Source organism: Autumnicola patrickiae, from assembly GCF_031846525.1.
Taxonomy (GTDB): domain Bacteria; phylum Bacteroidota; class Bacteroidia; order Flavobacteriales; family Flavobacteriaceae; genus Autumnicola; species Autumnicola patrickiae.
Window position 1 is genome coordinate 1 of record NZ_JAVRHM010000009.1, and the last position, 57671, is coordinate 57671.

At 38.4% G+C, this 57671-nt stretch carries 58 protein-coding genes, 1 tRNA gene and 1 pseudogene (1 of these 60 running past the window's edge); 32 read left to right on the forward strand and 28 right to left on the reverse strand.

Annotated features, from left to right (window positions below; genetic code table 11):
- The first annotated feature begins 200 nt into the window (after positions 1 to 200).
- The 6 genes from RM549_RS09030 (at position 201) to RM549_RS09055 (ending at position 6072) form a co-directional block, all read left to right on the forward strand.
- Positions 201 to 461 carry a thiamine-binding protein gene (locus RM549_RS09030; protein WP_311683935.1) on the forward strand — a complete coding sequence of 87 codons (261 nt, stop codon included), beginning with the start codon at positions 201 to 203 and terminating at the stop codon, positions 459 to 461.
- Positions 445 to 1077: a nicotinamide riboside transporter PnuC gene (pnuC, locus tag RM549_RS09035; RefSeq protein WP_311683937.1), complete on the forward strand. Its 633-nt coding sequence runs from the start codon at positions 445 to 447 to the stop codon at positions 1075 to 1077. The genes RM549_RS09030 and pnuC overlap by 17 nt, the downstream gene beginning before the upstream one ends.
- Entirely contained in the window at positions 1038 to 3161 is a 2124-nt protein-coding gene (locus tag RM549_RS09040) for a DUF4301 family protein (RefSeq protein WP_311683939.1), read from the forward strand. The genes pnuC and RM549_RS09040 overlap by 40 nt, the downstream gene beginning before the upstream one ends.
- A 2-nt stretch (positions 3162 to 3163) precedes the next feature.
- Positions 3164 to 3565 (forward strand): alternative ribosome rescue aminoacyl-tRNA hydrolase ArfB, encoded by a 402-nt coding sequence (gene arfB / locus RM549_RS09045; protein ID WP_311683941.1) that lies wholly within the window; start codon positions 3164 to 3166, stop codon positions 3563 to 3565.
- A 449-nt stretch (positions 3566 to 4014) separates the two neighbouring features.
- On the forward strand, positions 4015 to 4347 hold the full coding sequence (locus RM549_RS09050) for a hypothetical protein (protein ID WP_311683943.1): 333 nt from the start codon (positions 4015 to 4017) through the stop codon (positions 4345 to 4347).
- 366 nt (positions 4348 to 4713) lie between these two features.
- Positions 4714 to 6072, forward strand: a complete 1359-nt coding sequence (locus RM549_RS09055) for a sigma-54-dependent transcriptional regulator (RefSeq protein ID WP_311683945.1) — start codon at positions 4714 to 4716, stop codon at positions 6070 to 6072.
- Here RM549_RS09055 and RM549_RS09060 read toward each other — a convergent pair.
- Positions 6062 to 8479, reverse strand: a complete 2418-nt coding sequence (locus RM549_RS09060) for a hybrid sensor histidine kinase/response regulator (RefSeq protein WP_311683947.1) — start codon at positions 8477 to 8479, stop codon at positions 6062 to 6064. The two genes, RM549_RS09055 and RM549_RS09060, sit on opposite strands and share 11 nt — an antisense overlap.
- A 292-nt stretch (positions 8480 to 8771) precedes the next feature.
- Between RM549_RS09060 and RM549_RS09065 the strand changes: the two genes are divergently transcribed.
- Complete coding sequence (locus RM549_RS09065; RefSeq protein WP_311683949.1) at positions 8772 to 11153, forward strand: TonB-dependent receptor; 2382 nt, start codon at positions 8772 to 8774, stop codon at positions 11151 to 11153.
- Positions 11154 to 11265: 112 nt separating this feature from the next.
- Here RM549_RS09065 and RM549_RS09070 read toward each other — a convergent pair whose 3' ends face one another.
- Positions 11266 to 11700: a Rieske (2Fe-2S) protein gene (locus RM549_RS09070; RefSeq protein WP_311683951.1), complete on the reverse strand. Its 435-nt coding sequence runs from the start codon at positions 11698 to 11700 to the stop codon at positions 11266 to 11268.
- Between the two features lie 308 nt (positions 11701 to 12008).
- On the opposite strand from RM549_RS09070, the gene greA reads away from it, so the two are divergent.
- The 3 genes from greA (at position 12009) to RM549_RS09085 (ending at position 13394) form a co-directional block, all read left to right on the forward strand.
- A complete protein-coding gene (gene greA / locus RM549_RS09075) occupies positions 12009 to 12485 on the forward strand; it encodes a transcription elongation factor GreA (RefSeq protein ID WP_311501259.1) in 477 nt (158 codons plus the stop codon).
- A gap of 103 nt (positions 12486 to 12588) precedes the next feature.
- A complete protein-coding gene (locus RM549_RS09080; protein ID WP_311683953.1) occupies positions 12589 to 12984 on the forward strand; it encodes an HIT family protein in 396 nt (131 codons plus the stop codon).
- A complete protein-coding gene (locus tag RM549_RS09085) occupies positions 12984 to 13394 on the forward strand; it encodes an acyl-CoA thioesterase (RefSeq protein ID WP_311683955.1) in 411 nt (136 codons plus the stop codon). The genes RM549_RS09080 and RM549_RS09085 overlap by 1 nt, the downstream gene beginning before the upstream one ends.
- Here the strand turns inward: RM549_RS09085 and RM549_RS09090 are convergent.
- On the reverse strand, positions 13391 to 14539 hold the full coding sequence (locus tag RM549_RS09090) for a sensor histidine kinase (RefSeq protein ID WP_311683957.1): 1149 nt from the start codon (positions 14537 to 14539) through the stop codon (positions 13391 to 13393). The two genes, RM549_RS09085 and RM549_RS09090, sit on opposite strands and share 4 nt — an antisense overlap.
- 114 nt (positions 14540 to 14653) lie before the next feature.
- Between RM549_RS09090 and RM549_RS09095 the strand changes: the two genes are divergently transcribed.
- From RM549_RS09095 to aat, 3 genes are all read left to right on the forward strand, one after another.
- On the forward strand, positions 14654 to 15526 hold the full coding sequence (locus RM549_RS09095) for a flavin reductase family protein (RefSeq protein WP_311683959.1): 873 nt from the start codon (positions 14654 to 14656) through the stop codon (positions 15524 to 15526).
- A gap of 5 nt (positions 15527 to 15531) precedes the next feature.
- Entirely contained in the window at positions 15532 to 15906 is a 375-nt protein-coding gene (locus RM549_RS09100) for a DUF3127 domain-containing protein (protein WP_311683961.1), read from the forward strand.
- A gap of 142 nt (positions 15907 to 16048) precedes the next feature.
- The gene (aat, locus tag RM549_RS09105; protein ID WP_311683963.1) at positions 16049 to 16687 is read left to right on the forward strand and encodes a leucyl/phenylalanyl-tRNA--protein transferase; all 639 of its coding nucleotides are present in this window, start codon (positions 16049 to 16051) and stop codon (positions 16685 to 16687) included.
- Between the two features lie 63 nt (positions 16688 to 16750).
- Here the strand turns inward: aat and RM549_RS09110 are convergent, their stop codons facing one another.
- The 6 genes from RM549_RS09110 to RM549_RS09135 form a co-directional block, all read right to left on the reverse strand.
- Positions 16751 to 17326: a DNA-3-methyladenine glycosylase I gene (locus RM549_RS09110; RefSeq protein ID WP_311683965.1), complete on the reverse strand. Its 576-nt coding sequence runs from the start codon at positions 17324 to 17326 to the stop codon at positions 16751 to 16753.
- Positions 17327 to 17330: 4 nt separating this feature from the next.
- Positions 17331 to 18050, reverse strand: a complete 720-nt coding sequence (locus RM549_RS09115) for an energy transducer TonB family protein (protein WP_311683967.1) — start codon at positions 18048 to 18050, stop codon at positions 17331 to 17333.
- 18 nt (positions 18051 to 18068) lie between these two features.
- Entirely contained in the window at positions 18069 to 18791 is a 723-nt protein-coding gene (gene truB, locus RM549_RS09120) for a tRNA pseudouridine(55) synthase TruB (RefSeq protein WP_311683969.1), read from the reverse strand.
- Entirely contained in the window at positions 18781 to 19575 is a 795-nt protein-coding gene (locus tag RM549_RS09125; RefSeq protein ID WP_311683971.1) for an undecaprenyl-diphosphate phosphatase, read from the reverse strand. Before RM549_RS09125 ends, truB begins: the two co-directional genes overlap by 11 nt.
- 2 nt (positions 19576 to 19577) lie before the next feature.
- Positions 19578 to 19844, reverse strand: coding sequence for a DUF3098 domain-containing protein (locus RM549_RS09130; RefSeq protein ID WP_311683973.1), 267 nt, complete (start codon positions 19842 to 19844; stop codon positions 19578 to 19580).
- A 219-nt stretch (positions 19845 to 20063) separates the two neighbouring features.
- Positions 20064 to 20942, reverse strand: coding sequence for a cell division protein FtsX (locus RM549_RS09135; RefSeq protein ID WP_311683974.1), 879 nt, complete (start codon positions 20940 to 20942; stop codon positions 20064 to 20066).
- 112 nt (positions 20943 to 21054) lie between these two features.
- On the opposite strand from RM549_RS09135, the gene RM549_RS09140 reads away from it, so the two are divergent.
- The 3 genes from RM549_RS09140 to ald all read left to right on the forward strand — a co-directional run bounded on the left by RM549_RS09140 (position 21055) and on the right by ald (position 26368).
- Positions 21055 to 21981, forward strand: a complete 927-nt coding sequence (locus tag RM549_RS09140) for a ketopantoate reductase family protein (RefSeq protein ID WP_311683976.1) — start codon at positions 21055 to 21057, stop codon at positions 21979 to 21981.
- Between the two features lie 148 nt (positions 21982 to 22129).
- Positions 22130 to 25168 (forward strand): leucine--tRNA ligase, encoded by a 3039-nt coding sequence (locus tag RM549_RS09145; RefSeq protein ID WP_311683978.1) that lies wholly within the window; start codon positions 22130 to 22132, stop codon positions 25166 to 25168.
- A gap of 102 nt (positions 25169 to 25270) precedes the next feature.
- The gene (gene ald, locus RM549_RS09150) at positions 25271 to 26368 is read left to right on the forward strand and encodes an alanine dehydrogenase (RefSeq protein WP_311683980.1); all 1098 of its coding nucleotides are present in this window, start codon (positions 25271 to 25273) and stop codon (positions 26366 to 26368) included.
- A 118-nt stretch (positions 26369 to 26486) separates the two neighbouring features.
- Here ald and rimM read toward each other — a convergent pair whose 3' ends face one another.
- On the reverse strand, positions 26487 to 27014 hold the full coding sequence (rimM, locus tag RM549_RS09155) for a ribosome maturation factor RimM (protein WP_311683982.1): 528 nt from the start codon (positions 27012 to 27014) through the stop codon (positions 26487 to 26489).
- A gap of 14 nt (positions 27015 to 27028) precedes the next feature.
- The gene (locus tag RM549_RS09160) at positions 27029 to 27619 is read right to left on the reverse strand and encodes a 30S ribosomal protein S16 (protein ID WP_311683984.1); all 591 of its coding nucleotides are present in this window, start codon (positions 27617 to 27619) and stop codon (positions 27029 to 27031) included.
- Between the two features lie 278 nt (positions 27620 to 27897).
- Here RM549_RS09160 and RM549_RS09165 point away from each other — a divergent pair, with 278 nt between their 5' ends.
- From RM549_RS09165 to RM549_RS09190, 6 genes are all read left to right on the forward strand, one after another.
- Positions 27898 to 28347: a ferritin-like domain-containing protein gene (locus RM549_RS09165; RefSeq protein WP_311683986.1), complete on the forward strand. Its 450-nt coding sequence runs from the start codon at positions 27898 to 27900 to the stop codon at positions 28345 to 28347.
- Between the two features lie 243 nt (positions 28348 to 28590).
- Positions 28591 to 32979, forward strand: a complete 4389-nt coding sequence (gene dnaE / locus RM549_RS09170) for a DNA polymerase III subunit alpha (protein WP_311683988.1) — start codon at positions 28591 to 28593, stop codon at positions 32977 to 32979.
- Positions 32980 to 33466: 487 nt separating this feature from the next.
- Positions 33467 to 33784, forward strand: coding sequence for a thioredoxin (trxA, locus tag RM549_RS09175; protein WP_311683990.1), 318 nt, complete (start codon positions 33467 to 33469; stop codon positions 33782 to 33784).
- Positions 33785 to 33871: 87 nt separating this feature from the next.
- Positions 33872 to 34801: a DUF58 domain-containing protein gene (locus tag RM549_RS09180; RefSeq protein ID WP_311683992.1), complete on the forward strand. Its 930-nt coding sequence runs from the start codon at positions 33872 to 33874 to the stop codon at positions 34799 to 34801.
- 86 nt (positions 34802 to 34887) lie between these two features.
- Positions 34888 to 34961, forward strand: a tRNA-Asp gene (locus tag RM549_RS09185).
- 254 nt (positions 34962 to 35215) lie between these two features.
- Entirely contained in the window at positions 35216 to 36433 is a 1218-nt protein-coding gene (locus RM549_RS09190) for a site-specific integrase (protein ID WP_311683994.1), read from the forward strand.
- Positions 36434 to 36660: 227 nt separating this feature from the next.
- Here RM549_RS09190 and RM549_RS09195 read toward each other — a convergent pair whose 3' ends face one another.
- The 6 genes and pseudogenes from RM549_RS09195 to RM549_RS09220 all read right to left on the reverse strand — a co-directional run.
- Positions 36661 to 37167: a hypothetical protein gene (locus tag RM549_RS09195; RefSeq protein ID WP_311683996.1), complete on the reverse strand. Its 507-nt coding sequence runs from the start codon at positions 37165 to 37167 to the stop codon at positions 36661 to 36663.
- Between the two features lie 322 nt (positions 37168 to 37489).
- Positions 37490 to 38431 carry a HipA domain-containing protein gene (locus RM549_RS09200; protein WP_311683998.1) on the reverse strand — a complete coding sequence of 314 codons (942 nt, stop codon included), beginning with the start codon at positions 38429 to 38431 and terminating at the stop codon, positions 37490 to 37492.
- Positions 38428 to 38742, reverse strand: coding sequence for a HipA N-terminal domain-containing protein (locus RM549_RS09205; RefSeq protein WP_311684000.1), 315 nt, complete (start codon positions 38740 to 38742; stop codon positions 38428 to 38430). The genes RM549_RS09200 and RM549_RS09205 overlap by 4 nt, the downstream gene beginning before the upstream one ends.
- A complete protein-coding gene (locus tag RM549_RS09210) occupies positions 38742 to 38957 on the reverse strand; it encodes a helix-turn-helix transcriptional regulator (protein WP_311684002.1) in 216 nt (71 codons plus the stop codon). The genes RM549_RS09205 and RM549_RS09210 overlap by 1 nt, the downstream gene beginning before the upstream one ends.
- A 389-nt stretch (positions 38958 to 39346) precedes the next feature.
- Positions 39347 to 39496: a hypothetical protein gene (locus RM549_RS09215; protein ID WP_311684004.1), complete on the reverse strand. Its 150-nt coding sequence runs from the start codon at positions 39494 to 39496 to the stop codon at positions 39347 to 39349.
- A 247-nt stretch (positions 39497 to 39743) separates the two neighbouring features.
- Positions 39744 to 39917 (reverse strand): annotated as a pseudogene (locus RM549_RS09220) (BfmA/BtgA family mobilization protein); the annotation flags it as partial.
- A gap of 697 nt (positions 39918 to 40614) precedes the next feature.
- Here RM549_RS09220 and RM549_RS09225 point away from each other — a divergent pair.
- The 5 genes from RM549_RS09225 to RM549_RS09245 all read left to right on the forward strand — a co-directional run bounded on the left by RM549_RS09225 (position 40615) and on the right by RM549_RS09245 (position 44488).
- Entirely contained in the window at positions 40615 to 41682 is a 1068-nt protein-coding gene (locus RM549_RS09225) for a leishmanolysin-related zinc metalloendopeptidase (protein ID WP_311684005.1), read from the forward strand.
- Between the two features lie 415 nt (positions 41683 to 42097).
- Complete coding sequence (locus tag RM549_RS09230; RefSeq protein ID WP_311684007.1) at positions 42098 to 42424, forward strand: cyclic-phosphate processing receiver domain-containing protein; 327 nt, start codon at positions 42098 to 42100, stop codon at positions 42422 to 42424.
- A gap of 122 nt (positions 42425 to 42546) precedes the next feature.
- On the forward strand, positions 42547 to 43002 hold the full coding sequence (locus tag RM549_RS09235) for an exonuclease/endonuclease/phosphatase family protein (RefSeq protein ID WP_311684009.1): 456 nt from the start codon (positions 42547 to 42549) through the stop codon (positions 43000 to 43002).
- A gap of 98 nt (positions 43003 to 43100) precedes the next feature.
- Positions 43101 to 43385, forward strand: coding sequence for an exonuclease/endonuclease/phosphatase family protein (locus RM549_RS09240; protein WP_311684011.1), 285 nt, complete (start codon positions 43101 to 43103; stop codon positions 43383 to 43385).
- A gap of 251 nt (positions 43386 to 43636) precedes the next feature.
- Positions 43637 to 44488 (forward strand): universal stress protein, encoded by an 852-nt coding sequence (locus tag RM549_RS09245; protein ID WP_311684012.1) that lies wholly within the window; start codon positions 43637 to 43639, stop codon positions 44486 to 44488.
- Positions 44489 to 44879: 391 nt separating this feature from the next.
- Here the strand turns inward: RM549_RS09245 and RM549_RS09250 are convergent, their stop codons facing one another.
- Complete coding sequence (locus RM549_RS09250; RefSeq protein ID WP_311684015.1) at positions 44880 to 45545, reverse strand: class I SAM-dependent methyltransferase; 666 nt, start codon at positions 45543 to 45545, stop codon at positions 44880 to 44882.
- Positions 45546 to 45817: 272 nt separating this feature from the next.
- Between RM549_RS09250 and RM549_RS09255 the strand changes: the two genes are divergently transcribed.
- Entirely contained in the window at positions 45818 to 46933 is a 1116-nt protein-coding gene (locus RM549_RS09255) for a DUF2914 domain-containing protein (protein WP_311684017.1), read from the forward strand.
- A 133-nt stretch (positions 46934 to 47066) separates the two neighbouring features.
- On the opposite strand, the gene RM549_RS09260 is transcribed toward RM549_RS09255, so the two are convergent.
- The gene (locus RM549_RS09260; RefSeq protein ID WP_311684019.1) at positions 47067 to 47192 is read right to left on the reverse strand and encodes a hypothetical protein; all 126 of its coding nucleotides are present in this window, start codon (positions 47190 to 47192) and stop codon (positions 47067 to 47069) included.
- Positions 47193 to 47386: 194 nt separating this feature from the next.
- Between RM549_RS09260 and RM549_RS09265 the strand changes: the two genes are divergently transcribed.
- Complete coding sequence (locus tag RM549_RS09265; protein ID WP_311684021.1) at positions 47387 to 47878, forward strand: SRPBCC family protein; 492 nt, start codon at positions 47387 to 47389, stop codon at positions 47876 to 47878.
- On the opposite strand, the gene RM549_RS09270 is transcribed toward RM549_RS09265, so the two are convergent.
- A complete protein-coding gene (locus RM549_RS09270; protein ID WP_311684023.1) occupies positions 47875 to 48636 on the reverse strand; it encodes a DUF481 domain-containing protein in 762 nt (253 codons plus the stop codon). The genes RM549_RS09265 and RM549_RS09270 overlap by 4 nt on opposite strands.
- A 156-nt stretch (positions 48637 to 48792) precedes the next feature.
- Here RM549_RS09270 and RM549_RS09275 point away from each other — a divergent pair, with 156 nt between their 5' ends.
- The gene (locus tag RM549_RS09275; RefSeq protein WP_311684025.1) at positions 48793 to 49035 is read left to right on the forward strand and encodes a hypothetical protein; all 243 of its coding nucleotides are present in this window, start codon (positions 48793 to 48795) and stop codon (positions 49033 to 49035) included.
- A 109-nt stretch (positions 49036 to 49144) separates the two neighbouring features.
- Here RM549_RS09275 and RM549_RS09280 read toward each other — a convergent pair whose 3' ends face one another.
- The 6 genes from RM549_RS09280 to RM549_RS09305 all read right to left on the reverse strand — a co-directional run bounded on the left by RM549_RS09280 (position 49145) and on the right by RM549_RS09305 (position 53281).
- Positions 49145 to 49378, reverse strand: coding sequence for a hypothetical protein (locus tag RM549_RS09280; protein WP_311684027.1), 234 nt, complete (start codon positions 49376 to 49378; stop codon positions 49145 to 49147).
- A 256-nt stretch (positions 49379 to 49634) separates the two neighbouring features.
- Positions 49635 to 50888, reverse strand: coding sequence for a dicarboxylate/amino acid:cation symporter (locus RM549_RS09285; protein WP_311684029.1), 1254 nt, complete (start codon positions 50886 to 50888; stop codon positions 49635 to 49637).
- A gap of 35 nt (positions 50889 to 50923) precedes the next feature.
- Positions 50924 to 51382 carry a COG2426 family protein gene (locus tag RM549_RS09290; protein WP_311684031.1) on the reverse strand — a complete coding sequence of 153 codons (459 nt, stop codon included), beginning with the start codon at positions 51380 to 51382 and terminating at the stop codon, positions 50924 to 50926.
- Positions 51383 to 51386: 4 nt separating this feature from the next.
- Complete coding sequence (locus tag RM549_RS09295; RefSeq protein ID WP_311684033.1) at positions 51387 to 52340, reverse strand: calcium/sodium antiporter; 954 nt, start codon at positions 52338 to 52340, stop codon at positions 51387 to 51389.
- Complete coding sequence (locus RM549_RS09300; RefSeq protein WP_311684035.1) at positions 52340 to 52846, reverse strand: hypothetical protein; 507 nt, start codon at positions 52844 to 52846, stop codon at positions 52340 to 52342. The genes RM549_RS09295 and RM549_RS09300 overlap by 1 nt, the downstream gene beginning before the upstream one ends.
- A gap of 105 nt (positions 52847 to 52951) precedes the next feature.
- Complete coding sequence (locus tag RM549_RS09305; protein WP_311684037.1) at positions 52952 to 53281, reverse strand: hypothetical protein; 330 nt, start codon at positions 53279 to 53281, stop codon at positions 52952 to 52954.
- Between the two features lie 445 nt (positions 53282 to 53726).
- Here RM549_RS09305 and RM549_RS09310 point away from each other — a divergent pair, with 445 nt between their 5' ends.
- On the forward strand, positions 53727 to 55385 hold the full coding sequence (locus RM549_RS09310) for an SLC5/6 family protein (protein WP_311684039.1): 1659 nt from the start codon (positions 53727 to 53729) through the stop codon (positions 55383 to 55385).
- A gap of 224 nt (positions 55386 to 55609) precedes the next feature.
- On the opposite strand, the gene RM549_RS09315 is transcribed toward RM549_RS09310, so the two are convergent.
- Together RM549_RS09315 and RM549_RS09320 are read right to left on the reverse strand one after the other, a co-directional pair.
- Positions 55610 to 55786: a histone H1 gene (locus RM549_RS09315; protein ID WP_311684040.1), complete on the reverse strand. Its 177-nt coding sequence runs from the start codon at positions 55784 to 55786 to the stop codon at positions 55610 to 55612.
- Between the two features lie 266 nt (positions 55787 to 56052).
- Complete coding sequence (locus RM549_RS09320) at positions 56053 to 56979, reverse strand: adenylate/guanylate cyclase domain-containing protein (protein WP_311684042.1); 927 nt, start codon at positions 56977 to 56979, stop codon at positions 56053 to 56055.
- Between the two features lie 532 nt (positions 56980 to 57511).
- Here RM549_RS09320 and RM549_RS09325 point away from each other — a divergent pair.
- Positions 57512 to 57671, forward strand: partial view of a Crp/Fnr family transcriptional regulator gene (locus tag RM549_RS09325; protein WP_311684044.1) — the start only. Its footprint extends 422 nt past the window's final position; the window shows 160 of its 582 coding nt (coding positions 1-160); it begins with the start codon at positions 57512 to 57514; the stop codon falls past the right edge of the window.

Here is a 57671-nt window from a genome sequence, read left to right on the forward strand (position 1 = left end):
TTTAAAAAACTGAAAACCTTCTAAATTTATTTAGGAGGTTTTTTCTTTTGATGACAATTTTAAATTCTTCAACTTCTGCAAAAGCTGGTATCTTTAAGAAATAAGGGAAGAAAAAAGATTTTCAGAAAATTGAGCTACGAAAAGTGAAATTTTCCATGAGATTTTAATGTATACTTTTACCTTTGAGGAAACAAACAGGCATGCAAATTTCAGTAGAACTAACCCTTACTCCAATTCAGGACAACTATGAGCCGGCAATTATCGATTTCATCAAAAAATTGAGAGCTTCAGGATTGACTATTAAAGAAAATCCGTTAAGTACACAGGTGTACGGAGATTACGATGAGGTCATGCAACTTCTAACTTCCGAAATAAAAGCTGCGTTTGAAGCCATAGAACGCGGACTAATACACGTGAAAATTGTAAAATCTGATCTTAGCGACTATGCAGCCGATTTTTGATTTTTTCTTTGATCAGTATTACGGGATACCCACGCATCTGCTCGTTCTGGAGCTTATTGCGGTGTTTTTTGGGTTTCTGAGCGTTATCTACTCCAAAAATAATAATATCCTGGTCTATCCTACAGGAATTGTAAGTACAGCGATTTTTGTTTACATCCTTGCTGTCTACGAGCTTTTGGGAGATATGATGATAAATGCTTATTATTTTTCTATGAGCATTTATGGATGGTATATCTGGACAAGGAAAGTAGATGCGACCCATTTTACCCCAATTACAAATACCACTAAAAAGGAGAACTGGCAGGCGGTGTTTATTTTCTTGGGTACTTTGCTTTTTGTTTTTCTTGTTTACGAATATTTCGAGAAATGGAGTGACTGGACCGCTTACGTTGATACATTTACCACTGCCATCTTTTTTGTGGGGATGTGGCAGATGGCCAAAAAGAAGATCGAAAATTGGATTTTTTGGATTATTGGTGATATAATTTCGGTGCCACTATACTTCTATAAAGGCCTTACTTTTACTGCAATTCAATATTTTGTATTTACGATAATTGCCATTTACGGCTATAGAGCATGGAAGAAAGACTTGCGCAACGACCTTCGTCCTGCATAAAAATAGTATTATTTGGTCCTGAATCTACAGGAAAGACCACTCTTGCTTCCCAATTGGCAGAGCATTACAACACCCCTTGGGTAAAGGAATATATGCGGGAATACCTTCAGGAAAAATGGGATGAAGAGAGAAATATTTGTCAACCAGAAGATTTGCTTCCCATTGCAGAAGGGCAAATGAAACGAGAAAATGAACTGGCAGCAATTGCCGGTGATTTGCTGATTTGTGATACCGATTTACTGGAATTAAAAGTTTATGCTGAGGCGTATTACAACGGCTACTGCCCGCAGTTACTTCTTAAACCTGCGTTAAACCACCACTACGATCTCTATTTTTTAACGTATATTGATGTTAAATGGACGCCCGATGATCTTCGTGACAAACCCGATGATCGTATTGGGATGTTTGAACGGTTTAAAGCTGCACTTGAGCAGAATAATAAGCCGTTTGTGGTTTTAAAAGGCAATGAAGAGGAGCGTTTTAAAACTGCAGTTTCAATTATTGATAAACAACTAAATAATAAGAAAGTGAAACTTAGCGAAAAAGATACTGCTCAGATTAATAAAAAAGGAATCAGTGTACAGGAAGTAGAAGACCAGGTTGAAATATTTAAAAGAGGGAATATTAAGGTAGATATTAGCGAAGCTGCAACTGCCGGGAAAGGGATTTTTGCTTTTTCAGATAAGGAGAAAGAAGAATTTATAAAACTGTATGATTCCAAAAAGAAAGAACTGGATGTGATAAAATTTGTTCCTGCCTCGGGAGCTGCAACCAGGATGTTCAAGGCTTTACATAATTTTGTTGACGAGTTTGATCCGGGAAAAGAAGGCTTACGTTCTTACCTGGACAGGAAAGAAAATGAAAACCTTCAAAGGTTTTTTGAGAAAATTGACGATCTTCCATTTTACAGCCTTGCCATAGATTATGCAAGGAAAAACAATGAAAACTTCGATAAACTTTCACATGATGAAAGGCATCTGGTTATCGTGAAGAATATATTATTTGAAGAAGGCCTGGACCTGGGTAACTATCCAAAAGGTTTAGTTCCCTTTCATAAATACCGGTCTGGATTACGTACGGCTTTTGAAGAGCATTTAATTGAAGCAGCTGATTTTATTGCAGTGGATGGGGTTGCAAATGTGCATTTTACCATTTCTGAAGATCATCAGGATAGATTTAAAAAAGAATTCGAGAATATAAAAGAGAGAGCTGAAGAAAAAACAGGCGTAAAGTTTAAAGTTTCTTTTTCTTTCCAGGATCCTAAAACGGATACTATAGCTGTTGATGATAATAATGAGCCTTTTCGTACTACAGAAGGAGAATTATTCTTCCGTCCCGGAGGTCATGGCGCTCTTATTGAAAACCTGAATAATCAAAAAGCAGATCTTGCTTTTCTGAAGAATATCGACAATGTAGTAACTGAAGAAAATATTGCTGAAGTAGTTCACTACAAGAAAATGCTCGGAGGGAAGCTGCTGAAACTTCAGGAAAAATGCTTTGAAATCCTGGAGAAATTGGATTCAGGAAATATTTCTGAAGATGAAATTAAAGAAATTTCAGAATTCCTGCAAAATGAACTTTTCCGTAGTCTGGAAGCAAAATTCGACGGCCTTTCTTCCGAAGAAAAGATTAAATACTTAAAAGATAAAATCAATCGTCCCCTAAGAGTGGGCGGGATGGTTAAAAACGAAGGTGAGCCTGGAGGAGGTCCTTTTCTGGTAAGGGACGAAAATGGTGAAATTTCATTGCAGATTATAGAAGGTGCACAAATAGATCAGGATAATCCCGAGCAAGTGAAGACAGCCAGGGAAGCCACGCATTTTAATCCGGTTGATCTCGTATGCGGATTGAAAAACTACAAAGGAGAGTCATTCGACCTAAATGATTATGTAGATCCAAAGACGAGCTTTATTGCAGATAAAACCAAAGATGGAAAACCTTTAAAAGCCCTGGAGCGTCCAGGTTTGTGGAATGGTGCTATGGCAAAGTGGAACACCGTTTTTGTTGAGGTTCCTGTTTCTACCTTTAATCCTGTGAAGAGTGTTGCAGACCTTCTTAAGGAGTCGCACCAGGTAAGGAAATAGTAGTGGACCGGGAGCAGTTACTTAGAGAGGTTAATTACAAAGCAGTGAAAAGTTCTGGTCCGGGAGGGCAGCACGTGAACAAAACGGCTTCTAAGGTAGAACTTCAATTTGATGTTGAAGAATCGGCGGGGATTTCAGAAGAAGAAAAATCGAGAATTATTGAAAAGCTTGAATCCCGTCTCACGAAAGGAAATATCTTAATTCTTCAGAGTGATGAGTCCAGAAGTCAGCACAAAAATAAAGAATATGTTTCGCAACGTTTCCTGAACATTGTAGAGGAGGCTTTAAAAAAGCCGAAAATTAGAAAAAAGACAAGGCCCTCTAAAGCATCAAAGATGAAACGTTTAAAGAAAAAGAAGATGAATGCTGAGAAAAAAGCTGGAAGGAAGGATCCCCTAAAGTAGAAAAAGTGTGGATGTTTTCTACAGGTTTGTAGAAGCTGAACCATATTTCCACATATTTTTTTCTATGACGTAGTTTAAAGAAAATTGTAAATCCTTTACTACTAAAGGGGTCATGAGAAAAATGGATGAATGGGCGCAGATGGTACGGTCTTTTCATTTCAATATTAGGTTAGATAGATAAATTGATTTAATTAATTTGAACAACAAGATTGTTGAATTATTTAGATTTTCGGATTAGAAAGAGGCTTCAAAAGAGCCTCTTTCTTTTGTTGAAGTGTTTTTATTGTGGAGTTTTTTCTACATAATTTTTTCTTAATCCTCAAGCAGATCTACATTTTATCTTGGATTCTTTTAGTTAAGACTCTGATTTGCAGACTATTAATTAGTGTCTGAATTGTGGTATAGTTTTTACACTACTAAGAGCAGAATAACAATTTAAATATTGAATTATGAAAAAGCTAGGATTAAGTTTAATTGCAGCCGCAGCATTTTTAATCTCAACTAATGATGTACAGGCGCAGGCCACTGAAACGGAAGAAATTGTTGCAGTAGAGCAGGAGCAGCAAAATGATGATTATCAAAAAATTGAGATAATGGCTTTGCCACAAGCTGTAAAAGTGGCGGTTATCAAAGATTTTGAAGGTGCGACTACAGAAGAAGCGTGGGTTAAAACTGATGCTGAAGGTAAAAAAACATACAAAATAGCTATTAATGTAGATGGCGAATCCCAAAATGTTGTCGCTGATGCTGATGGTAACTGGATCGAGGAGAAACAGGGATAGAAGTAAAAATTCATATTAAATGCTGGAATTTAAGAGAAGCCGACTCTTTCAGCAACGAATGAACAGAGAATAGCAACAACAAAAGTTGCTACCCCAACAGAGGAGAAAAAAAGAAGTGTTCTCTCCGGATTTACTCCGGGAATCAATACTAACAACTAACCCCAGGAACACTTCTTTTTTAGGTGAACTGCGAGAGGATTATTCTCATCCCTTTATTCGTCAAATGGATACTAACAATTCTAAGTTATACTATAATTTACAATTGTAGGAAAGAGGTCTTTCATAAAGACCTCTTTTTTTATGTCTGATTTTAAAATCTATTGATCCAAAGATTGTTAACTTTGTGCGTATACTCCCGACATAACTATGGCAAAAATTCTCCTGGTAGAAGACGATGTGGCATTTGGAACGATGCTAAAAACTTTTTTGGTAAAAAGAAACTATAATGTAGAACTTGTTTTTTCTGCTACAGAGGCTTACAAGAAGATTTCTTCGGCTAAATTTGATATGATCCTTACAGATGTACGTCTTCCGGATGACAGCGGACTGGATATTTTAAAAGAAGCAAAATCTGCCAGTCAAGAGACAGAAGTTATAGTGATGACGAGCTATGCCGAAATTAGCATGGCTGTACAGGCAATGAAATTTGGTGCGTTTGATTATGTTTCAAAACCTTTCAGACCGGAGTCTATTCTACAAACTATCAAAAATGCACTCGAACATAATTCTGTACAGTCCGTCCAGCAGGAAGAGCCTGTGCGCACTGCTGAAAAGAAATCTACAGAAAAAGCTTTTAAAGGCAATAGTTTTATAAAAGGAGTGAGCGATGCTTCAAAGAAGCTTAATGATTATATAGAGCTTGTAGCACCTACAAATATGTCGGTGCTTATCATGGGAGAGAGCGGAACCGGTAAAGAGCAGGTAGCAAAAAGTATTCATAGCCAGAGTAAAAGAAAGGGAGCGCCATTTATTGCCGTAGATTGTGGAGCTATTCCAAAAGAAATAGCTTCAAGCGAATTCTTCGGCCACTTAAAGGGTTCCTTCACAGGGGCTATAAACGATAAGACCGGGCACTTTCAGGCTGCCAATGGTGGAACTTTATTTTTGGATGAAATAGGCAACCTGAGTTATGAATTGCAGGTACAGCTCTTACGGGCGCTTCAGGAAAGAAGAATAAAACCTGTAGGCAGTAACAACGAAATTGAAGTAGATATAAGGGTGGTAACCGCGACTAATGAAGATCTTTCACAGGCTGTAAAAGATGGCGAATTCAGAGAAGATCTTTATCACCGTCTAAATGAGTTTTCCATACAGGTACCTTCTTTAAAAGAACGTACAGATGATTTGATGATCTTTGCAGAGCATTTTCTCGATGAAGCAAATGCCGAACTGGAAAAAAATGTATTAGGTTTTAGTGACAAAGCGGTAGAAGCTTTTAAAAATTATAGCTGGCCAGGCAATCTAAGGGAACTTAAGAATATGGTGAAAAGGGCGGTTTTACTGACGCAGGAGGATTTGATTCCTCTAAAAGTTTTGCCTCATGAAATCTCTACTGCAGAGAAATCTGAAGACGATTACAGTTTGTTTAGGAATAAAAACGAAGAGCAGCTTATTCTTGATGCCCTTGAGAAATCGGGTGGCAACAAAAGTAAAGCAGCGAGAATGTTATCCATAGACCGCAAGACGCTTTACAACAAATTAAAACAATACGGAATTAAGCTATAACTTCCGTTTCCAGATTTTTCATTAACTGCTTTAATTTCTGGATGGTCTCATTTACTTCTTTATCTGAAGCGTTCTGATTCCTTTCAAGTTTTTCCAATGCAGGGATTACATGAACTGCCTTCATTTGCTTTAACATCGGGAGCATTTTATGAGCAATTTTGCCCATGGTCTCTTTATCTTGATTCTCTAAAGCTTTTTCCAAAGCAACTACGTTTTCCTTGGAACTATCAAGAAATGCTTTGATAATAATTGCCATTGCGGCGTCATCACCACCCGAAAAGAGATAAATTTCTTCTAAATTATATGCTGTAGTAATATTCTTTTGCTGATGTTTTTTGTTCTTTTTCGCCTGGATTTCGACTTTAAAAATTTCAGCAATAGTGCTAAGCAGATCTGTGGATTGGTACGGCTTTAAAAGGTTTTTATTAAATCCTGCCTCACGATAGGTTTCGGAAGAAATTTCCCTGCGCCCGGAGAGTGCAATCACCGGGATGTCATTGATTTGAGGCGTGTTCCTAATTTCCTTTATAAGTTCAAAACCATCCATCACCGGCATCTGAATATCGGTTAATACAAGGTCAAATTTTTCTGTCTTTAATTTTTGCAATGCCTGTTTCCCATTTACACTGGTATCACAGCTAAAGCCAATAGATTTAACCAGTTCACTGGTTAAAGCCAGCTGGGAATTCTCATCATCTGCCACCAAAGCTTTTTTGCCGCTCAGGTTTACCTTTTCCGCTCTTATCTCTGGTTTTAAATCTTCTTTTTTTTCTTTTAAAACAACTTTAGAAACGGGAATGGAAACTATAAATTCACTTCCCTCACCAGGTTTACTCTTTAATACTATTTCTCCTTTTAGTAGTCGTGCAAGGCTTTTGGTGATTGTAAGCCCAAGACCTGTTCCTCCATATTGTTTTTCAATTTTACTGTTCTCCTGGGAAAATTCTTCAAAAATCTCTTCCTGCTTTTCTTCAGAAATTCCTATTCCTGTGTCTTTTACGGAAATCACCAGCCAGTCCTCTCCTTTATTAATAATTTTTGAAGTTACCCGAATTTCACCCTCTTCAGTAAATTTATAGGCGTTGGTCACCAGGTTTGCAATAATTTGTTTGATGCGGAAAGGGTCACTAAGTACATCGATGTTAATTTCTTCTGAAGCTTCCACAATCACCTCAACCTCGTCTTTTGTTTCTGCAGGAATGTTGTTGTATACGGTATCTTCGATAAGGTTCTTCGGATTAAAAGGCAAGCTTTCTACCAGCATTTTACCGGCTTCCAGTTTTGAAAGATCCAGAAGGTCATTTACCAGGTGCAGTATAAAATCTGAAGACTTCCTGATCTGTTCCAGGTAACGGCTCTGTTTACTATCCAGCTTCGTTTTCTTCATCAAATCTGAATATCCTATTACAGTGGTTAGTGGTGAACGCAAATCGTGAGTTATGGCAGCCATAAATTGCTCTCTCCTTTTTAGCAGGGTTTCCGCAAAAGTCTTGGCTTCTTCCAGTTGCATCCGGTACTTTTGGCTTTTTGAGATGTCCTTTAAAATCAGGATTAAAAAAAACAGAATGATAATAACGCTTATAATTCCTGCAAAGAAAATGATCTGAGAAGTGTTTTCCAGCATTGCCTGGGAGTTTTCTGTGCGTGCTATTGCAGCTTCCCGCTCTTCCTGCTCAATTTTTGACAGCAAGCTCCGCAGTTGCTGGTTAAGGATCAAATCATTATCCAGTAACTGGTCTTCTTTCTCCAGTACGGTTTTCCGAAATTCCCTGTTGGCATATTCCAGTTCGCTTAGTACCCGTTTTACAGAATTTACCAGTGAATCTGCTGTCTTGTTCGTAAGGGTTTCGGCATTATCTTCTTTCGCATATTCCAGCCAGCTCACAAGTACTTTCCGCTGGTGAGGCTCCAGATGCCTGAATCGCCGGTCATAATCATCTTCTGCAAAAGACTCATCGACCCTTCTTAGCTCACTCAGGACCTGTGTGTAATAATTAGTATTGCGATCCTGTTTTCTAAGTTCCAGCAGCTCCTGAAGGTTTTCTGTCTTTTGCGTGAGCAGTTTACCAATGCTGTCCAGCTCTGTCTGCATTAGGGAATCTGAGTAACCTCTTTTAAGTAATTGTATATTTTCTTTTATGCTGTCAATGTGGGCACTGTAAATTTCCACATCTTCTTCGTTTCCTGTCTGTATTAGCCGGCGGCTTATATTTTCTGTTTCGTAAAGATCGGTAGTGATCTCACTCACCATAAAAAGCTGTTCGTTATTGCTGTTATTATTCTGAGTAAGATTGGTGAAGGCTAGCACCTGGGTATAAACAAACCAGGTAGCCGCGCCAGCGAGCAGGGCTAAAATAAAGTATCCGGCGACTACTTTAAATGTTATAGATCGTCTGGTGTTGCGCATAATTATTATCTCTGCTAAATTACATTATTAAAATCAAACGGAATAAATTATTGCTTATTGAAAAAACCTGTTTACATTTGCCGCAAATCTCATAAGGGGTGCCGCCAAAAGGTGGCTGAGATTATACCCAATGAACCTGGGCAGGTAATGCTGCCAAGGGAAGTGCAAGAAATTGCGCAGTGTATCGTACTCCTGAAAATGCCAAATATTATAAGGCAATTTCAGGATTTATTTTTTTAATTTATTTATCAAGGAATAATCGCCCCTTTTATTCGTAAAACTTTTATTACGGATGAAAAACGTATTATTTTTCCTAGGCTTGCTTTTCTTTTCAATACAGGCTTTTTCACAAAATCACACTTTACAGGGTACAGTGACCGAGGGTGAAACACCCCTGCAAGGAGTTAGTGTTTTCGCTAACGGTACAAGTAACGGTACCCAAACAGATGAAAATGGAAATTATTCCCTCACTTTGCAGGAAGGGAATTATACTATTCTTTTTTCCTTCGGAAACAGGAAACGTGTCCAGGTAAATTTAAACCAGGACAAAACTCTTAACGTGGACATGAGTACTGCAGAGGAGGTTCTGGATGAGGTTTTCCTCTCTTCGGTAAGGGTCACTTCACAAGAACCTATTACTTACAGTAACCTTTCCAATGAAGAAATTGCAGATCGTAACCTGGGGCAGGATATACCTGCTCTTATGAGTTACATGCCCAACGTGGTTTCTACAAGTGACGCTGGTGCCGGCGTAGGCTATAGCGGGATAAGAGTTCGTGGTAGCGATGCTACCCGGGTTAATGTAACTGTAAATGGTATTCCTATAAACGATGCTGAAAGTCAGGGAGTATTTTGGGTCAATATGGGGGATTTCGCTTCTTCAGTAGAAAATCTTCAGTTACAGCGGGGAGTAGGAACATCAACCAGTGGGGCGGGAGCTTTCGGGGCCAGTCTGAATATTCTAACAGATCGATACCAGGAAGAAGCTTCCGCAGAGTTGGCGAATAGTGTAGGTTCTTTTAATACATTTAAACATACGCTGGAATTTAGTACGGGTCTTATAAACAATCACTGGGAAATTGCCGGAAGGGCTTCAAAAATCAGGAGTGACGGGTATGTCGATCGGGCAGAAAGTGATTTAAAATCCTACTTTCTCCAGGGAACTTATGTAGATGAGAACACTCTTGTGAAGGCGATATCCTTTGGTGGTACCGAAACTACTTATCATGCCTGGTATGGCATTGATGGGGAGACTTTAAAGGAAAATCGTCGTTTTAATCCTGCGGGAATGTATACTGACGAGGATGGTAACGTTCAGTTCTACGAAGATCAAACCGATAATTATTGGCAGGATCATTATCAATTACTTTGGAATGAAGATTATACCGAGAACTGGTCTTCCAATATAGCACTGCACTACACCAAAGGGAGAGGGTATTATCAGGAGTATGAACAAGATGCCGCTTTAACCGAATTCGGGTTGCAGCCTTTTATGGCTGATGGGGAAGAAGTAACTACCTCAGATCTGGTTTCACGGGAATGGTTGGATAATGATTTCTACGGGACTGTTTTTAGTTTCAATTATGAGGATGATATTATAGACGCTGTTATTGGCGGTGGCTGGAACAGGTATGTGGGAGACCATTTTGGAGAAGTGATTTACACCCGGTTTGCCTGGAATAACGGTCCTTCTGATACCTATTATGATAATACAGGTAAAAAAACGGATTTTAACATTTACGCTAAAGCAACCTTTTCTATTACTGAAGAACTGGCTGCTTACGGGGATTTACAATTAAGAACCATTAATTATGAAACCGAAGGCAGACTTGATGACGGGAGAGATTTTAATGTGGACGATTCTTTTGAATTCTTTAATCCCAAAGCGGGAATTACTTATCAGCCTAATCAACAAAATCAGCTTTACGCTTCTTATGCCCGTGCGCATCGGGAGCCTACCAGAACTGATTATAAAAATGGCGATCCGGAACATGAAGAATTAAATGATTTTGAATTGGGCTGGAGATATAATACCCCAAATGTCCAGATCAATACTAACCTGTACCTTATGGATTATCAAAATCAATTAGTATTAACGGGTGGTATAGATGATGTAGGCGCGTTTGTACGGGAAAATAGCGGTAACAGTTACCGTTTAGGTCTGGAAGTGGATGCTACGATAAGAATCTCAGATCGATTTAATGTAAGACCAAATATCGCTGTTAGCCGAAATAAAAATGTCGATTTTGTATCCACTTTAAACGGGGAGCTGGTAGAATTTGGAGATACCGATATCTCTTTTTCTCCGGAAATTGTTGCAGGTAATATTATAGGCTTTACTCCTGTAGAAGGTCTGGAGCTTAAATGGCTTTCAAAGTTCGTAGGCGAGCAGTATATGAGTAATATTGAAGCCGAAAATTCTAAGCTGGACAGCTATTTCATAAATGATTTCAATATTCAGTACACCTGGAGGGATGCACCTCTTTTTGAAGAGATCGTGGTTACAGGACTGGTGAACAACATTTTTAATGAAGAATATGTTTCCAATGGATATTACTATACTTTTAATATTGAAAACCAGGACTTTCCAACAGGAGTGGAAACTTTAGATGGCGCAGGATATTATCCACAGGCGACAACAAACTTTTTAGCCGGATTAACACTAAGGTTTTAATCTTCTTTTCTCCCGAAGGCTGAAAAGCTTCAGCTTTTGGGATTTTTATTTGTCAGTGGATTTAATGAGGGACGAAAATTGGCAAATTTCAGCCTTCACTTTTTTTTCAGCTTTAATTATAAACTTCAATTAAGCTTCCGCGACGCTCAATCCTGTAAGGTTTCATAGCATATTGTCCGGTTCCTTTGGTCATTTCTCCCGTGACAATATTGTATTCATTTCCATCGTCACAAGGACATTTTGCTGTAATTCCTTCTACAACCATTGCTGAACAGTCAATTGGCGGGTGATTTGGATCACTAAGTTCAAAAGCAGTGTACTGCGTGTTGTTAATATTGTAAATCACAACGCCTTTTATTCCGTTTCTGTAGGTAGTGTAACTGTTCCCCGGAAACTGAAGATTATTATACTCCGGTAAATCCAGGTTTAACTGAATTCGGAAATTCAGGTTAATAAGATTCGGGTTATTTCTGTATTCATCATCATCAGATGTGCAGCTAAAGAATAACAAAATACTGAATATGCCGAAAATTGCCTTTTTTATCATGTCATTTAAATTTGAGTAAAGCTTTTTCTGCGGAAAAATGAATTTCTACAGAAAATTCTTTAAGATGCGAAAATAATATAATTGTTCCGAAGCTTTATATTTATTACATTTGTTAATATGAAATCCCGCCTAAAAATGGGATTTTTTCTATTAAATAATGAAGCTATAGTTTATAACGGCAGCAAAGAATTAAAAACCGTTTGATCCCGCCCTTCCGGGAAGTAAAGAAAAAAACATTCATTATTATAAAATTTTTTAAAAATGAACGAGGTTTAAAAACCTCAATTGTAGATATAAACGTATAAGTTATGAGCAAAGTATCTTATTATACAGCAGAAGGGCTCAAGAAGTTAAGAGATGAGCTAAATCAATTAAGGGATGTTGAGCGTCCTAAAGCTTCAGAAGCCATAGCAGAAGCCCGGGATAAAGGGGATTTAAGTGAAAACGCCGAATATGATGCGGCCAAGGAAGCCCAGGGGCTGCTTGAGATGAAAATTTCAAAAATGGAAGAAATTGTGGCCAATGCCAGGGTTATAGACGAATCTCAATTGGATACTTCTAAAGCTTTAGTACATTCTTACGTTAAAATAAAAAACCAGACCAATGGTGCTGAGATGAACTATAAGCTGGTGGCGCAAAGCGAAGCCGATTTAAAATCGGGTAAAATTTCTGTAGATTCTCCTATCGGGAAAGGTCTGCTCGGAAAAAAAGTAGGTGACACAGCAGAAATACAGGTGCCCAATGGTACTATGAAATTCGACATTCTGGAAATCTGGCGGGAATAGTTAAATTCTCATCCAAAATTAGAAAATCCTTTTCATGTTCTTTAACTAAGAATTACGGAAAGGATTTTTAATTTTATAGGAACTAACTTTAAAATATAAAATTATGGCCAGTTTATTTTCAAAAATTGCAAAAGGAGAGGTTCCTGCTTACAGAGTTGCCGAAAATAGTCAGTTTCTGGCCTTTTTGGATATTAGCCCCAATGCAAAAGGCCATACCCTTTGTATTCCAAAAAAGGAAGTGGATAAACTTTTTGATCTGGAAGAAGAAATGTATCAGGAATTAATGCGCTTTTCCCGAAAAGTAGCCATTGGGCTGGAAAAAACCGTTCCCTGTAAAAGAGTGGGAATGGCTGTTGTTGGTCTGGAAGTGCCGCATGTACACGTTCATCTTATTCCGCTGAATAGTATGCAGGATATGGATTTCTCCAGAAAGCAGGAAATGACTGAAGAAGAGTTCCAGGAACTGGCAGATGCTATTAGAGAAAATGTAGTGCTTTAGTGGATTTACGAGATTATAAACTTAGCCTGGAAATAAGGATAGACTGGAGCGACCTGGACCTTTATCAACATGTAAACAATGTTTCCTTTATGCGCTACCTGCAGTCCGGTCGTGTAAACTTTTGGGAAGCTACGGGTATTTACGAGAATTATAATAATTCAAATCGTGGTACTATGCTCGTTTCTACTCACTGTAATTTCAAAAAATCACTTTATTACCCCGGAAAAGCTATAGTTAAGACCAGACTGGGTTATATAAAAAACTCCAGTTTTAGTCTGAATCATTTAGTCCTAAACGAGGATGGTGAAATTTGTGCTGAAGGTGAGGACGTGGTTGTATGTTATGATTTCGATGAAAATAAAACTTTTAGGATTCCGGAGGAGCTAAGAGCAATTCTGAAAAAGTTCTAAATCTTCCGTAGCGAAATTTTAAAAGTAGTCCCTTTATTTATTTCACTCTGCAGGACTTTTATTTTGCCTTTGTGATACTCTTCAATAATCCGTTTAGCGAGTGACAATCCTAAGCCCCATCCGCGTTTTTTAGAAGTCTGCCCCGGTTCGAAAATTGTTTTAAACTTGCTTTTTTCTATTCCTTTTCCGGTATCTTTTATTAAAATACACACCCATTTAGGCTCTTCCTTAATTTCAATATTCAGCTTTCCTTTACCGCGCATGGCGTCTATAGAATTCTTTACGAGGTTCTCAATGGTCCAGCTATATAATTGCTGGTTTAATTCCACTTCAATTGCTTTTTTTGGTGCTTTTATCGAAAAATCGATGAGGTTGGAGCTCCTCACCTGCAGATAATCGAAACTTTCCTGGGTAGCGGTAACAACATCTGTAATCTTCAGCAAAGGAGCAGAGCCTATTTTTGAAAAACGCTCTGTAATTGTTTTGAGTCGGTCTACGTCTTTCTCAATTTCAGTAATATAATCTTTATTGACGTTCTCGTCCTTCAGAATTTCTGTCCAACCAATAAGCGAAGAGAGGGGCGTGCCAATTTGATGTGCGGTTTCTTTTGCCATTCCCGCCCACAATTTATTCTGTTCACTGGATTTTGTGGTGGTGTAGAAAAAATAGACCACACCGATAAAAAGGAATCCGATGAGGGTAATGCCAATAGGATAGTATTTCAGTTTATTTAAAGTGGGTGAATTTCCGTAGTAAATATACTGTTCCTGCCCTTCGCCAAGATTGATAATTATGGGTTCATTTTCTTCCATCATCTCGAGGAGCAGGTCGTTTAGTCGTTCCTCATCGTCCAGTATCTTAGGATCTATATTGGTAGTATAATCTACTTCCCCTTTATCATTGGTGTGGATAATAGGAATGGTGGTATTATTGTTTAAAATTTCCAGAATAAGTGCTGCATCTTCATTCGGACTCATTTTCTCAAAATCCTGAAGAGCGTGTGCCCAAATGCTCATTTTCGAGCGCTCATCTTCCTTGAGCCGCTGGAAAAAAATTGTGGTATTCCAAAGAACCAGGCTTACAACAACAAGACAGGAAATAATGATAAACCAGCGGCTAAAATTGCGCTCATCTGTAAAATTCATGAAGGACATCAACGTTTAATGCGTTTTAAAGATAAGCGTTTTTAAAAGAATATTATTGTGTGTCCGTTCTTTTCATTCCCTTGCTGTTTCGTTACCTTTGTTGAAAATTGGAAAATGTTAAGTATAGCACCTAAGGAGGTTAGTACCGGCGAGTTGCACCAGTATTTACAGGGAGCAGTGGGGCCGAGGCCTATTGCTTTTGCCAGTACTGTAGATGCGGAAGGAAGGCCAAATCTATCCCCTTTCAGCTATTTTAATATTTTTAGCACCAATCCTCCAATCCTGGTTTTTTCACCTTCCCGAAGAGGCAGGGATAACACAGTGAAGCATACTTTTACAAACGTAAAGGCAACAATGGAGGTGGTGATAAATATTGTAAATTACGATATTGTGCAGCAAATGTCCCTTTCCAGTACAGAATATGAAGAGGGAATAAATGAATTTGAAAAAGCCGGGCTTACTATGCTGAAGTCAGATCTGGTAAAGCCTTTTCGAGTAGCGGAATCTCCGGTTCAGATAGAATGCAGGGTAAATGAAATTGTAGAGCTGGGAACCGAAGGAGGAGCTGGAAACCTGGTGATTTGTGAAGTACTGAAGTTGCACATAAAAGAAGAAATTCTGGATGACAAAGGAGCTGTAGATCCGCTGAAGATCGATCAGGTAGCGAGAATGGGAGGTAACTGGTATTCCCGCGCAAACGCGGGGCTATTTGAGGTAAAGAAGCCGCTTAGGACAGTGGGAATTGGTGTGGATGCTTTTCCGGAGGAAATAAGGAACAGCGTGGTACTTACAGGTAACGACCTGGGGAAACTCGGAAATGTGGAAGCTTTACCTTCAGAAGAAGAAATTAAACGATACATGGAAGAGCATCCAAAAATTGCCGTAATTGTAAAAAAAGGAGATAAAAAAGGAATTCATAGGCAGGCTCAGATTTTAATTGATGAAGATCAACCTGAAGAGGCCTGGAAATTATTATTAGCAAAATAGAAGAAATGGAAGTACAAGGAAAGATTAAACTGATTGGTGACACGAAAACCTTCGGTAACAACGGATTTAGAAAAAGAGAAATTGTAGTTACTACAGAGGAGCAATATCCGCAGCATATTATGGTGGAATTTGTTCAAGATAAAACAGATTTACTCGATAGTTACAAAGTTGGACAACCTGTAAAAATCGGAATCAACCTTCGTGGCCGGGAATGGGTGAGCCCTCAGGGCGAGACAAAATATTTTAATTCTATCCAGGGCTGGAGAATAGAAAATCTTGCCGCGGGTAATACTCCGGGAGGGCAGGATGTGCCACCACCGGATAACTTTGAACCGGCAAACGATTTAAATGATGAAGATTATGATGATTTGCCTTTCTAGGTAGATCTTCAATAAATAATAGGAGGCTGTTTAAAGAGGTACAATTTGTAGTTACTGATTATACTTCAGTAGGTCGAAAATTGCCATTTTTGGACAGCCTCCTTTCTGTGTAAAAGAATCAGATTATCAATTAAGCAGCTGAATGTATATAATCAGGCAAAATGAAGATTTTCCTCCCATAGAATATGCCAGCGAAGATGGTTTACTTGCCATTGGTGGGGATTTGTCGCTCAAACGGCTCACTGCGGCTTACCAAAGAGGTATTTTCCCCTGGTACGATCCTTCCCAGCCGATACTTTGGTGGAGTCCGGACCCACGGATGGTGCTTTTTCCTGAAAAGCTGAAGGTTTCTAAGAGTATGAAACAGGTGCTTAAAAAAGGCAATTATCGGGTTACTTATAATGAAGCATTTGCTGAAGTTCTTCGCAATTGTGCTTCAATAAACCGCAAAGGCCAATCGGGAACCTGGCTTACAAAAGAAATGATCGACGCTTATAAAGGATTGCATCAGTTGGGAATGGCAATTTCTGTTGAAGTTTGGGAAGAAACCGAGCTGGTAGGAGGTTTATACGGAATTAATCTTAAGGAAAAGCAGGTGTTTTGCGGGGAAAGCATGTTTGCCAAAAAAAGCAACGCCTCAAAATATGGATTTATTCATCTGGTTAGAAAATTCAGCGCCGAGGGCGTAAAACTTGTCGATTGCCAGGTATATACTAAACATCTGGCCAGCCTGGGCGCCGAAGAGATTCCTAGGGAGGAGTTTCTGAAGTTTTTAAAGTAAGATTGCAGCAAATTTTTCTTCGAAGTTTATAGCAGGTCGATAATTGCCATTTTAAGCAGTGCTCTATAAATCTTTAACTTCAGAATACCTGAAACAGGAAATTTCATGATCATTTACCATTCCGGTGGCCTGCATATGGGCATATACCACAGTAGATCCAACAAATTTGAATCCGCGTTTTTTGAGATCTTTGCTTAGTTTATCGCTAATTATAGTAGTTGGAGGTGCTTTTTTGTAATCTTCAACTTCATTTTGAATAGGTTTACCATCTACAAAACTCCAGATATATTTACTGAAACTTCCGTATTCCTTCTGAATTTCAATAAATAACTGCGCATTGGTTACTGCAGAACGAACTTTTAATTTATTCCTTACTATTCCTTTATCTTCAAGCAACTGCTGAATTTTTTCTTCAGAATATAAAGCAATTTTCTTATAGTCGAAATCATCAAAAGCAAGGCGAAAATTTTCCCTTTTCCGAAGAATGGTGATCCAGCTTAATCCCGCCTGAAATGTCTCCAATAACAAAAATTCGAAGATAGTTTTGTCATCATAAACGGGAACTCCCCATTCTGTGTCGTGGTACGCTTCATACAAGGAGTCGCCCTCGCACCAGCCGCATCGTGAAATTTCAGACATAATTCTAAGGTTTAAATTGATAACTAATCGTTCCCGGCTGCGAATCTCTGCCGGCTAATCTGCTAAATCTTGCTCCCGCGGCATATTGCAGAGCCATCTCCTCCAGGCAGGCGTTAGATGAGGTAGAACTGGCCTTGTTAATCCTGGTATCCTGCACCAGACCTTCAGCATTCACAGTAATATTTACTACAATTTTTCCGGGAACATCACAGGTATAAATCGGGTTTGGAATCTCGTATGCGGTCCTTCCTTTTAGAGAATAGGTTATCGAACTATTATCGATTCCGCCGGATTGGGTTGAGGTGTTTTCACTGCTGTTATTCCCGTCTGATCTTTGTTGCGGCCGATTTCTTTCAGGTTTGCTTACATTAAAATCGCCGTTGGAGGCCTGGCTTTCTTCTTCAGAAGTTTCCTCTCTGGAAGCACTATTCTTTTCAAAGATCTCGTTAAGCTGACTATCGAAATTCTGTTCCCGTGCCTCCTGGTTTTCGTTAAAGGCCCGATGTGTTTGTGGTTGCTGACTTTGCTGCTGTTCTGTCTCTTGCTCTTCCTGCTCGACCTCCTCTTCAGACTCGGTTTCGGGTTTATATTGATCCAGATCTACAAGAAATTCCCGTGTTTTTTGGTTGCTGTTGGATAAATTGAAATTATAGAGCCCAAGCAATAAAATGGCAAATATAAACGATGTTATGATCAGGGCTTTATGTTTGTCGAAAAAATCCATAGGTAATTAAAACTGCACTTAGGCAGGTTTATTCTCCCGGGAAGGTAGTAATTTTTCAAAAGATTCGATATTTAAAGATTCTTCTGCTTTAAAATCTCCTATTCTCGTTCTTTTTAAAGCTGAAAGATGCGCGCCGCTGCTTAATTCCTGTCCAAAATCGTGTGCAAGGGATCTTATATAGGTTCCTTTGCTGCAAACCACTCTGAAGTTTATCAACGGAAAATTATCAGTTCCCACTTCAAATTCAGTAATACTAACTTTTCTGGATTTAATTTCTACATCTTCGCCTTTTCTGGCGTATTCGTAAAGTCGCTTTCCATCCTTTTTTAATGCTGAAAAAACTGGCGGAATTTGCTCTATCTCACCTTTAAATTTTTCTGTTGCTTTTTGAAGATCATCTTCAGAAATATGATCTGTGGGAAAGGTTTTGTCAATCTCGGTTTCCAGGTCGTAAGATGGGGTGGTTGAGCCTAAAGTGAAGGTTCCGGTGTATTCCTTTTCCTGGCCCTGCAGTTCAACTATTCTCTTGGTGAATTTTCCGGTGCAGATTATTAGTAATCCTGAAGCAAGAGGATCTAAAGTACCCGCATGCCCTACTTTTATTTTTTTGATTCCGCAGCTTTTTCTAATCAGCCATCGCACTTTATTCACTACCTGGAATGAGGTCCATCCCAGCGGTTTATCAAATAAGAGTATTTGTCCTTCTTTAAAATCTTCTGCGGTAAAAATTTTATTGAGCATATTCAAAGATAATTGCCACAAGTCCTACGACAAAACAATAGATTGCAAAATAAGACAGTTTACTTTTCTTTACCAGGGAAATCATCCAGGTACAGGCGACGAGGCCCGCGAGAAAAGCAGCGACAAAACCTATTAAAAGAATGGAAGTTTCTGTAGTAGATGCTGCAATATTGCCATCCAGCAAATCCTTCGCAATTTTTCCGAAAATCAAAGGAACCACCATAAGAAAAGAAAACCTTGCGGCTTTTGTTTTATCATTCCCCAACAAAACTGAAGTGGAAATTGTAGCACCACTTCTTGAAATACCAGGTAACATTGCGATGGCCTGAGCTACTCCAATGACAAAAGAGTTGCTGTAACTTACACTTTTGCCAGTATTTTTCGCTTTGTCTGCGAGCCATAGCAAAAGAGCTGTGATGAGTAACATAAACCCGACGAACATAATATTACCTCCGAACAAAATTTCCAGCTGCTCTTCAAAAAACAGCCCCACAAGGGCCGCAGGAACCATTGAAATAATTATTTTAAGTGAAAATTTTGCTTCATCATTCCATTCAAATTTGAATAAACCCTTAAAAATATCTATTACATCTTTTCTGAAAACCACCAACGTACTTAAAGCGGTAGCAAAATGCAGTACAACTGTAAATAAAAGGGATTCTTCAGGAACACTGGTGTCACCTAAAATTGCTTTACCAAGTTCAAGGTGACCACTGGAAGATACGGGTAAGAATTCTGTTAATCCCTGAATGATACCAAGAATAGCGGCGTCTAATGCGTCCAAATTTATTTCGTTTTATTAGGGTTTGGATTTACCAGTATGGCGTAAACTTCTATGGCAAAGCCAATAAGAACAAGAGTTGGGGCGAGTCTGATCCTCTGAAAGTTATAAATTGCAGGATTAAAGGTGTTGGGATCTTCGCTGCCGCCACCGGCCATTAAAATAAAACCAAGGGCTATTACTCCCAGTCCAATAAACATCATGACATAATTTTTCTTTCCGAAGATGAAAGCTGTCTGTTGCTTTGGTGATGGATTACTTTTTTTACTCATATAAATGAATTTTTTGCGCTTATTCAGAATTCTGTAATTAATACGAATATGCTCTTAAAAACAAATGTCTCGTTCCGATAGCTATCAGAACCGCTCGACGTGACATATTTTAATTTTATGTTAGTTACTTAGCTGAAAAATGGATTGTAGTAACTTGTAATAATTTCTTCATCAAAATTTTTCATCCCAATTTCGAAAAAGATAATATAAACTTCTCACTTAATAATATAATTCATCTGTCTTCAAGTTAAGAAAACGCGAAGTTGCAATATATGTGCTTATCCAGGTAATAATTACCCCCATTAGAAATATTCCTATAAAAAGTGCCGCCAGTAATTTTACATCTCCAAGCAGATTGAGTTCTCCGAAACTTTTATTCAGGTAATAAAGAACTGCAGCCATTCCTATAAGCGCAAGTATAGCTCCAATAATACCCAGTTTCACACTTTGCCAGATAAACGGCCTTCTTATAAATCCCTTGGTAGCGCCAACCATCTGCATGGTTTTTATAATAAATCTCTTGGAATAGACTGCCAGTCTTATGCTGCTGTTAATAAGCAGTACTGCAATAAAAGTGAAAATTCCGCTCACTACAAGAACCCAGAAACTAATCTTTTTTACATTCTCGTTTAGCAGAGCAATTAAAGGTTGGTCATAGATAACTTCATCAACAAAATTTTTGGCAGTGAGCTCTGCAGCAATTTCGTCCACTTGTTCCGAAGAAACAAAATCGGCGTTCATATAAACATCAATAGAATTCTGAAGCGGGTTATATCCCAAAAACTCCATAAAATCCTCCCCAATTTCCTTGCTGTGTTCTTCCGCAGCCTCCTCTTTGGAAACATATGTGGTAGATTTTGTATAATCTGCCATAGCCAGGCTCTTCTTCAGCTGCTCAATTTCGACTTCCTTAGCAGTTTCTTTAAAATAAACCGTCATCGCGATCTGCTCCTTAAAATGATCGGCTACTTTTTTGGTATTTAGTACCAGTAAGCCTAAAATTCCCAATAAAAAAAGTACTAAGGAAATACTGATTACTACAGAAAAGTAGGAAGAAATCAGTCGGCGTTTTTGATACCTTTCAAAAGATGTGCTCATACAGCGGACTCAGATTTTTGTGTAAAAATAAGAAAGTTAATCATTCCCGTTTCTTTAAAACGTTCAAACTTTTAGATTTATTCTAAGAAGCTTAAATTTGAAAAAAACAGCTATGGAAATACTTGTATATGGCATTGGTGGAGTTGGAGGTTATTTTGGAGGAAAACTGGCAAAAGCCGGATATGATGTGACTATGATTGCCCGCGGAAAACACCTTGAAACAATCAGAAAAAACGGACTCGAAGTAGAGAGTATCAACGGAAACTTCACTGTGCATCCAAAACTAGCAACCGATGATGTATCTGAAGTTGCCACTCCCGATCTGGTGATTCTCGGAGTCAAATCCTGGCAGATTACTGAAGCAGCAAAAGATATAAAGCCGATAATTGGCAAAAATACGATGGTACTTCCTTTACAAAATGGAGCCAGTAATGCTGAAAAACTAATGGAGGTACTTCCAAAAGAGAACGTTTTGGGAGGATTATGTCGGATTATAGCTTTTAAAGAAGGTCCGGGAAAGATAAAACACCCTTCTATCGAGCCTCATGTGACTTTCGGGGAGCTGGACAACTCAAAATCAGAACGGATTCTTCAGTTGAAGGATATTTTTGACAATTCTAGCGTTAAAACTGAAATTCCGGAGGATATTCAGCTGGAAATCTGGAGAAAATTCCTTTATATCACTACGGTAAGTGCAATTGGAGGCCTTACCAAGGTTTCTATAGATAAAATTCTGCAAAGCGATTACCTCAGGGACATGATGCGCAAAACTGCTGAAGAAATTTTAGCCGTTGCCAACAAAAAAGGCATTGCTTTAACCCGGGAGCATGTGGAAAAAACCCTTAAAGTTGCAGAACAGCAGCCAAAAGGAACTACGGCTTCTACGCAAAGGGATATTATGGACGGGAAACCATCAGAACTGGAAAATTTTAACGGCTATATTGTAAAGGAGGGCGAAAAATGGCAAATATCGACCCCTGTTAACCGATTGCTTTATGAACTCGTGCTGCCAATGGAAAAAGAAGCCAGGAAAGCATAAGAATCTCTCCGCTATTGCTTACCCCAGCAAGTATAAAATTGTAAATTTGCAGGCATTTAGTGATTAATGTCACTGTATATGAAATGAAGCAGTCTGAGATTGCCACGTCATTTCATCCCTCGCAATGACCTATAATTAAAACAAGAAGATGAATTACAACTTCAACGAAATTGAAGCCAGGTGGCAAAAATATTGGGCCGATAATAAAACTTTTAAAGCCTCAAACACTTCCGAGAAATCTAAATTTTACGTTCTGGATATGTTCCCTTATCCTTCGGGAGCCGGACTGCACGTAGGGCATCCGCTGGGTTATATTGCCAGTGATATTTATGCGCGTTACAAGCGCCACAAAGGTTTCAACGTCTTGCATCCTCAGGGTTATGACAGTTTTGGACTTCCGGCAGAGCAGTATGCCATTCAAACCGGTCAGCATCCCGCTGTTACTACAGAAAATAATATAAAACGTTACCGCGAGCAGCTGGATAAAATCGGTTTCTCTTTCGATTGGAGCAGGGAAGTGCGCACCAGTGATCCCGAATACTACAAATGGACGCAGTGGATTTTTATCCAGCTTTTCGAATCCTGGTATGATCATGAGCAGGATAAATCCCGTGCAATTTCAGAACTTGAAGAAATTTTTGCTTCGGAAGGAAATACAAGGGTAAAAGCAGCCTGTGATGATGATATTGAAGATTTTACTGCGGAAGAATGGAATGCATTTTCTTCTGAAGAAAAACAACAGGTTCTGCTCAAATACCGACTTACTTATTTAGCCGAAACTGAAGTAAACTGGTGTCCGCAGCTGGGAACAGTGCTTGCCAATGATGAAATTGTTAACGGCGTTTCAGAACGTGGCGGCTATCCTGTTGTCCGGAAAAAAATGACACAATGGAGCATGCGGATTTCTGCTTTTGCAGAACGTTTGCTTCAGGATTTAAATAAACTGGACTGGACAGAGAGTCTTAAGGAAAGTCAACGTAACTGGATAGGAAAGTCTGTGGGAGCGATGGTGGAATTCCCCATCCTATCCTTCCCCGAAGGGGAAGAGAAAGTTCAAAAAGCTCCCCCTTCGGGGGCTGGGGGGATTCGTGTTTTTACCACCCGTCCCGATACGATTTTTGGAGTAACTTTTATGACTTTGGCGCCGGAGCATGAACTGGTGAAAAAAATCACGACTCCGGAGCAGAAAGAAGAAGTTGAAGCGTATATCGCGGCCAGTGCAAAGCGCAGTGAACGGGAGCGCATGGCAGATGTTAAGTCGATAACTGGTGTTTTTACCGGTGCTTATGCCGAGCATCCTTTTACCAAAGAGCCGGTGCCAATCTGGATTGGTGATTACGTGCTTGCCGGCTACGGTACGGGAGCGGTTATGGCTGTACCTTGTGGCGACCAGCGGGATTATGATTTTGCAAAGCATTTTGACTTGCCAATTATCAACATTTTTGAAAATGCAGATATTTCGGAAGAAGCTTTTTCGGGAAAAGAAGGAACGGTCATCGCAAATTCAGATTTTCTTAGCGGACTAAAATATAAAGAAGCGCTTCAGAAAGCGATCCTGGAACTGGAAAAACTGGGTCTTGGCTACGGAAAAACAAACTATCGACTTCGCGACGCCGTTTTTAGCCGACAAAGATATTGGGGAGAACCTTTTCCTGTTTATTATGTGAACGGAATGCCGCAAACAATAGATTTGGAGCACTTGCCGCTAAAACTTCCCGAAGTTGAAAAGTATCTTCCAACCGAAACCGGCGAACCTCCTTTGGGAAATTCAGCTGAATGGGCTTGGGACACAAAAGATAATAAGGTAGTTCCTAACATGGAAATTAATGAGGAGACCATATTTCGATTAGAACTGAACACTATGCCTGGATGGGCGGGAAGTTCCTGGTATCTCTTTAGATATATGGATCCGCATAATGAGAAGGAATTTGCTTCGAAGGAGGCTCAGCAATATTGGGAAAACGTAGATTTATACATCGGTGGAAGCGAACATGCCACCGGACATTTACTATATTCCCGTTTCTGGACGAAGTTCCTGAAAGACCGCGGATATCTTTCAGTTGAAGAGCCTTTTAAGAAGTTGATTAATCAGGGGATGATTTTGGGGACGAGTGCTTTTGTGTACAGGCTGAGCTTGTCATGGCCTATAACTGAAAAAAATAAAGATCAGGAAAAATATTTGAAGTGGTTTTCACTAAAATTTCCACAAATTTATTGTTCCGCGAAATTATATGAAAGGTTTTCGGGAGGTGGCATTACACTAAAAGAAATAGTGGATAAACATCCTACTAAAAAACTAAAAGAATTCTACCAAAACTTGGATGCAAATAAAATTGATAAAGATCAATTAATGGTTTCAGAGAGATTAATCCACACTGATGTTTCTTTTGTAAATAATTCTGATGAGCTTGATATTGATCAGTTTAAAAATTGGCGTCCTGATTTTCATAATGCTGAATTTATAACTGAAGAAGACGGTACATTTTCTGTTCTGCGAGAAGTCGAAAAAATGTCTAAGTCCAAATATAACGTGGTAAATCCGGACGATATTTGTGAAAATTATGGTGCCGATACTTTAAGGATGTATGAGATGTTCCTTGGACCTTTAGAGCAGGCAAAACCATGGAATACCGCCGGCATTACCGGCGTGCATAACTTCCTTAAAAAACTCTGGAAGTTGTATCACAACGGAGAAGAATTTCAGGTTTCTGAAGAAAAAGCTTCAGCAGAATCTTTAAAAACCTTACACAAAACCATTAAAAAGGTGACTGAGGATATTGAAAATTTCAGCTTTAATACTTCGGTTTCCACATTTATGATCTGTGTAAATGAGCTTTCGGCTCAAAATTGTAATCAGCGGGAAGTGCTGGAGCCGCTTGCGGTTTTAATTGCACCCTATGCACCACATATTGCAGAAGAATTATGGTCGAACTTGGGCAATTCTGAGTCTGTAATTACTGCGGAATATCCTGTTTACGAAGAAAAATACCTGGTAGAAAGTACCAAGAATTATCCGATTTCCTTTAACGGAAAAATGCGTTTTACCATGGAGCTGCCACTTGATATGAGTAAGGACGAAATTGAAAACACGGTATTGGGAGACGATAGAACTAAAAGTTATTTATCTGATGTACCCCCTAAAAAAATAATAGTTGTTCCGGGTAAAATTGTAAATATTGTTATTTAGCCCCCTTAAAAATTACGATAGGAATAAAAATTATACACTTTTTAGTATGCGCCCCCTGCATATGAATATTTTGATTTAATTTGCGTCAAAAATATTCTACTTATGGAAATTGGTGTACCTAAAGAAATTAAAAACAACGAGAGCCGCGTGGGAATGACTCCTGCCGGCGTGCTGGAACTTACTAAACGCGGACACAAAGTTTTTGTGCAGTCTACTGCCGGTGATAACAGCGGATTTTTAGATGAAGATTATTCAGCTGCCGGAGCGCAAATGCTCCCAACGATTGAAGATCTTTATGCGAAAAGTGAAATGATTGTAAAGGTGAAGGAGCCTATTGAGAAGGAGTATCCGCTGATAAAGGAAGATCAGGTGATTTTTACTTACTTTCATTTTGCTTCCAACCGGGCGCTTACTGAAGCCATGATTAACAGCAAATCTGTTTGTATTGCTTATGAAACCGTGCAGGAACCTTCGGGAGCTTTACCTTTATTAACTCCAATGTCTGAAGTTGCCGGAAGAATGGCTATACAGCAAGGAGCCAAATATCTTGAAAAACCAGTCAAAGGAAAAGGTTTGTTGTTGGGCGGAGTCCCTGGTGTTCGTCCGGGAAAAGTTCTGATTATTGGAGCCGGGACTGTTGGTATTCAGGCAGCAAAAATGGCTGCAGGACTAGGGGCACAGGTCACAATTATGGATGTAAATATGGATCGTTTGCGCCATGTAAACGATATTATGCCCAATCATGTTGTAACTGAATTTTCTAATGAATATAATATAAGGAAGCACATTAAGACACATGATCTTATAATTGGTGCGGTTTTAAATACCGGCGCAAAAGCACCAAAGCTTATTAGCAGGAATATGCTTAAGGAAATGGAGCCGGGTACAGTAATAGTTGATGTGGCTGTAGACCAGGGAGGTTGTATAGAAACTTCAAGGCCGACAAGCCATGAAGATCCTGTTTATATTATAGATGATGTTGTGCATTATTGCGTTGCAAACATGCCGGGTGCGGTACCGCATACTTCCACGCTTGCTTTAACCAATGTAACTTTACCTTATGTACTGAAGTTGGCTTCTGGCTGGGAGACAGCCTGCCAACAAGATGCAGTATTGGCTAAAGGATTAAATATTGTAAAAGGTAAGATTGTATATGAAGCCATAGCCGAAGCTTTTGGTTGGGAGGAAATCCTTGCGTAAGATTTCTAATTTACTTTAAACAAATAAATGCCGTTGCCTGTTGGGAGCGGCATTTTTTTATACCAGGTATATCTCCCTCGACTATGTCAGATAATAAACAATGAAAATAGTAACGCTTTTAGGAGAGGTAAATATCCACTAGTCCTTCGGGAGTGTTAAGATATATGGTTTTATTTTCTTTATCTACTTTTTCCAGAAATTCATCGTTCATTGGGATAAGTATATCCTTGCCGTCTTTCTTAATTTCAAATAGGGCCTGTGCGGTATTATCGTTTACAGATACTATTTCACCAATATCACCATGGTGAGCATCTATTACTTTAAAGCCAATAATTTCATGGAAATAAAACTGATGGTCTTCCAACTCTGGGAGCATGGTAAGTGGCAGGTAGAGTTCGCAGCCTATGATGTCTTCGGCGTCTTCTTCGGTATTAATATCTTCAAATTTGGCGCGAAGTAGAGTGCTTTTATGAAGAGCACTTTTTTCAATAAAAAATGGAACCAGATTTTCGTTGTATTCAACGAAAACCGATTCCATTTCTGTGTAAGTTTCAGGTTCGTCGGTGTCAAGTTTTATGAGCACCTCCCCTTTAAAGCTAAATTTGCTAACGATCTTTCCTAAATAGAAACATTCTTCTTTAGTCATCGCCGGCTGTTGAATTAAGCGTCTTTTTTCTCTTCTGTAGCTGCTTCTTCAGCAGTTTCAGTAGCAACTTCTTTTTCAACGTTTGCTTCAGGTTCGCTTCCTTCAGTTACTGCAGCACCTTCGTAATTTTCGTCGGTAGCAGCAGTTTCTTCCTGAGCAGCTTTTGCTTCAGCTTCGCGTTTAGCGTTGGCAGCTTTTTCAGCTTCCAGAGCTTTAGCTTTTTCAGCTTCCTGCTCTTTGGTTAAATTTTCTTTTTTAGCGTCAATTTTACCTTCTTTTTCCTCTAACCAAGCCTGGAATTTCTTCTCAGCTTCTTCTTCGGTCAAAGCACCTTTTTTAACTCCAGCAGCAAGATGTTTCTTTAGCAAAACGCCTTTGTAAGAAAGGATAGCACGGGCAGTATCTGTAGGTTGTGCACCGTTCTGTAACCATTTTACCGCACCGTCAACATCTAATTCGATAGTTGCAGGATTAGTGTTTGGATTATAGACACCTATTTTCTCAAGGTATTTACCGTCCCTTTTTGCACGCGAATCTGCGGCAATAATCCAGTAAAAAGGTTTTCCTTTTTTACCGTGTCTTTGTAATCTTATTTTTACAGGCATAAAAATTAATTTGTGGGGTTCCCGACCCCGATGATTAATAAGGCTGCAAAGATACTACATTTTTCTAATTTACAAGTTTTTACAAAATTAAATTCTTTAGAAGATTATGGTGGCGCTTATGCCATTTTTAAAGCGGGAGCGGTGGTAATTGTGAAGTTTTTAAAGGAAAAATTGAGATCGTTGTTAAAAGCAGTTAATTAGTGCTAAACCCTGTTAAATAGATTGATGTCAAGGTTTTAGCATAGTATCTTTAGATAAATGAAAAAAGAAAAACAGGTATGAAATATTCAGAAAAAGTTGCAAGAAAATTGAACGAGCTTCTTAAGAAGAATTACGATTCTGAAAAGGGATTTAAATTTGCTGCAGAAAATGTAAAGAACGATGAGCTTAAATCCTTCTTTAAGGATAAAGCGCAACAGCGATACGATTTTGGACATGAATTAAAGTCGGAGATTGCCAATTTTGGAGAGTCGCCAGATAAAGGTTCAAGTTCAGCGGGAGACGCTCACAGGACGTGGATGAATTTGAAGACAAGTCTTTCGTCAGATAAAGAAGAGGCTGTTCTGGAAGAGGCAGTAAGAGGAGAAAAAGCGGCAGTTGAGGATTATGAAGATATTCTTAAAGACCCTGATATTCCCGCATCTACAGGAAACATATTGTTGAAACAAAAAAATGCTATTATGGCTACTTTTAATCAGGTAAAAAGTCTTGAAAAGCAATTCGATTAATAGGAGAAAAAAGATGCGAACAAAGGTTGACTGATGTAGTAGTAGTTTAAAATGTTCGTATCAGGCCTCACAAATAAGTACCTTTATTGGTTACTGTTTGTGAGGCTTTTTTTGTGTCCTAAAGTGGTTGATAATTTATAAAAAGTTTCTTTTACCGAAAGTCAATTTATCTTTAATTTAGCGGGAAAAGCCGGAGTGTTTTTTTTGTAATACTATTGCCTGCCTAAATTAAACCCGAATCACATGTACCTTATCTTCGATACTGAAACCACCGGATTACCAAAGCGTTGGGATGCGCCTTTAACCGATACCGATAACTGGCCCCGATGCATACAAATAGCCTGGCAGCTGCATGATGATCTGGGAAATCTAGTGGAAAGTCAGGATTACCTGGTAAAACCGGAAGGTTTTAATATTCCGTATGATGCAGAAAAGATTCACGGAATTTCCACAGAACTTGCCGCGCAAAACGGAATTACTTTAAAGGAGGTTTTGGAAAAATTTCAGACCGCTCTTGATAAATCAAAGTTCGTCGTTGGTCAAAATGTAGGTTTTGATGTGAATATTATGGGGGCGGAATTTTTTCGTCTTCAGATGGAGAATTCATTGCTGAATTTGCCAATTCTCGATACCTGTACCGAGGTGACTGCAGAAATGTGTAAAATTCCCGGTGGGCGTGGTGGAAAATTTAAGCTTCCCACACTTACTGAACTGCACGAATATCTCTTTGACGAACCTTTTGCTGAAGCCCACAATGCGACTGCCGATGTGGAGGCAACCACACGTTGTTTCCTGGAGCTTATCAGAAAACGGATGTTCACCAAAGAACAATTAGATGTTCCTGCAGATTATTTTGAGAATTTTTCAGAAGCTAATCCGCAGCCGATACAACTTATCGGACTAAAACATATCAATCTCAAAAAAGCTTCCGAAGAAATAAGGAAACAGCTTCAGAAGGAACAACCTTCCGAGGAGATTACTACCGAGGAAATTGAGGAAAATCTCGAAAAGCTGGATGAAGTGCCGTTTGCACATTTGCATAACCATTCGCAGTTTTCGGTTTTACAATCTACCATTAGCATTCCCGATCTGGTAAATGCAGCAGGAGAAGAAAATATGCCGGCCGTTGCACTTACAGATCATGCCAATATGATGGGCGCTTTTCATTTTGTAAAAGAAGTTGGCGCCTATAATAAAGCTGTTAAAGCAAAAAATGCTGAAGCTCTTGAAAATAATTTACCTGCGGAAGCTAAAGAATTAAAAGCTGTTTTAGGTTGTGAATTTTTTGTTTGTGAAAACCATCGTGACAAATCCAGAAAGGATAATGGTTACCAGGTGGTTTTGCTGGCAAAGAATAAAAAAGGTTATCATAACCTGGCAAAAATGTCTTCCATCGCCTATACCCAGGGATTTTATTACGTGCCGCGGATAGATAGAGAAGTAATTCAGAAATATAAAGAAGATATTATTGTGCTTACAGGAAACCTCTACGGGGAGGTTCCCAGTAAAGTACTTAACATGGGAGAAAAGCAGGCTGAAGAGGCTTTGCTTTGGTGGAAACAGGAATTTGGCGATGATCTTTATATGGAGATTATGCGTCACAATCAGGAAGATGAAAATCGGGTGAACCCGGTTTTAGTGGACTTTGCCAAAACCCACGACGTAAAACTTATTGCCACCAATAACACCTATTACTGGAAACAGGAAGATGCCAATGCGCACGATATTCTGCTTTGTGTAAAAGACGGTGAAAAGCAGGCCACGCCAATAGGTCGGGGTAGAGGCTATCGCTATGGTTTGCCAAACCAGGAATATTATTTCAAGTCTGGCGAAGAGATGAAGAATCTCTTTAAAGATTTGCCCGAAGCGATTTCAAATGTTCAGGAGGTTGTGGATAAAATTGAACCTTTTGAACTGGCGCGGGATGTACTGTTACCGGCATTTACAATTCCTGAAGCTTTTTTAGTTGAAGAAGATAAAGTAGATGGTGGAAAGCGGGGCGAAAATGCCTATTTAAAGCACATCACTTTTGAAGGGGCGAAGAAACGGTATGCAGATCTTACTCCGGAAATTGAAGAACGTCTTAATTTTGAGCTTTCGGTTATTGAAAATACCGGTTATCCCGGTTATTTCCTTATTGTGGAAGACTTTATTCGGGAAGCACGTAATATGGACGTATCGGTTGGGCCCGGCCGTGGATCTGCCGCGGGAAGTGCCGTGGCCTACTGCCTTGGAATTACAAATATCGACCCGATTAAGTACGATCTGCTTTTTGAGCGTTTCTTAAACCCGGATCGTGTAAGTATGCCCGATATTGATATCGATTTTGATGATGAAGGGCGTAGCCGTGTTATGGATTATGTAATCGAAAAGTATGGAGCAAATCAGGTGGCGCAGATTATCACGTACGGAACCATGGCTGCTAAATCTTCAATTCGGGATACTGCAAGGGTTTTGGATTTACCTTTAAGCGATGCCGACAGGATTTCGAAGCTCATTCCGAATACCAAACTGGGTAAAATCTTCGGAATGAACGAAAAGGAACTGAAAAGCAAATTCCGAAGTGAAGAATTAGAGAATATCAATGAACTCCTTAATATAGCTGAAGGAGACGACCTGGAGGCGCAAACCGTTAATCAGGCTCGTATTCTGGAAGGTTCAGTCAGGAATACAGGAATCCATGCGTGTGGGGTTATTATTACTCCCGGGGATATTACAGATTATGTGCCGGTCTCGGTCGCAAAAGATTCCGATTTATATGTTACGCAATTTGACAACTCTGTAGTAGAAAGCGCCGGCCTGCTGAAAATGGACTTTTTGGGCCTTAAAACCCTGACTTTAATAAAGGACACGGTTAAAATTGTAAAAGGCCGACATGATATAGATCTGGATCCCGATAATTTCCCGCTGGATGATGAGGAGACTTACAAGCTTTTCCAGCGAGGGGAAACGGTAGGAATATTTCAGTATGAATCGCCGGGAATGCAGAAGCATATGAAGGATCTTAAGCCAACGGTTTTTGACGACCTTATTGCGATGAACGCCTTGTACAGGCCGGGCCCGATGGAATATATTCCGAGTTTTATTGCCAGGAAGCATGGGAGTGAAGAGATCGCCTATGATTTACCTGATATGGAAGAATACTTGCAGGAAACCTACGGAATTACAGTTTACCAGGAGCAGGTGATGTTGCTTTCGCAGAAACTCGCAGGATTCTCCAAAGGTGACGCCGATATGCTGCGGAAGGCGATGGGTAAAAAAATCTTTGCTTTACTGGAACAACTTAAACCGAAGTTTCTTGATGGAGGAGAAGCCAAAGGCCATCCAAGGGAAGTCTTGGAAAAAATATGGAAAGACTGGGAAGCATTTGCAGCTTATGCATTTAACAAATCCCACTCCACCTGTTATGCCTGGATCGCTTACCAGACTGCCTATTTAAAAGCCCATTATCCTGCGGAATATATGGCGGCGGTGCTATCCAATAACATGAATGACATTAAGCAGGTCACCTTCTTTATGGAAGAGTGCAAACGCATGAAACTGAATGTACTTGGTCCTGATGTAAATGAATCTTACTACAAATTCTCTGTAAATAAAGATTACGCAGTTCGGTTTGGTATGGGTGCCATTAAAGGTGTCGGGGCAGGAGCAGTGGCCACTATTGTCGAAAATCGTAAAACTGAAGCAGGTTCTTATCGTTCCATTTTTGATATGGCAAAGCGTATTGACCTTCGTGCAGCCAATAAAAAGGCTTTTGAAAACCTGGCGTTAGCCGGTGGTTTTGATGGATTTAGCGATACTCATCGCGCACAATACTTTCATGATGAAGGTGACGGAATGACGTTTCTGGAAAAAGTGATAAAATTTGCCGCAAAATTTCAGGAGAATGAAAATTCTTCGCAGGTGAGTCTGTTTGGCGAAGCCAGCGATGTACAAATTCCGGAGCCTACTGTGCCGCCTTGTGAACCCTGGGGCACGATGGAAAAGTTAAGAAGAGAGAAAGAAGTGGTGGGAATCTACATTTCAGGGCATCCGCTGGATGATTTTAAAAAGGAACTGCAATATTTTTGCAATGCCACATTAGCTGATTTTAATGATATGGAAAAGTTCGTTAACAGGGAACTTTCTTTTGGAGGGATAATTAGCGATGTCCAGCACAGGACCTCGAAAATGGGCAAAGGATGGGCGACGTTTTTTGTGGAAGATTACGTAGAGACTTATGAATTCAGGATGTTTGGGGAAGAATATCTCAAATTCCGGCATTTTCTGGTTCCAAATTCTTTTGTGCATGTAAAAGCTTTTATTAAAGAAGGCTGGACCAATAAGGAAACCGGGAAAAAGAGTGATCCCAGGATTCAGTTTAACAGTTTTCAGTTACTTCATGATATTATGGATAGTTATGCAAAGAAACTTACCATTCAGCTGGATATAAATGATCTGAAAGAGGAGAAAATTGCTGTTTTAAAAGATATTTTCAGATCCCATCGCGGGGATCACAAATTAAATTTTGTGGTTTATGAAATGAAAGATCAGGTGAAGCTGCACATGCCGAGTAAGAGGCAGAAAATAAAGATTTCACAGGAATTACTGGAAGCGCTGGAAGAAGAACAGGTGAATTATAAGCTGAATTAGTTGGTGGTTTTTTGTTCGGGGTTTGGAATTTTTTCGAAGTAAGAAAGATGAGGTTTCTGTCGGTCGAAAATTGCCAAATCTGGGTATAAGCTTATTGTTGTCTGTGTCTGTTGTCCGTTTGCTGTTGAGCGTGGAGATAGGTCGATAATTGACAATTTAGGGCACCCTCCTGGGGGTTTAAGATTGAGTTTCCTGTTGTTGTGGGGCGAAAATTGCCAAAATTAAGCAGTGGCAAAAAACAGAACAAGGATTGAATTAACTGCTACTGTAAACTGTGTCACTGCCCGCTTATTTTCGGTTAGGGATTGGAGCAAGCTACCTTATAGCGCGAAAAGCCCGGCCCCGCGCCACGAGCGCGGGGAAACCGCCAAATAAGCCGCGTAAATGAGGATATAGCCAAATACAATCTTGCTTGTGTAAGAAAAGCAAAAATATTTGACTAATTTTACAGATTATATAAAAGAAGCAAAACTTAAAATAAGATATTATGGCAATTGAAATAACAGATGCGACTTTTGAGGAAAAAGTTTTAAAGAGTGATAAGCCTGTAATGGTGGATTTTTGGGCTGCATGGTGTGGACCTTGTAGAATGGTTGGACCAATCATCGATGAGATAAGCGCAGAATATGAAGGTAAAGCATTGGTTGGAAAGCTTGATGTGGATGCAAACCAGGAATTTGCTGCTAAATATGGTGTGAGAAATATACCTACAGTACTTGTTTTTCAGAACGGGGAATTGGTAGGTCGCCAGGTTGGTGTGGCTCCTAAAGCTACTTATGCTGAGGCACTTGACAATCTTTTATAGTATAATTATTAAATAACGATTATAGAAAGGCTTGATGAAAATCAGGCCTTTTTCTTTATATTACTATCTGTTTTACAAATAAGCGGAATGGATTTACAGGAGCAGGTACACAAGGCGGGCGGATTTACAAATCTGGAATTATTGGCGCGGCAGGTGGTGGAAGGATATATTTCGGGGATACATAAGAGTCCGTTTCACGGATTTTCTGCAGAATTTGCTGAACATAAAATTTATAATAACGGCGAGAGTACCAAACATATTGACTGGAAGTTATTTGCCAAAACCGACAAGCTTTATACGAAGCGTTATGAAGAGGAAACGAATTTGAGGTGCCATTTGATTGTGGACAATTCGGCTTCTATGCATTATCCAAAACTGGCAAAGCAAGAGGTGAGTTCGCTGAATAAGATAGGTTTTTCTGCTTTAGCTTCGGCTTGTATTATGCAGATTATGAAGCGGCAGCGGGATGCCGTTGGTTTGAGTGTTTATAGTGATGAATTTGAATTTTATGCACCGGAAAAAGGAAGTGAGCGGCACCACCATATGCTCCTGAATACGCTGAATGATCTTGTGCGGAAAGGGTCTCAAGGGAAAGCAACTGATACTCATAAATATCTGCACCAGATTGCTGAAAAACTGAAGAAAAGGTCGCTGGTATTCCTTTTTACCGATATGTTCCAGGCAGATGCAGAGGAAACGGACTTATTTGAGGCTTTACGGCATTTAAAATATAATAAGCATGAAGTAGTGCTTTTTCACGTGATGGATGAAAAGAGGGAACTTAGCTTCGATTTTGACAATGTTCCAAGAAGGTTTACCGATGTGGAAACGGGTGCGCAGGTGGATTTGTATTCTGAAAATGTAAAGGAAAACTACAAGCTTGCTGTTGAAGATTACATAAATACACTTAAGCTGGAGTGCGCGAGATATAAGATTAATTATGTGCAGGCCGATACTAATAAAAAGCTGGATAAAATTCTGACGACTTATCTTGTTGAGAGACAAAAGATTGGTTGATAAGTCGAAATTATTTTGAAAAAAATGCAAAAAAAGGTTTGCAGGATTGTAAAACGGTGGTATATTTGCCCTCGCAATAAAGCAACGGTCTGGTAGTTCAGTTGGTTAGAATACCTGCCTGTCACGCAGGGGGTCGCGAGTTCGAGTCTCGTCCAGACCGCTTTTTAAGCATTAAATTAAAGCAAAAAGCCTCAAAATCAATGATTTAGAGGTTTTTTTTATTCCCCGAAACATTAAAATAACCCAAATAAACCTGACTAATTGGTGCTGAATTCGGTGCGTCTTTTTGCGCGAAAAAAAGACGCACCGAATTAATCTTAAAGTACTGTTAATAAAATGGTTGCAGCGTTTCTTTAACACTTTTGGGCACCCTCTTTTTGTACCTTTCAGGTGAGCATTTTAAAAGACGCACCTATGTCAACTTTACTAAGCATTTTATTTTTCCCTAAAAAAGGGAGGTCTACACCGGATGATCAAGCTGTGTTGTACACCAGAATTACCTATAGAGGTAAGCGAGCGGAATTTAGTACTAGCCGGAGAATCAAAGTCCAGCTATGGAACACCAAAAGCGGGAAGGCCAAAGGAACTTCAGAGGAAGCAAGAACGGTTAATCGGTTTCTGGATCATACCCGGTCTTCCTTATATGAAATCCACGATAGGCTGTTAAGAGAGAACCGGCGCATTTCGGCTACAACAATTAAAGAGATTTATTTAGGCAAAGAGGAGAAGCAATATATGTTGCAGGAGATTTTTCAGGATCACAATGATGATATGGAAAAACTCATTGGAAAAGGATTTACTAAAGGAACTTTGCAACGTTATAATGCCTGCAAGAAACATATAGAGGATTATCTGGAGTTCCGTGGAAAAGCAAAAGATATTCCAGTGGAAGATGTGGACCACAAATTTATCACCGGATTCGATCATTTTTTAAAATCAGAAAAAGATTGTGCCCACAATACTGCTCAGAAGTATATTGTAAATTTCAAGAAGATCATCCGTATTGCCTATGCCAATCAACGGATAGATAAAGATCCTTTCTTTCACTGGAAGGGAAACTGGAAATCTTCTGAGCGGGAATATCTAACGGACTCTGAACTTAAAGTCATGGCTGAACAAAAATTCGATATTCCCCGTCTTGATATGGTAAGGGATACCTTCGTATTTTGCTGCTATACCGGACTGGCATTTGCCGATGTCAAAAAACTTGTTGCGGATGACATCATTGAGCAAAACGGTAAAAGATGGATAAAAACCAAAAGACAAAAAACGAAATCTTTAAGCAGTATTCCGATACTAGAAATCCCAGGGAAGATTTTAGATAAGTACGCTGATCATCCGTACGTAAAAGCAGGTAAAGGAGTGTTGCCTGTATTGACCAATCAGAAGTCAAATTCTTACCTAAAGGAAATAGCGGACGTCTGCGGTATTAAAAAAAATCTCACCACCCATTTAGCCCGGCATACCTTTGCGACTACTGTAACGCTTTCTAAAGGAGTTCCAATTGAGAGTGTGGGCAAGATGCTTGGGCACAGATCCCTTAAAACAACACAGATTTATGCAAAGGTGTTGGATGAAAAGGTGGAGAGGGATATGGAGATGCTGGAACAAAAGATGAAAAATAAACAGTAAAAAATTTCAAGCTATCTGTGCTGAAGCTGCTGAGAGTAAGAGATTTATAGAGGACTGATCTTGATGTATCTCTTAAAGGCGGACAAAGATCAGGAAAATAAAAATTAGTCAAAATTTCAGCAAAAACTTTATATTTCAGACAGTTCAGAAGTCGATATAAGCTCAAACCATCTGGACTCTAATTAATAAAATATGTTCAATTGGAATCACTAAACTAAAACTGCAATTTAATAGCAGCCGCCTTGTCTGAAAGTGAACTTGAGGTTATAAAAATAATCTGAAACCAGCTCTTTAAAAAATACAGAAGATATTTCGTGACCAAGATAAGGATATACTTTTATTTCCAGTTCCTTTTGCTGTAGATGGTCCTTCAAAAAAGTTAAGGTTTCCCGAGGATCTACAACTTCATCCTTTGCACCTAATACTAAGTACTTAGGACCTTGAACGATTTGAGGTGCCTTTGAATATTTATAATATTTCATCAAAGGGGGATTGAACAGCAGAGCGGGAGTGCCATTTATATTTGAACCTATAAAACCATTTACAGCACCCAGACCACAACCAATAATAACATCTTTTCTTGGATGAACATATTTTACAATGGTTTTAAAAGAAAGAATTTTCTCCTTTGAGTAATCAAAATTTGGAGCAAAGACATTTCCATGTTTCTCAAGGATCATCCGTTTCTTATCACTTAATTTACTATTTACGTCGTGTAAGTAAAGTATGTTCATTATTTTATTTTTTCTTAGGTTAATAAAACCAAAGAGACTGAATTACTGTGACAGAAGACGTCGTTACATGAACTGATTTCAAGTATCGCAGATGAATTTATGATAGGTGTGGAGTAAATACATAACCTCCTAAAAGGATGATGTCTTACTTATTTGGTTCTGCAATAGAAAATTCCTTTATGCATCTTCTAACTGTGCATTAGCATCTGTTTCAAAAAAAATATAATTAGGCTAAACGAGAATATTAATTGGGAAAGGTGTAGTCAGTAATTTTATCTGAGAACCAAGATCATCAATTTATCACATTAAATGTTTTCCAAAACTATTTTACCTGCTCTTTTTTCAAAATCAGAAGCTCTTGTAATTTTTCTTTATTATCGCTATTTAGAAAACTATTGCTCAAAAGTTCCCTCCAGGCCCTGGAACCTTTGTCGATTCTCCTCCATAAATTTTCAATTGCTTTTTCAGGTATGCCGGCATTAACCATAGCTGTATCAAAATCAGGCTTTTTAAGTTTTTTCTTTTTCCCGTTTAGAGTGAGAGCCAGTTCCTCGTCATCCTCAGGCATTAGAAGTTGTACGGCTAGCACATCGTAAGCCGGTGCCAGTTCATAAGAGCCGTTTTTTTTTGCTATTAAAGAAAAGTTTTTCAGATGCATATCATTATTACCAATGAGATAGGAGACAATTACCTGCTCATAGAAACGAACCACATCAATAAGGCGATTTCCATTGTACTTTAAAATTGCTTTTGCAATTTGCTCATATGAACCTCTGTATTTATGCTCCGTTTGTTTTTCTGTGAACTGACAGGCATCTTCCATGGCGTATTTATTACCATTGTCGTCGCGGTCTATTCTTCTGGTTAAATAGGCAAGTTCCCCATCCTTCAGGGGTATTAATAAAAAAGGAACTGTTGCTATTCCACAAGCTTTGGCCATATGCATAGATAAAAACTCTATTTCCGGCATTTGAGGATATTGTGGATAAGGTGGTTTCAGAATATACCTGCCATCAAGAGCTCCTACTATCGTTAATCTCTTGTGTTCCTGATGATCAGTAAATCCTAAAGAAAGTTTGGGCTGTACTCCCGGTACTATAATACGCTGAGCTATATTTTCTTTTGCGAGCTCTTCCAGATCTGAAAGGGAATAGTCTAATTGAAGTACAGGTGTATCCTGCTGCCAGAAGTCTGCAAGGCAGGCAGGGTGATAATTAGTCTCATCTCTATGTAAAGGCTGTAAACAGGCGAGGCAATTTTTCATAGCGGTCTTACACTTATGTTTCCTATACAATCTTTACAGGTAGCTAGAAGCAATCCCATTCGATCCCGCGGATTAAGTTTCCAGTTCTTATGAACGATATCGAGCAACCAGCCTTCAGGAATTAAACCATCGAAAAACGGAAATAGAATCTCGGATTTAAAAGATTCTTTCTGCAGAGGCAGGGTTAAACTCACAGGTTTTGGAGACTTACTTTTTAGATAATCTTCATCATATTCGAAAATATAGGCCTCTTCGTTTTCTGTGAGAATTCCGGCTAAACTCTGATCTATAATAATTTTTGCCTGCCTCATTAGTCAATAGGTTGTGGTTTTAATGTAGATCCAAAGAATAGCAAAATTTGATTTACTTTATCTGTCATTAGATTAGGTTTGCCTTGTTCCAGGTCACGAACAAATCTGAGTCCCACACCGGTTAGATCTGAAAGTTCTGTTTGGGTCATTTTACTGGCTTTCCTTTGCTCGCGTACGTATTCCGCAATTGGATTATTTCGGTTCCACTCTTCCATAGATATACCTTTACGGGTGCAATATAGCAAAAAGTAATATACCTATACCCAATGAGGTATATTTTAGTTTCTACACCACTTTTATACCTGTTCGCGTATAAAATTTTGTTGCAAGAGAGAGAGCATCAACTAGTTCAAAAAATGAACAAGTAGGGAACAAGCTGCGACCCGATGCTGAACAACCTCTGGTACAGTTTGCTGTACATTATTAAATAGCTGAATGGGAACTGAAATTTTCGAGGTCATAATATTTAAATTAAAATACCCCCTGCTTTTTCAGTGACGATTTATAAATGACTGGATGTCCTTTAAACTGTAATAGATCTTTCCTTTTACTTGTGCGTAATCAATAAGCCCTTCTTCCCACCAGCTTTGGGCAGTTTTCGCACTTATCTTGAACATCTGGATAAAATCATCATTATCCAGAAGGATGAGACAGGATCCTTGGTCTGCCTGATCCTGAATTCCCTTGTTAGCTGCTCTATTTTAGCTTCCAGGGAATGCATAGTTACCATAAATGGATGAGTGTTCTCTTTCATAATGATCTCAATTTATTAGTCCCTATTGACTTTTTAAAAATTATTATTTGCTCCATTCTTAATTTTATGCCAGCTAACACATCCGGGAATTGATCCTTTTCCAAAATCAGCGGTTTGTTCGCTTTGGTTTCTGTTCGCTCAAAAAGATACAATAACATTCCTGCTGTTGGTTTGATCTGGGTTTTTCTATATCCTTTTTAAATCGTAATAATCCTGCTATTTAACTTTTGCCCCAAGAGCAAAAATTTCAGAGAATATTGCGTTGACCAAAAAAAAGAATAGCTATTACAGCGCTGATTCTTTTCTTGATTAAAGCGTCCAGAGTGTCCATATACGGACCTATTATTTCATGTGGAGATACTCCATTTCGTTCAAAAAACTCAATCATTAAGAGAAGCGTCATTGACTGTGACTCAAATAATTCCTTACAATAGCTTCAAAATTTTTTGGCTACTGAAAGTTTGATCTTTAAAGTTTCAAATCTTTCTTTTCTGTATCTGGAATCCATTTTTTAGTAATTTTTAAACGGTTTTACTGCAGCGGCAAAGCACTTTTAGTAAAAAACCAATTGGAAATTTAATTTTTCTCTATCTTCAAAAATTGTAAAAAACTGTATGTCAGTAATTTATTAATAGAATAGGTATCCTTAACACCGCTCTGCGTGTTACCCTCTTGCTTTACCTTTTCGCTTTACCTTTTCGTCCCCCAGGGACAAAAATTTCAACTATTAAATAGAATTTAATAGCTCTCTGTTTGTGGAGGTAATAAAATCCTCTTTTTAAGATTCGAAAAAGAAAATCTTTGAAATTAATTATGAAAATATGGAGAAATAAATGAGAATATTTTAAAAAGGAATAATGGGCATAGATCAAAATGGAAAGTGATGCCCGACACCGAGGTCTGAAATAGTTTTCTGTGAGAAAAAATCATTATAGAATTGATTGCAAATAGCTAAAGATTCGCGAGAAACCGCAGTAATGAATAAAAATTGAAAATTTAAATTAAAGTAAACAGTTGTTAAACAATAGGGTGTTTTCTAATATTTATAGTTGTTTGTTGTAAATTACCCAATTATTAATAATAAACTGTTTAGTACAGTTCCTAGTAAATAATGTTCTATGAAAAAATTTTTAAAAAAATCTAAACTTACAGGTTTGTTTACTGCAGCTATGAGTGCAGCTTTACTTATTTCTTGTTCTGAAGATGCTGTAGATTCCGTTCAATCAGATATGGATACAACGGCAAAGCAGGAATTTGAATTGCTTGCTCCACAGGATGGAATGATTCGAATTGATGCTAAATCAAATATTGCTAAAAGCAATATTAGTAAAAAAAAGGCTACAGATGCAGCAGGAGTAGATAGAGGTCGTTTTAATATTTCGATTAACTATTTGGTGCCTGTAACCGATAGACAGCGTGAAGTCTTTGAATCTGCTGCTGCTCGGTGGGAACGAATCATTATTAAAGATGAATCTTCGATACCGGAAGAAGCAGTTGCCGGAGCAATACCATCGGCTTTTGTAGGTTTTCCGGCTCTAAATGCTGATGGTCCAGTTGATGATGTGGTAATTGAGGTAGTTCTTGTACCTATAGATGGACCTGGAGCGGTTCTCGGCTCCGCCGGTCCTAGATTTATTCGTACAAGTAACGGTTTAACCATAAGTGGTGTTATGCAATTTGATACTGCTGATCTTCAGTTCCTAGATGATTTGGGTTTATTTGAGAACGTTATTGTTCATGAAATGGGACACGTTTTAGGAGTAGGTACGTTATGGAATGTGGGAGATAAAATGCTTAGTCAGGGACCTGCGAGTAATCCATACTTCACAGGAAAAAAGGCCAATGTATTTTGGAATGCTGAGGGTGGTGAATTTGAACTTCCAATTGAAAATATTGGAGGTCCCGGTACAGCTGGTGGGCATTGGAGAGAATCTTTATTGGGTAATGAACTGATGACTGGATTTATCAACTTAGGAGAAAATCCATTAAGTCGAATAACCGCTGGATCTATGAAGGATCTTGGTTATGGAGCTGCAAGTGTTGGTGAACAATATGATCTAGCTAAAGGCACTCCAGGAGTAGATATAAGCGAGCTTGATGCAATGAATGCCAATGGTAGCCAGGGAATCAATATTGCTGAACATGAGGTATTACTTCAACCAATTGGAGAAGTTGTAGATAAATAGTAAGTAATTTGGACTTTTAAGAAAATTAAAAGTATGAATATTATACAAGAGCCTGATTCATTTATAAAAATGGATCAGGTTTTTTATTTATAAAGGTTTTTTACCAATAGGGAATTAGTACCATTCTAGAGGGAATTATTCTATGTCTTTGATCTAGATAAGGCATATCGAGGAACTTTAATACCAGGCACTACTCTGGTGTTATGAAATGCGGAAACAATTAGAGAGACATTTAAATTTACAAGTGAGGAACCGGATTGTTAGTGACCCACATCTTTACTGTTTCCTTATATTTCGATTTTTAGAAGACTCAATGATTTGATTTCGATCCAGCGGACTTGAGCCTAAAAGCTTTTTCAAACTATCTCATTCATAATTTTATTTTTATAGCTTTTTGGCTGGTGTCCAAGAGAATTTGGAATGGGATATTCGAACTCCTGATATGGTCTACGGCCAGTCTGAAGCAGGAGATTTTGTGGTGGTTAGAAGCTATGATGAGTTTATAAAATACGTTCGGGAAAAAGGATTGTCCGATATGATCAGCTTTGATAATGATCTGGGTCTGGATGAAAATGATCTAGTTGCACCCAATGGCTATGCTGCGGCCAAATGGCTGGTTTATGAATCTGGTTTGAACCTTATTGATCTGAAATTTAAGGTTCATTCCGCCAATCCTGTTGCGACAGAACAGATTCGTGGTTTACTGAGTAATTATATTAAATTCTTGAAGATAAATACCTAACCATCTATTAGCATAGGAGAAATACAGAAAAAAAATGGAGTGGTAGACATAAGCTTCTTAAGGTGGCAGAACTTATAGAATGTATATTGGTATCTTGTTTTACGATTTCCAAATCCACTTTAATGAACCTGAATAATTTCAAAAGTTTTTCGAAAATACTATTCACTATTATTTTCCTTTTTGCAGGAAGCAATTTCCTGCTTGCGCAGGTAAAGATCTGTTCCTGGAATCTTCAAAACCTTGGAAAATCGAAGAGCGATTTTGAAATAGAGATTATGGCTCAGACTATAAAGAATTTTGATGTTGTTGCGATTCAGGAAGTAGTGGCGGGTTATGGCGGACCACAAGCCGTTGCCAGACTGGTAGATGAGCTAAACCGTACAGGAGCGAAGTGGAATTACCAAATAAGTGAAGCAACCGAGAGTACTCCTTATGCTACTGAGCGTTACGCTTTTCTCTGGAAGACCTCTAATGTTCAGTCGGTAGGGCGTGCATCCTTGATCAAAACTATGTTAAGGAGATCGATCGGGAGCCTTTCTTTGGAAGCTTTAGGTACAACGGGGAAGAATTTACTTTAGTAAGTTTTCATGTAATTCCAAAGAAGAAACAGCCGGAAACAGAGATTAAATATTTTAAATTTTTCCCGGAACTTTATTCTGATAAGAACCTAATTTTTTTGGGAGACTTCAATGTACCTCAAAATCATACTGTCTTTAATCCGCTGAAGAAGATGAGGTATGCTCCCGTTTTCCGGGATCAGAGAACAACTATGAAAATGGAATGCGCAGATAATGAATGTCTTGCTTCGGAGTACGATAACATTTTTTACAGTACTAAAAGCATCAAAGTGTTAAAGTCTGGAGTTGTACTTATTTATAAAAACTTTACTGATATGAAAGCTGTAAGGCGTATTTCAGATCATATTCCCGTATGGGCAGAATTCAACTTTGGCGGTAAATAGGAGCCTCCTAAGAGGTCACCTCCCTAAGAAACTCCCTAATCATCACCATCGCCAGGGTATCTAGTTCGCAATATCTAAGGACCGACTGCTTTATCGCCAGCCGCTCTTATACCAACAACATTGCTTTCCTTCCCAATGATTCTGCAAGATGTGCTACTGGATAAGACTTTAATTTTATCCTCCTGAAATTCATAGAAAAACACTGAAAGCTGATTTTTAATTTATATCTTCCAAGTGTAAAAAATATCATCTTGTCTGAGGTTATTCCTATGGAGAACCAAATATTGCTTATTACCGATTTTTCAAAGGCCTCCTGGAATGCCTTGATTTACGGAATGGAAATCTATAAGAAAACCAAAGCAAAATTTTTCATTCTGCATTGTTATAAAAAAGAACTGCTAAAGCAAAATAAAAAGGAAGAAAAAGCAGAATCTGAAATTGGTTTGCAACGAATTATGCAGGGAATAAGTTTTCGGAAGGAAAACTTTCCGCATCAATTCGAATCTATTTCTTCTCAAAAAAAAGTTCAGGATGCGGTGCACGACATTACAGATTCAAATAAAATCGATCTTATCATATTAGGCTCCCCGGGTGATTCTGCGGGTATTAATCATGCCTATCATAATTGGGTTTCCGAAATACTTCAAAGTCTGGACAGCTTTCCCATTCTGGTGATTCCTGAAACCTGTAAGTTTACTCAAAAGGAATTCTCTGAAATAGTTTTTCCATCCCCTTTCAGTAATAGCTATAAAAGCCAGGAATTAAAAACTATTATACATCTGGCAAAACTTACAAATGCAAGCATAAGAGTATTAGAAATCCAGGAATCTAATGGTACTTTAAATAAAAAGCAATTAGCGAATAAAGAGGAGCTGGACACTTTACTAGAGGGGGCGAAATTTACTTTCCATAAGCTCACCGACACCACAATTTCCACAGGGATTAGACTTTTTATTCAAAGTCGAAATAGTAATATGCTAAGTTTATACCGTAGAAAAAAGGGTTTCTTTACCCGTCTTTTTAATCAAAGTATGGAAAAGGATATCGATTTTGATCCGTCTGTTCCGGTATTGGTAATCCCGGAGTTAAATAAAAATGAATAACCGTACCTGGCCTAATAAAAAGGTGAGCGGAGTTTGATTTTTTCCGTCTCAAGAATCCTTCATTTTTTAAAGTAGAGCTTTGACAATACAGTTGAGAATGTTTAAAAAAGAGATCTGTTATTGTTTTTAAGTCCCACCCGCAATGCCTTTGGTCATATTGGCATTGTTTCCAATGGAAATGGGAAAGAAAGCGATTTTATTCACGCTACTATTGAAAGTAGTGACTACAAATCTCTCCAAAAAAGGTTACACCCGCCGGTTCCTAAAAGCCATCCGGGTGTTGTAAAAAATTACGTCTAATTATTTCTATGAAATCCTCTATTCTAAGAAAATGCGGGTTAAATTTTCACCGCAATGTCGCAAAGTTTTACGCAAAGGGCGCAAAGCTTTTCTAATGATTTATATACAAGGTAGTTACTAAAACTCCTTTAAACCCGGGGTGTTTAATAGATAATAGCTGTTTTACTTCTTTGGCCTTAAAATTAAATGGTGGCTCTAATATATTCACCCCACTTTGCTTCTTTAGCCTTATTCCCTGCCCGGAGATAATATCTTTATTGGCTTCAAAATCCTTCTCCGGTAGATGCTCGGTAAGAATAACATATTTATACCGGTATAATTCTTCAACCACGCTCTTTATTTCTGCATTAGATAAATGTTGTAACACCTGCCTGAGAATGGCACAATCGCCCAACGGTAATTCCTCCGCTGCAATATCCAGGACGTGAAATTCTAAATTCTCTGCCCCGAATTTTTTCTTGTTGTGCGCTATAAGATCAGGCACAATGTCTATGGCGATATACTTTTTAGAATGCTGCACCAATTCCTTCCCAACATTAAAATCCCCGCACCCAAGATCGCAAATTACTGGCGGAGTTTTAAAAGATCTTAAGAATGTCGATACTGTTTCCACATAACGATATACCAGCTCAGGATGATGGGAGCCTAAACCGGAGTAAAATTCAGATTCATTTCCACCCCGCAAATTATTTTCATAGATCTGCACCATGGCAGCTTTTGTTGGCCAGGGCTGCTTTATTTTTTTCTTTTTTGTCATTTAAAAGGTAGAAACTGGATCATCACTCAAAAGTAACGGATTAAATTCTGGAACATACAATGGTTGAAGAATCAAATTTTAATTTTGAAAAGTGGACATAAAGCAGAGGACGGTATAACGAAACCACCACAATGAATAATGACAATTTATTCCGTTTCGCTGAAATTTTCGAAAGATCCTAATTCCGCTTTTTTCAAAACCGCTCTGGCATTAAGGTCAAAGTAAATATCCGGATGAAGTTTTTACGCTACTTTTGTCGCTATTGAAATAGTATGAAAAGAGCTTTAGTAAGATATAGAAAAAGTGCTTTTGGAAGGTATGTTATTCGCAATCAAAAGTACGCCCCTATTCTTTTTTTTATGGGTGGCTTTATTTTTGACACGTTGACTTTAGGGCGAATAGATCGAACTTATGATACGGTGGTACTTTGCTCGCATATGACCTTATTATCGTTAACGCTGTATTTTTTCAATTTGTCGGATGATGGTAAATGGAAAAACATTTTTATCGATCGTTATTCCGAATATTTTCCGCTAGCCATACAATTCTTCTTTGGGGCACTATCAAGTGCTTTTGTCATCTATTTTTTTAGAAGTGTGTCACTGTCAAAAACTATGGTTTTTTTCATACTGCTGGTGCTGCTCTTATTTGCAAACGAGTTTCTTAAAAAGAAAATCTCCAATAAATACCTCCAGTTCAGTGTTTATTTTTTTATAAGTTTTACCTTTTTCACCTTTATGGTCCCTACGCTGATAAAGGAGATGAATACCTTTGTTTTTATTATTTCCGGACTTCTGAGTTTAGCTTGTACGCTGGCTCTTATCCTGTTTATTTACACCTCCAGCCCAAGCACAAGAGCAGAGATAAGTCTAAAAAAACTGATCAGTGGTATCCTTACTATCTATTTAGTTATCAATGTTTTTTACTATTTTAATCTTATTCCGCCGGTACCATTAGCTATGGAAACCGGGTTCGTGGCTCATGATGTCGGGAAAAAAAATAATGAATACATCGTTACTTACGAGAGGGATGAATGGTATATATTTTGGCGTACACATAACATCAATTTTCATCGTCATGCTGGTGAAAGGGTTTATGTGTTCACTTCTGTTTTTGCACCTACAGCTATAAAAAAGTCAGTTTTTCATCGTTGGCAATGGTACAATCCCGAAACCGGGAGGTGGGAAATAACCGAGGACATTGGCTTTGAAGTTACCGGTGGGCGTGATCATGGTTATCGTGGATTTACTTATAAAAACAACCTTAAGGAAGGCAAATGGGAAGTTCATATAATTACACAAGAGGAGCTATTACTTGGTGTTGTAGGTTTTGTTATTAAAAACACTTCTGAACCCAATATAGAAGGAATGGTAAAGGAAACATTTTAATAACTGTTTCCTCAATACTATTTCTTATCATTAAAGACGGCTTGCAGTTCATTAAACCTCCATTCCACCTCTCCCAAATCTATGGTGCTGGCAGTTTTCAATTCCAACGTACTTCCGAAGAATGGGGGGATGCCTACCTGAAGACATAGCTCATGCCTCCAAATACCCCTTCTGAAAGGTGATTTCTGTTGGTATACTTTATCTCCTCCTGAAGGTGTTGGTACTGTACCTCTGAAAGGGTGATTTCAAGTTTTCTCATCTCCTTTTCTTTTGTAGCACTAAGAGAAGAGGAGCGCGCGACAATAAGTGACGCTTCGAAAGCTGATGGTATAAAGTCTAAGGGAAAAAGAGGTTACTCTCTCTGACACTGATCACGAACCATGAAACTACCTACTAGGAAATTCTGCTTATCTTGTAATAACACGAAGAAGAGATCAATAAAAAAATCATGTAATGCCAATTATCGAGTTAGAAACCCACATAAAAGCCAAACAGAAAATTGTTTATGATTTATCCAGAAGTATTGATTTCCAATCAGAAGCTGTGAGATCTTCGAACGAAAGGGCGGTTGCAGGAAGAACCAGCGGATTAATAGGTTTGAATGAAACGGTTACCTGGCATGGAAAACATCTTGGGGTATGGCAACATCTGACTACCAGGGTTACAGACTTTGATCCGCCACTTTTCTTTGCGGATGAAATGGAGAAAGGTGCTTTTAAAAGTATCAGGCATGAACATTATTTCTCCACAACCATAGAGGGAACACTAATGAAAGATATTTTTAAATTCCAGGCTCCTCTGGGAATATTAGGTTGGCTGGCAAATAAATTATTCCTTAAAAAATATATGACCAATTTTCTAAAGGGGCGCAACAGGTTTCTTAAAGAGTATGCAGAAAGTGACAGGTGGCGGGAAGTTTTACCGGAAAATGACTCTTACTTCTAAAAACTAATTCCCACTCCGATATTTAATTCGGACGTATATTCTTCGGTATTTAGCGGAGTCTTACTATCAAAATAGTAATTATAAGTGGTAAATACCTTAAACCAGTTAGAAAGGGGAATATCCAGCCGAAATTGTTCCAGGATTCTGTAGTCGTTCAAATCTCTGTAGAGCGGTTGATAATAAACAGTATTGGTAACTGAAAATTTATTTGATTCGGCAGTATATGATAAAGTTACATAGGTGCTGTTGCGGTGATTATAGTTAGTAGTTTCTGCCCTGTCGCTGGATTCCATTTCATACATATAGCTGTTGCCGGCATAACCGTTGAAACGTTCTCTGTCCATCCATTTCACCCGAAGCCCTGCGCCTATCAGGTTGCGCTGTTCTACAACCAGTAGTTGATTGTACTGCCCCTGGAGAAAAGTTTCAAATCTTAATAATTGATTTAATTCATAGTTAAACCTCCCGTGAAGAAACCATGCGTTCTGCAGGTTTCCTTCTTTTGAATCTATGAGTTTGTAATTTCCCAAAAAGAAATAGATTTTCCGAAGGTCCTTTGATTTTAGCTGTGTGGTCAAAGCAGCATCTATCTGATTCACCTGAACCCCATCATTATTGGTATGATTGAAGGAAAAGTCGGCATTTAAAGTAAACCTTATTGAATCGGTTTGCATACGTTTAGACTCAATATTCACCAGTTGCGCAGAAAGGAGACTTGGCAATAGGATAAATAAACTTAAAAGAAGAATTCTGTTCATAATTTTCAAAAGTAAAAAACATCCTTCTGAAATGCGGCTTTAGGCTTCAACAACTTTTTTCGGGGATACTTCTTTAATAATTGATAGGGAACGACCTGAATATATCACACACAATATTTAATTTGTAGAAGAAGTGAATAACAGGACTTTATAGAAATGAGACGATTACTTAATTTAATTGGCTCAAAAGAATGTTCCCAGTGGCTGCCCGAACTACTAGCTTTACTTCTATTCAAAGGATCTTTTAAAGGAGTTCCAATAGAGAGTGTGGGCAAGATGCTTGGGCACAGATCCCTTAAAACCACGCAAATTTATGCAAAGGTTTTGGATGAAAAGGTGGAGAGGGATATGGACGCCCTAGAAAAACAATTGCAAAAGCAGCCCTTGAGCAAAAAATAAAAAAGTGATCGCTTTTTAAAGAAAAAGGGAGACCCTTTAGGAATCTCCCTTTTTAAAACATAATAACAGATTAAAATTAATTAGCTCTGCCTTATTCTAGGTGCTTTTATTATTCTTCTATAGGCAATTGCTCGTTAGGTGTAGATATAGAATCTTCTACTTCAGTTACAACATCGATAGAATCAATACCTGTTTCAGCGGAAGTCTCAAGAACTTCTGCCTGAGTTGGGGTTGTAGACTCAATAACTTCAGTTTCCAATTTGTTTTCAGCAGAAACTTCTTTGCAAGATGTAAAACTTAAAACTAATGCGATTACAGCAAGAGTCAAAAATGATTTTTTCATTTAAATGAAAATTAATTGTTTAGGCAGCGAATATATATCATTTTTGAATTCAAAAATATTCAGCAAAATTTATTTTTAGTTAAATTTTTATCCGATAAAATCTAAACTTATTGCTTGTTTATATGGCAATTAAGTTAATTTTTGTAGCACATGATCAATTGAATAAGAACCCTTACCTGATGACTCATATTGCCAGAAAGACCTTTGCAAAAGACTTATGAGTAAAAAAATAAATGTTTGTTAGGACAGGTACTAGTCAGAACTTATTGATCATTACTGAGACAGCAGCGTCTCCAGATACATTTATTACAGTTCTGCACATGTCAAGAGGCCGGTCTACTGCAAAGATTAGAGCAAGCCCAGCCTCAGGGATACCGGCTTGGGCAAGAACGATTACTAACATGACCATACCTGCTCCAGGTACTGCTGCAGATCCTATGGACGCCAGGGTTGCCGTAAGGATTATCATAAGCTGCGCTTCAAGATTGAGATCCATACCAAAGGCCTGGGCAATAAAAACTGCTGCTACGGCCTGGTAAAGACTGGTGCCATCCATGTTTATGGTAGCTCCAATGGGAAGTACAAAACTGGCGACCTCTCTGGAAACTTTGAGATTATTTTCTACACATTCTATTGTAACGGGAAGTGTAGCCGCACTGGAACTGGTGGAAAAAGCAAGCAACTGTGCTGGAGCAATAGCTTTAAAAAAGATTTTTGGGATCTTGCGGGTAGAAAAATAAACAATTCCGGCATATACTCCAAGCATCAACAGAAGTCCGGTCAGTACGGTTATTGTATATAGGGCAAGTGCAGAAAATAAGTTGGAGCTTGGAGATTCTATCACCAATGCTGCTAATAAGGCAAATACTCCATAGGGCGCTGCCATCATAATGAGATCTATCATTTTTAGGATAACGTCATTAAAACCCGCAAAAAAATCCCCGACAGGTTTAGCAATATCTTTTGGAACCAAAATGAGACTTACCCCAAAAAATACTGCAAAAAAGATCACCTGTAACATTTTGGTGTTGTCGCTGGCTGCAAAGAAAACATTAGAAGGTACAATATCCTCTAACGCCTGTAACGGTCCTGTTTCTCTGTGTTCTTCTGCCAGTTCAACCCGGCTGGAAATTTCCCCGGAATAACTCTGAAGTAAATTGCTTCGTGTTTCCTCAGAGATTGCATTTCCTGGTTTAATCACATTTACACAGAGTAATCCAATAGATACAGCCACGAAAGTAGTAAGGATGAATGTAATGATGGTTCTGCTTCCCATTTTGGACAATTTTGACAAATCTCCAAGGTCAGAAATTCCTTTTATTAACGAAGCAAGAATAAGTGGGACTGCAATGAGCTTGAGAGAATTTATAAAGATGGTGCCAAAAGGTTTGATCCAATCTTTAATAAAGTCTGCACCCCACGAAAAGCTTGAAAGTAGAAGAGCAAAGAGTACCCCTGCGGCCATTCCCAGAAGGATTTGCCAATGCAGTGCAATTTTAAGGTTTTTCACCTGCTACACATTTAAAATTTCTATCTCTCAAACTATTAAGCCAGTCCATTTACAGAAATAATGGTAACAATCCATACAATTACGCAGGACAAATAAATACCTACTGTATTGGCAAGAAAGGCCTGCTTTTTCTCCAGGCGAAATAACCATGCTGCGATTGTGCCGGCATATACACCTGTACCTGGGATTGGTACCATTACAAAAAGCAATAACCCCCAGAACCCATATTTCTGAACATTCTTGCCAGCTCCCAGTTTCGCTCTTCTGGCAACAAAAATTGCGGATTTTTTATAGAACCTCCACTTGAGCAAGTATTTATTGATATGTTGAAGAAAGAATTGCATAACCGGAAATACCATTACGTTAGCGGCAAAACACAAAGTAAAAGCCAGGTAATAGTTTACGTTATTATAAATGGCGTATGGGATTCCAACTTTTGCCTCCCCAAAAGGTGAAATGCTCCATAGCATTGCGGTGATGATATCGTTAAGCATTATTTTAATAGATTTCCTGGCTTACCAGGTAAAGTGTATAGATAATAAAGGTTGCTACCAGCAAAGCAGCAGGCAGTCTGCCCAGTTTTTTCTTTCCAAAGAAGAGCATTAAGAAAAGCAAGGCTGTTCCTCCCAGAAGTAAGAAAATATCCCGATTAAATATGATATCATAAGCGATAGGCCTTACGGTGGCACTAACTCCAAGAATAAAAAAGATATTGAAGATATTCGATCCTATAACATTCCCTATCGCTATATCACTATTCCTTTTAAGTGCAGCAACTACAGAAGTAGCGAGTTCCGGTAAAGAAGTTCCGGCGGCTATAATGGTTAATCCTATAAGTTTCTCACTTACGCCCATAGTAGTGGCCATAAAAACTGCACTATTGACTACCATCTTTCCACCGGCAATAAGAGCCACCAGTCCAATAATTATTAAGCCCCAAATTTTCCATACGGGTAAATCCACTTCTTTAACTTCCTTAGTTACAGGTACACCTTTAAGTTGGGTGTAGACATATCCCAGGAATGCCAGGAATAAAATTAATAAGATTACACCATCAGTCCGGCTAAGAATTTCATCCTGAAAAATAAAACTGTTAGCTAAAATCAGCAATAGTATTCCGGCTAAAAATGATACCGGAATCTCTTTAAAGAGGGTGCTGGACTGTACCGCCAAAGGAGTAATTAATCCGGCAACACCCAGAATAAAGAACAGGTTAAAGTTGTTGCTGCCAATGATGTTTCCAAAGACGATGTCCTGGTGATTTTCTATGGATGCGGTTACATTCACAACCAGTTCTGGCGCAGAAGTCCCAAAAGCTACAATAGTAAGACCGATTGCCAGATCTGAAATCTGTTTTTTTCGTGCAATTGTTGAAGCTCCATTCACCAACCAGTCTGCTCCCTTTATTAACAGGAGCAGACCAACTGCCAGTAAAATAATAGAAAGTATCATTATGCGGTGCGTTTTAGTACTGGAAGAGCATTTAAATATTTCTGTAGTTCGCCCACTAAATCCTTGGCATTTTTTAATTCATAATCCTGATTATAGTTCAGGTCGTGGTCAAATACCGTCACAATGAGAGGAGCAAGAGAATTGCAATTGTAAAATTCCAGTTCTATACGGGAGAGAATTTCTTCCAGCTTTCCCTGTTGCTTGACATTGACAGTTTGAGTGACCATTTTTATCTGACTTACATTACTTAAGTCAACATGATTTACTCTAAATCCAAGATCTGATTTTTGGACGAATAAAAATTGCTTTTTTAGAATGTCTATTCCTGTTAAGTTAGTATTCCAGCTAAGTTCATAACTTATATTTAAGCCTAGTCTTAATGCTTCTTCCTTAAACTTGTTTTTAAGTTTTTTTTCTTCCTTACTTTCAAAGAGGGGCAGAAGGATAAAGGGTAAAAAACAAATAATTGCCAGTGCACTGGAAATCAATATAAAATCTATTTTCATTTTTTCGAATTTAAAATATTAATCTGTTGTTGTTAATAACAGCAAGCGTTATCCCTCTGTGAGGAATTCCTGAAGATGCAGTTATTGCCCGAAGATTAAAAATCTCTAGAGAAAAATGTGAAAGGGATAGATAATATCAATGAGGCTTAGTCCCGGCTCGATAAATCGATGGACTAAAAAGTAAGCTTTAGATCTTGATTGTTCCCTGGAATTTTCTTCGCCAAGAAAGGCAATTGAATAATAAGATAATCTATTCTTAAAAAGAAAATTTGAGGTTGAAAGATAACTTGGAGATAAATCGCCAGGATCTTCTGAAAATTGAGTTTTAAGCTCGTTATTTATTTCAGGATGATCTATTTCTGAAGCAGACATGGTAAAACTACTGCCGCCGCAAAGCAACAAAAGTAAAATCAGAACCAACTTCAATTTTAACATGATCTCTTCCTAATATTGGATCAAATCTATGGAATAAAACTGTTAAGATTTCAACAAAATTTAATTCCTAAAAAAATATTTCAATTTTTAAAATCATTGCTTTTTGATGCTAAATTTTCTCAAACATTTGTAATACATTTACTTATTGAAATACAAAAACAAATGCTCAGAAAATACCACCAGCACTCGTCTTAATTAGCTTAGGAACCTGAAGAAGATTTCAAAACTCTCGATTGGGTTTAGAAAATATCTCTTCAGCATAAGCTTCATCCATATTTTCCATCTTTATTTCATTCGGATTTATGATTTCCTAGAACATTATATCAGACCGGGAAAAATTTCAGAGAAAATGGTCCCTTCGGAAAGAGCAGCAGTGTTTCTGCTCTAATTTTTGTTCCAATGTGAACAAAGAGAAATCAGTTTGTATAAGAAACGTTTTTTAGTAATGGATCATAAAAAAGAAGTTTGGGGAAGTCGTTTAGGGCTTATCCTTGCAATGGCGGGGAATTCAGTAGGTTTGGGGAATTTTCTAAGATTCCCTGTTCAAGCTGTCCAAAATGGCGGAGGAACATTTATTATACCCTATCTGGTTTGTTTTCTTTTAATGGGAATCCCTCTCTTGTGGATTGAGTGGTCTATGGGACGTTTCGGTGGCCGCAGGGGACATCACTCTACACCTTTTATTCTTGGATCCATGCACTCCGGCTCCTTATGGAAATACGTAGGGGTTTTTGGGATATTTACAAATATTGCGGTAGCAGCTTATTACTGTTATATAGAATCCTGGACGCTCTCCTATACCTTTCACAGTATCCGGGGAACTTTCACCGGACTTTCGCAAACAGAGGTTGCCGGATATTTTAATGATTACGTAAGCATGGGAACTAATTTTTTTGGTATTCCCAATGAAGCAATTTTTTTCTTTATCATATGTATACTTATAAATACCTACATTCTCAGCAGGGGTCTCGCAGGTATAGAACGTGTAGCAAAGATAGGAATGCCATTACTTATTTTGTTCGGGGGTTTTCTGGCTATTCGTGGTCTTAGTTTAGGAACAACTGCTGCATCTGAAGAATTTCCGTTGGCTAATGCCTGGGATGGACTAAATTATCTTTGGACTCCTCAATATGAGTCTTTGCTACTACCGGGGGTTTGGCTTGCAGCAGCCGGACAAATATTTTTCACCCTCTCTGTAGGTATGGGAACCATTCACTGTTACGCAGCTTATATGGACAGTAAAGACGATATTGCCTTAAATGCCACTTCCGCCGGTTTTACCAATGAATTTGTTGAAGTAGTCCTTGGAAGTCTTATCGTTGTACCGATTGCCGCCGGATATTTTGGTTTGGATTGGGTAAAGGAAAATATAGGTTTTGGAATGGCATTTCAATCTATGCCATTCCTTTTCAGTCAATGGGGGCCGGTTCTGGCTGCCCTGGCTGGTATTTTTTGGTTTGGGCTCCTGTTTTTTGCTGGAATCACTTCTTCCCTTGCAATGGGGACTCCCTGGATGGGATTTATGCGCGATGAGTATGGATGGGGACAAAATAAAGGTGCTTTATCTTTTGGATTTCTTACGCTTTGTTTAGGATTCCCATGTGTAATATTTTACCAGCACGGTTTTTTTGATCAGTATGATTACTGGGCCGGAACGGTTTCCCTCGTGATATTTGCCCTGGCCGAAACTATCCTCTTCGCCTGGGTTTTTGGAATAGATAAAGGATGGAAAGAGATTAATGACGGAGCGGATATAAAGATCCCTGTAATTTTTAAATGGGTAATTAAATACATCACTCCATTACTTCTCATTTTTGTCTTTGTCGGTGCACTGTTTACGCCGGAAGGAAATAATTGGGTAGGAGCTTTTAACCAGATATTCTCCGGACAAGGATGGCCTTTAGATCATAGTTCCCTGGTAATGCAACTGAGTAATTCGGAATTAAAGCAGAATCTTTCTGGGGCCATAAATGCTGACGAAATTAAGGATATTACTAATCGTATCTTTTTTGCCAATTTGGCGCGGATAATTTTACTTTTCTTATTTATTGGAATTGCAATATTAGTTTATATAGCCTACAGAAAAAGAACTAATAAAACTTAATATGAATACTGAGCCATTAATTATAATGCTTGTTGTACAGCTTTCTGTTACAGGGGTAATGCTCTTCTGTTTTTATAAAGTGATGAAAAGCCGGGAGGGAAAAAATTAAATTTCAGATTATCCAATCTGCCTTAGCAGTTTAAAAATAACAGGTAAAGCTTATATACCAATAATTCTATTGGTATATAAGCCTATAAAAAAACCTCCTAAAAAGGAAGATGTTATTATTTCTTTGATTCTGCAATAGAAACTTTTCGGAATTCTTTTAAAAGCTTTTCCAGTTCCAAAGAGGATTTCCTTGCTCTTGTCCCGGCGCTTTTATTGCCATCTTCTAATTGCGCAGTAGCATCTGTTTGGAAAGATTCATAAGTGCTCTGGATGTTTTCAATAAGTTTTTTCATGATAGTATTATTAAGTTTAAGAATACTAAAATAACAGAATAAACCGGGTCTACCTGAAAAATTAGATTTTTCTAATAAAATTTTATCAATTTTGGTAAAATTTCAAATTTCTCTGTTTTATAGAATTAGATGCTATTGAAGTTTTGGAAATAGTACGACACCTGAAATAACAGACTTTAATTTCGATAAAATTTTCGCGTTTTACTTAAGCTTCAGCGGAAACAATCTCTATAATCAATGTTTTCAGGTCTTTAATTATATGAATATCAGCAATAGGTATTTCCCAGTAAATGCAGTTTATAACTACCTGTTACACCTTTTAAACGGGCTGTAGTGGGTTTGTCTTTTTCCTGCCGGTTTTCCAGTTCCATAAATACTTCATCTGATACAATTAGGTTGTTGTTAAGCTCTTTAGTCAGAGCCTGAATTCGGGAAGCAACATTTACTGCGTGTCCCATTGCTATAAGGCGTTCGTGCTTTCCTAGCTGAATTTTTCCGGTTATTACTTTTCCAGAATGTATGCCAATACCCACTTCAATATTCTGGTCAAAGTGCGGAAGGAAGTATTCTTTATTAAGGGTCTGCAGATTCTCGATTATTTCCCTTGCAGTTTTAGTAGCTGCATTTTTAGCTTTTTCTGGCGTAGATGAATATCCAAAAATGGCATACAGGCTATCCCCGGCCGTTTCAATTAATCTTCCGCCATTACTATCTATTATGTTTTCGCAAAAAGTAAAAAGTTTCCTGATGACATGTATTACATCAAATGGCAGATTTTTTTCCATAAAAGGACTAAAGTCTCTAATATCAAGAAAGAATATAGATAGCTCACGTTCTTCTCCAATCTCTTTAGTGGCTTCTCCAGCCATTGAGCCTATATAAAGACCAAAATCTGATACGTCTTTAACGATTCGAGTTAACTTTACCGGGCCACCTGAGATGTAAGTTTGACATGCCAGACGAACATTTGGAGGGAATTGCATTTGTTTTTTTAAAGCTTTTTCCTTTTCATTTTCGGGTGAGAGGCTTTTCTCACCGCTATGTACCAGTACCCTGCAGGTAGAGCACTTACCCTTACCTCCACATACATGAACTAGAGGAATTCCGGCATCTAAGGAAGCATTCAGAATGCTTTTACCTTCTAAAGCCAGGATAGGTCCATCCTGGGAAAATTCAATTTGATGTTTTTTCATGAAATCATTTCTACATTGAATAAAAACCAAAAGTAGCCGATTTTAACCGGAAGAATTATAGCTGTTAATGGTAGAAAGTAATGAGTTTATATAAAAAATTTATAGTTAGATGCCCGTGAAGAGTAAAGTGATGTAGGCTATTTGAAGTTTGAAGCCAGAAATGCCAAATATCGACCTGCTTTAAAATATGAAGTACGAGGTTAGGGGTTGAAAAATCCGTACTTCGAGCTTGAAATATATTTATTCCGAAAAAACCAGTTTTTCGGAGTTTAATGTCGCCGCGCATAAGACTCCGAAATCCAAACTGATTAAAGTGTATGCCGAAAAATGCCAAATATCGGCCTACAGTAGCGCCGTGCACCTAAACACAGAACTATCGAAAAAGGATATGCTCAGAAATGCCAATTATCGACCTGTTGTGCCGTTGCGCACCCTATTTCCTGAACTCAAAATTCTCTAAAGACTCATTTTTAAGCAAAAATTGCAGTAATTTTAGAATCGGAAACAGGGAATCAATTTAAAAATTTCAGTAATGTTCGAAATTCTTCATAAAAAGGTAAATGAAACCATCACCATCACCGATGAAGAGTTTGCATATGCGAAAACCCTTTTTGTTCCGAAGAAATTACGAAAAAAACGCTTTTTACTGGAAGATGGTGAGGTTTGTATGTACACCACATTTGTTGAAAAAG

Excerpts from the sequence above, each read along its gene's own strand:
- RM549_RS09030 (WP_311683935.1), top strand. The coding sequence starts at position 201 with ATGCAAATTTCAGTAGAACTAACCCTTACTCCAATTCAGGACAACTAT.
- pnuC (WP_311683937.1), top strand. The coding sequence starts at position 445 with ATGCAGCCGATTTTTGATTTTTTCTTTGATCAGTATTACGGGATACCC.
- RM549_RS09040 (WP_311683939.1), top strand. The coding sequence starts at position 1,038 with ATGGAAGAAAGACTTGCGCAACGACCTTCGTCCTGCATAAAAATAGTA.
- RM549_RS09050 (WP_311683943.1), top strand. The coding sequence starts at position 4,015 with ATGAAAAAGCTAGGATTAAGTTTAATTGCAGCCGCAGCATTTTTAATC.
- RM549_RS09055 (WP_311683945.1), top strand. The coding sequence starts at position 4,714 with ATGGCAAAAATTCTCCTGGTAGAAGACGATGTGGCATTTGGAACGATG.
- RM549_RS09060 (WP_311683947.1), bottom strand. The coding sequence starts at position 8,479 with ATGCGCAACACCAGACGATCTATAACATTTAAAGTAGTCGCCGGATAC.
- RM549_RS09065 (WP_311683949.1), top strand. The coding sequence starts at position 8,772 with ATGAAAAACGTATTATTTTTCCTAGGCTTGCTTTTCTTTTCAATACAG.
- RM549_RS09070 (WP_311683951.1), bottom strand. The coding sequence starts at position 11,700 with ATGATAAAAAAGGCAATTTTCGGCATATTCAGTATTTTGTTATTCTTT.
- greA (WP_311501259.1), top strand. The coding sequence starts at position 12,009 with ATGAGCAAAGTATCTTATTATACAGCAGAAGGGCTCAAGAAGTTAAGA.
- RM549_RS09080 (WP_311683953.1), top strand. The coding sequence starts at position 12,589 with ATGGCCAGTTTATTTTCAAAAATTGCAAAAGGAGAGGTTCCTGCTTAC.
- RM549_RS09090 (WP_311683957.1), bottom strand. The coding sequence starts at position 14,539 with ATGAATTTTACAGATGAGCGCAATTTTAGCCGCTGGTTTATCATTATT.
- RM549_RS09095 (WP_311683959.1), top strand. The coding sequence starts at position 14,654 with ATGTTAAGTATAGCACCTAAGGAGGTTAGTACCGGCGAGTTGCACCAG.
- RM549_RS09100 (WP_311683961.1), top strand. The coding sequence starts at position 15,532 with ATGGAAGTACAAGGAAAGATTAAACTGATTGGTGACACGAAAACCTTC.
- aat (WP_311683963.1), top strand. The coding sequence starts at position 16,049 with ATGTATATAATCAGGCAAAATGAAGATTTTCCTCCCATAGAATATGCC.
- RM549_RS09110 (WP_311683965.1), bottom strand. The coding sequence starts at position 17,326 with ATGTCTGAAATTTCACGATGCGGCTGGTGCGAGGGCGACTCCTTGTAT.
- RM549_RS09115 (WP_311683967.1), bottom strand. The coding sequence starts at position 18,050 with ATGGATTTTTTCGACAAACATAAAGCCCTGATCATAACATCGTTTATA.
- truB (WP_311683969.1), bottom strand. The coding sequence starts at position 18,791 with ATGCTCAATAAAATTTTTACCGCAGAAGATTTTAAAGAAGGACAAATA.
- RM549_RS09130 (WP_311683973.1), bottom strand. The coding sequence starts at position 19,844 with ATGAGTAAAAAAAGTAATCCATCACCAAAGCAACAGACAGCTTTCATC.
- RM549_RS09135 (WP_311683974.1), bottom strand. The coding sequence starts at position 20,942 with ATGAGCACATCTTTTGAAAGGTATCAAAAACGCCGACTGATTTCTTCC.
- RM549_RS09140 (WP_311683976.1), top strand. The coding sequence starts at position 21,055 with ATGGAAATACTTGTATATGGCATTGGTGGAGTTGGAGGTTATTTTGGA.
- RM549_RS09145 (WP_311683978.1), top strand. The coding sequence starts at position 22,130 with ATGAATTACAACTTCAACGAAATTGAAGCCAGGTGGCAAAAATATTGG.
- ald (WP_311683980.1), top strand. The coding sequence starts at position 25,271 with ATGGAAATTGGTGTACCTAAAGAAATTAAAAACAACGAGAGCCGCGTG.
- rimM (WP_311683982.1), bottom strand. The coding sequence starts at position 27,014 with ATGACTAAAGAAGAATGTTTCTATTTAGGAAAGATCGTTAGCAAATTT.
- RM549_RS09160 (WP_311683984.1), bottom strand. The coding sequence starts at position 27,619 with ATGCCTGTAAAAATAAGATTACAAAGACACGGTAAAAAAGGAAAACCT.
- RM549_RS09165 (WP_311683986.1), top strand. The coding sequence starts at position 27,898 with ATGAAATATTCAGAAAAAGTTGCAAGAAAATTGAACGAGCTTCTTAAG.
- dnaE (WP_311683988.1), top strand. The coding sequence starts at position 28,591 with ATGTACCTTATCTTCGATACTGAAACCACCGGATTACCAAAGCGTTGG.
- trxA (WP_311683990.1), top strand. The coding sequence starts at position 33,467 with ATGGCAATTGAAATAACAGATGCGACTTTTGAGGAAAAAGTTTTAAAG.
- RM549_RS09180 (WP_311683992.1), top strand. The coding sequence starts at position 33,872 with ATGGATTTACAGGAGCAGGTACACAAGGCGGGCGGATTTACAAATCTG.
- RM549_RS09190 (WP_311683994.1), top strand. The coding sequence starts at position 35,216 with ATGTCAACTTTACTAAGCATTTTATTTTTCCCTAAAAAAGGGAGGTCT.
- RM549_RS09195 (WP_311683996.1), bottom strand. The coding sequence starts at position 37,167 with ATGAACATACTTTACTTACACGACGTAAATAGTAAATTAAGTGATAAG.
- RM549_RS09200 (WP_311683998.1), bottom strand. The coding sequence starts at position 38,431 with ATGAAAAATTGCCTCGCCTGTTTACAGCCTTTACATAGAGATGAGACT.
- RM549_RS09205 (WP_311684000.1), bottom strand. The coding sequence starts at position 38,742 with ATGAGGCAGGCAAAAATTATTATAGATCAGAGTTTAGCCGGAATTCTC.
- RM549_RS09210 (WP_311684002.1), bottom strand. The coding sequence starts at position 38,957 with ATGGAAGAGTGGAACCGAAATAATCCAATTGCGGAATACGTACGCGAG.
- RM549_RS09215 (WP_311684004.1), bottom strand. The coding sequence starts at position 39,496 with ATGAAAGAGAACACTCATCCATTTATGGTAACTATGCATTCCCTGGAA.
- RM549_RS09225 (WP_311684005.1), top strand. The coding sequence starts at position 40,615 with ATGAAAAAATTTTTAAAAAAATCTAAACTTACAGGTTTGTTTACTGCA.
- RM549_RS09235 (WP_311684009.1), top strand. The coding sequence starts at position 42,547 with ATGAACCTGAATAATTTCAAAAGTTTTTCGAAAATACTATTCACTATT.
- RM549_RS09250 (WP_311684015.1), bottom strand. The coding sequence starts at position 45,545 with ATGACAAAAAAGAAAAAAATAAAGCAGCCCTGGCCAACAAAAGCTGCC.
- RM549_RS09255 (WP_311684017.1), top strand. The coding sequence starts at position 45,818 with ATGAAAAGAGCTTTAGTAAGATATAGAAAAAGTGCTTTTGGAAGGTAT.
- RM549_RS09260 (WP_311684019.1), bottom strand. The coding sequence starts at position 47,192 with ATGAGAAAACTTGAAATCACCCTTTCAGAGGTACAGTACCAACACCTT.
- RM549_RS09265 (WP_311684021.1), top strand. The coding sequence starts at position 47,387 with ATGCCAATTATCGAGTTAGAAACCCACATAAAAGCCAAACAGAAAATT.
- RM549_RS09270 (WP_311684023.1), bottom strand. The coding sequence starts at position 48,636 with ATGAACAGAATTCTTCTTTTAAGTTTATTTATCCTATTGCCAAGTCTC.
- RM549_RS09275 (WP_311684025.1), top strand. The coding sequence starts at position 48,793 with ATGAGACGATTACTTAATTTAATTGGCTCAAAAGAATGTTCCCAGTGG.
- RM549_RS09280 (WP_311684027.1), bottom strand. The coding sequence starts at position 49,378 with ATGAAAAAATCATTTTTGACTCTTGCTGTAATCGCATTAGTTTTAAGT.
- RM549_RS09290 (WP_311684031.1), bottom strand. The coding sequence starts at position 51,382 with ATGCTTAACGATATCATCACCGCAATGCTATGGAGCATTTCACCTTTT.
- RM549_RS09295 (WP_311684033.1), bottom strand. The coding sequence starts at position 52,340 with ATGATACTTTCTATTATTTTACTGGCAGTTGGTCTGCTCCTGTTAATA.
- RM549_RS09300 (WP_311684035.1), bottom strand. The coding sequence starts at position 52,846 with ATGAAAATAGATTTTATATTGATTTCCAGTGCACTGGCAATTATTTGT.
- RM549_RS09305 (WP_311684037.1), bottom strand. The coding sequence starts at position 53,281 with ATGTTAAAATTGAAGTTGGTTCTGATTTTACTTTTGTTGCTTTGCGGC.
- RM549_RS09310 (WP_311684039.1), top strand. The coding sequence starts at position 53,727 with ATGGATCATAAAAAAGAAGTTTGGGGAAGTCGTTTAGGGCTTATCCTT.
- RM549_RS09315 (WP_311684040.1), bottom strand. The coding sequence starts at position 55,786 with ATGAAAAAACTTATTGAAAACATCCAGAGCACTTATGAATCTTTCCAA.
- RM549_RS09320 (WP_311684042.1), bottom strand. The coding sequence starts at position 56,979 with ATGAAAAAACATCAAATTGAATTTTCCCAGGATGGACCTATCCTGGCT.